Source organism: Mesorhizobium sp. B4-1-3 (genome assembly GCF_006439355.1).
Lineage (GTDB): Bacteria > Pseudomonadota > Alphaproteobacteria > Rhizobiales > Rhizobiaceae > Mesorhizobium.
Map to the genome: position 1 here is coordinate 227,313 of NZ_VFTG01000005.1, position 55,942 is coordinate 283,254.

Below are 55,942 nucleotides of genomic sequence, written 5' to 3' on the forward strand. Positions count from 1 at the left end.
GTCGCCGAGTCCGACATCGAGGAAGGCCTGTTCAACATCGCCGACCGCCCGGAGGACCTTGTGTCGCGTCCGCCGGTCGTGACCATCATGGGCCACGTCGACCACGGCAAGACCTCGCTGCTCGACGCCATCCGCAACGCCAATGTCGTCTCCGGCGAGGCTGGCGGCATCACCCAGCACATCGGTGCTTACCAGATCGAGAAGAACGGTCAGAAGATCACCTTCATCGACACGCCCGGCCACGCCGCCTTCACGGCCATGCGCGCCCGCGGCGCCCAGGTCACCGACATCGCGGTGCTGGTGGTGGCGGCCGACGACAGCGTGATGCCGCAGACGATCGAATCGATCAACCATGCCAAGGCGGCTGGCGTGCCGATCATCGTGGCGATCAACAAGATCGACAAGCGCGACGCCGACCCGCAGAAGGTGCGGACTGAGCTGCTGCGCCACGAAGTGTTCGTGGAATCAATGGGTGGCGAGGTGCTGGACGTCGAGGTTTCGGCGACCAAGGGCATCAATCTTGACAAGCTGCTGGAAGCTATCCTGCTGCAGGCCGAAGTCCTCGACCTCAAGGCCAACCCGGACCGCACCGCCGAAGGCGCGGTCATCGAGGCGCAGCTGGACAAGGGCCGTGGCCCGGTCGCCACCGTGCTAGTGCAGACCGGCACGCTGATGCCTGGCGACATCATCGTCGCGGGCAATGAGTGGGGCCGTGTGCGTGCGCTCGTCAACGATCGCGGCGAGCATGTACCGGAAGCCCCGCCTGCAATGCCGGTCGAGGTGCTCGGCCTCCAGGGCACGCCCCAGGCAGGCGACCGCTTCGCCGTCGTCAACAACGAGGCGCGCGCCCGCGAGATCACCGAATACCGTCAGCGTCTGGCGCGCGACAAGGCGGTGGCCAAGCATGCCGGCCAGCGCGGCTCGCTGGAGCAGATGATGTCGCAACTGCAGACGAGCGGGCTGAAGGAGTTCCCGCTGGTCATCAAGGGCGACGTGCAGGGCTCCATCGAGGCGATCAATGCCGCTCTCGAAAAGCTCGGCAACGATGAGGTCAGGGTGCGGATCGTCCATTCGGGCGCCGGCGGCATCACCGAAAGCGACGTCTCTCTGGCCGAGACGTCCGGTGCCGCGATCATCGGCTTCAACGTCCGCGCCAACGCGCAGGCGCGCACCGCGGCTGCTGCCGCGGGCATCGAGATCCGCTACTACTCGATCATCTACAACCTCGTCGACGACGTGAAGGCCGCCCTTTCCGGCATGCTCTCTCCGGAGCGGCGCGAGACCTTCATCGGCAATGCCGAGATCCTCGAAATCTTCGACATCTCGAAGATCGGCAAGATCGCCGGCTGCCGCGTCACCGAAGGCAAGGTCGAGCGTGGCGCAGGCGTGCGCCTGATCCGCGACAACGTCGTCGTCCACGAAGGCACGCTGAAGACGCTGAAGCGCTTCAAGGACGAGGTTGCGGAAGTGCCGGGCGGCCAGGAATGCGGCATGGCGTTCCAGAACTACGAGGACATGCGCGTCGGTGACATCATCGAGTGCTTCCGCGTCGAGATGGTGAACAGGACGCTCTAAATTCGGCTATACTTGCCGGAATGAAACGGGCGGCGGCCGCAGGGCTGCCGCCCATACCGCTCATGCATTTTGAGACATGCGGCGTGGTTCCATCCCGCGCTCCACGATTTCAGGACCGAAGAAATATGTCCCGTTCGACACAGTCAGGCCCTTCCCAGCGCATGCTGCGCGTCGGCGAGCAGGTGCGCCATGCGCTTTCCGAGACGTTGCAGCGTGGCGAGATCATCGATCCTGTGATCGAGAACAGCGTCGTCTCGGTCTCCGAGGTGCGCATGTCGCCCGATCTCAAGATCGCCACCGCCTTCGTTTCGCCGCTCGGCGCGGGCGACGACAACGCCGTGGTCGAGGCGCTCAACAGGCATGCGAAGTTCATCCGCGGCCGTGTTTCCGGCGCGTTGAGGCAGATGAAGTACATCCCGGAGTTCCGCTTCCGGCTCGACACCTCCTTCGACAATTTCGCGAAGATCAATGAACTGCTGAAATCGCCCGAAGTCGCGCGCGATCTCGGCGACGGCAAGAACAACGACAAGGACGAGGACTAGATTGGCGCGTCGCGGCAAGAAGAAGGGGCGGCCGGTCTCCGGCTGGGTGGTGCTGGACAAGCCGGTGGGCATGGGCTCGACCGAAGCCGTCTCCAAGATCAAATGGCTGTTCCAGGCCGAGAAGGCGGGCCATGCCGGTACGCTCGATCCGCTCGCCTCCGGCATGCTGCCGATCGCGCTCGGCGAGGCGACCAAGACCGTTCCTTATGTGCAGGACGGCGCCAAGGTCTACCGCTTCACCGTCGCCTGGGGCGAGGAGCGCTCGACCGACGACCTCGAAGGCCCGGTGACCAACAGCTCCGACCGCCGTCCGGCCGAGGCCGAGCTGCGGGCGCTGTTGCCCAAATACACCGGCGTCATCATGCAGACGCCGCCGCAATTCTCGGCCATCAAGATCGCCGGCGAGCGCGCCTACGACCTCGCCCGCGACGGCGAGACGGTCGAGATACCCGCGCGGGAAATTGAAATCGGCCGTTTGGATATTGTCGAGCATGGCACCGACAAAACCGTCTTCGAGGTCGAATGCGGCAAGGGCACCTATGTGCGCTCGCTGGCTCGCGACATGGGTCGCGACCTCGGCTGCTTCGGCCATATCGCTGAGTTGCGCCGCGTCGAGGTCGAGCCGTTCACACCGGAGGATTTCGTCACGGTAGCCGAGCTGGAAGCGGCCCGCTTCGGCGACAGGACAGAAGCAGGCCCGGACGAAGCCGCGATCCCGGTCGATTTCAGCGCCATTGACGCATTGCTCGTCGAAACGGCGGTGGCGCTCGACTGCCTGCCGCAGGTCGCCGTCAGCGACGACGCGGCAACCAAGATCCGCCTCGGCAACCCCGTCATCATTCGCGGCCGCGATGCGCCGGTCGAGGCCGAGGAGGCCTGCGCCACCGCGCGCGGCAAGCTCGTCGCCATCGGCGCCATCGAGCAGGGCATGTTCAAGCCGAAGCGGGTCTTTGCCGGGTGATTCCGGTGCAATTTCGTTGTTTGTGCAATCCCGGACGGAAAACCGCTGCACACTTCTCCTGGAATCGCTCTAATCTTCGGCTGAGCGCGAGAGCCCAGGGAACTCATGGCAAAGGCTGACACCGGCAGGAAAAGGGCGCCGTCGAAAACCCGCCGGCCTCCGGTCGGCGCGTCGCCCGGCACGCTTATCGCCGATCCCGCGGCGCAGCGCAGCGAGCTTCGGCTGACGCTGATCTCGCCTCGGAAATATGAAACCATCGACAATGCATCGATCGACGACCTCAACGCCCATTGCGAGAAATGGCCAGTCGTCTGGCTGGACTGCACCGGGCTTGCCAACATCCCGCTGATCGAGGAGATCGGCCGCATCTTCAACTTGCACCCGCTGGCGCTGGAGGACGTCGTCAACACCGGCCAGCGGCCCAAGGTGGATTTCTACGAAGATCACGCCTTCGTCGTCATGCGCATGATCGACGATGTCACCTCGCATCGCTACGAGCAGGTCGCACTGTTCTTCGGCGGCAATTTCGTCGTCACCTTCCAGGAGCGCCAGGGCGATCCGTTCGATCCGGTGCGCAAGCGCATTGCCGGCGCGATGCCCAACCGGCTCCGCTCGCGTGGCGCCGACTATCTCGCCTACGCACTGATCGATGCCATCGTCGACAGTTATTTCCCGCCCATCGAGGCGGCGAGCGAAACGGTTGACGGCATCGAGGACGAAATGCTGAACAAGCCGCACAAGCATCAGATGCGGCAGCTGCATGAACTGAGGCGCGACGCCAACGTGCTGAAAGGCGTTCTGTGGCCGATGCGCGACGCGCTGGCGACGCTGATCCGCAACGACGTGCCCTTCGTGAAGGCCGAGACCAAGATCTTCTTCAATGACACGCTCGATCATTCGCTGCGCCTGATCGAGCTGGTCGAGAACCAGCGCGACATGCTCACTGGCCTGATCGAGATGCATGTCTCGCTGACCCAGGCCCGCACCAACGACGTCATTTCCTATCTGACCATCGTCTCGGTGATCTTCATGCCGCTGACCTTCCTGGTCGGCGTCTGGGGCATGAATTTCGATCCGCAAAGCTCGCCCTGGAATATGCCCGAGCTGAAGGCCTATTACGGCTATCCCGCCTCGCTCATGTTCATGGCGATCGTTGCGATCGGTCTGATTGCGTTCTTCAAATGGAAGAAGTGGCTGTAGCCTTTGAGATTCGTCCTTTTCGCAACCAGAACCTGCGACAAGCCGGCTTGACAATTGGGCTGGTGTTTTTTCCGGAATTGCACTATATGCGCCGCAGCTTCGCGCCCTGACGCGTCGCTTGCACTGGCCTCTGCTGGACGACATCCCGGCTGTGGGCGTCCCGTTTCCTCCAACAGATAAGGAAAGCACGATGTCGATCACTGCCGATCGCAAGAAGGAATTGATGACCGAATTCGCAACCGCCAAGGGCGACACCGGATCTCCGGAAGTCCAGGTTGCCATCCTTTCCGAGCGCATCAAGAACTTGACCGAGCACTTCAAGGATCACAAGAAGGATAACCATTCCCGCCGTGGTCTGCTTGCTCTGGTCTCCCAGCGCCGCAGCCTGCTTGACTATCTCAAGCGCAAGGATGACGCGCGCTACCAGACGCTGATCGACAAGCTCGGTCTGCGTCGCTGACGAATTGACCGGCGGGCTCTCGAACAGGGCCCGCCGGTTGCGCATTGGCGCATCGGATGATCCGCTGCATCGGTGCTGAAAAGGAATTCTTCTCCGCGCATGGCGCGTTCCGGAAGCAGCGGTTTCCGGGGTCATGCGCAAGGTCGGGCAACCAGTTGGCCAATCGGCCAACCAGTTGGCCAATCGGGTTCCGGATCGCAGAGGGCTATCCGGAGCCGCCCATGGACGGTCATGGGGCAGGATTGCAGGATGCTCGCTCGGCGCAGAGCCGGACTTGATCGAGCTTCCCGTTGTCTTGCCCGTGGCTGCCCGAAGGAAGCCAGGGAAGGGAGAACCCGTAGCCGTAGGACGGCGCGGCCCTTTCCGCATATGAAGGACAAGATATGTTCAATCAACACAAAGTGGAAATCGAATGGGGCGGCCGTCCGCTCATCCTGGAAACCGGCAAGATCGCGCGCCAGGCTGACGGCGCGGTGCTCGCCACCTACGGCGAGACCGTCGTTCTCGCCACCGTCGTTTCGATGAAGGAGCCGAAGCCCGGGCTCGATTTCTTCCCGCTTACCGTCAACTACCAGGAAAAGACCTATGCCGCCGGCAAGATCCCGGGCGGCTATTTCAAGCGTGAGGGCCGTCCGAGCGAGAAGGAAACGCTGGTTTCGCGCCTGATCGACCGTCCGATCCGCCCGCTTTTTGCCGACGGCTACAAGAACGACACCCAGATCGTCGTTACCGTCGTCCAGCATGACCTCGAGAACGATCCGGACATCCTGTCGATCGTCGCCACCTCCGCCGCGCTCACGCTTTCGGGCGTGCCCTTCATGGGCCCGATCGGCGGCGCCCGCGTTGGCTATATCAACGGCGAATATGTGCTCAACCCGCATATCGACGAGATGCAGGAATCCAAGCTCGACCTCGTCGTCGCCGGCACCGGCGACGCCGTGCTGATGGTCGAGTCCGAGGCCAAGGAACTCTCCGAGGAACTGATGCTCGGCGCCGTCATGTTCGGCCACAGGAGCTTCCAGCCGGTGATCGAGGCGATCATCAAGCTGGCAGAGGTCGCCGCCAAGGAGCCGCGCGACTTCACCGCGCCGGATTATTCCGCGCTCGAAGCCGAGATGCTGAAGGTCGTCGGCGACGAGCTTCGCGAGGCCTATAAGATCACCGACAAGCAGTCGCGCTATGCCGCGGTCGACGCCGTCAAGGCGAAGGTCAAGGCCGCGTTCGCTCCGGCCGAGGGCGAGGAGGCCAAGTACACTTCCGAGCAGATAGGCAGCGTCTTCAAGGAGCTCCAGGCCAAGGTCGTTCGCTGGAACATCCTCGACACCGGCTCGCGCATCGACGGCCGCGATCTTAAGACCGTGCGCAAGATCGTCTCCGAGGTAGGCGTTCTGCCGCGCACCCATGGTTCGGCGCTGTTCACCCGCGGCGAAACCCAGGCGCTGGTCGTCGCCACGCTGGGTACCGGCGAGGACGAGCAGTATGTCGATTCGCTGACCGGCATGTACAAGGAGAAGTTCCTTCTCCATTACAACTTCCCGCCCTACTCGGTCGGCGAAACCGGCCGCATGGGTTCGCCGGGCCGTCGCGAGATCGGCCATGGCAAGCTCGCCTGGCGCGCCATTCGCCCGATGCTGCCTAGCGCCGACCAGTTCCCCTATACGCTGCGTGTCGTCTCCGAGATCACCGAGTCTAACGGCTCGTCCTCGATGGCGACCGTCTGCGGCACCTCGCTGGCGCTGATGGATGCCGGCGTGCCGCTGGCCAAGCCGGTTGCCGGCATCGCCATGGGCTTGATCAAGGAAGGCGAACGTTTCGCCGTGCTCTCAGACATCCTGGGCGACGAGGACCATCTCGGCGACATGGACTTCAAGGTCGCCGGTACCGCCAATGGCGTCACCTCGCTGCAGATGGACATCAAGATCGAGGGCATCACCGAGGAAATCATGGGCATCGCGCTGGGCCAAGCCAAGGACGGCCGCCTGCACATCCTGGGTGAGATGGCGCATGCGATCTCCGGCGCCCGCGCCGAGCTCGGCGAGTTCGCGCCGCGCATTGAGGTCATGCACATCCCGACCGACAAGATCCGCGATGTCATCGGCTCCGGCGGCAAGGTGATCCGCGAGATCGTCGAGAAGACCGGCGCCAAGATCAACATCGAGGACGACGGCACCGTCAAGATCGCTTCGGCGAACGCTAAGGAGATCGAGGCGGCGAAGAAGTGGATACACACCATCGTCGCCGAGCCGGAAGTCGGTGAAATCTACGAAGGCACCGTCGTCAAGACGGCCGACTTCGGCGCGTTCGTCAATTTCTTCGGCCCGCGCGATGGCCTCGTCCACATCTCGCAGCTCGCCAATGAGCGCGTCGCCAAGACCTCCGACGTCGTCAAGGAAGGCGACAAGGTGTGGGTCAAGCTGATGGGCTTCGACGAGCGCGGCAAGGTGCGCCTGTCGATGAAGGTCGTCGACCAGGCGACCGGCAAGGAAATCGTCCAGGACAAGAAGAAGTCGGACGGCGAGGAAGACGCCGCCTGATCGGTTTGATCGGATAATTCAAGACGGGCGCGCCGCAAGGTCGCGCCCGTTTTGTTTGAGGGCACTGCAAAGAGTTCTACGGAGCAGGTGAATGGCCGCCGAGCCGCTGAAGACGCTGTTCTATCCGTTTGAGGCCGAGGCGCTGCCTCTGCCCAGAAAGGATGCCCGCGTCCTTTTTCTCGGCGCCGAGCCTGGCTTCCGCTTGCCCGAAGGTTTCGAGGCGGCGCTGCATCTCGTGCAAGGCTTTCGGCCATATTTTCGTGCCTTGCAGGCATCCGGTTACACGGTCACGCCGCGCGTGGAAGGTTCCGGCTTCGACATGGCACTGGTGCTTGCGGGCCGCCATCGCGGCCAGAATGAGCGGCGCATCGCCGAGGCCATCGAGCGTGTGGCGCCGGGCGGATTGGTCGTCATTGCCGGGGGCAAGGACGACGGCATTGACAGCCTGCGCAAGCGGATCGACATGCTGTCGCCGCTCGAAGGCCATCTGCCGAAACATCACGGCGTTGCTTTCTGGTTCCGGCGGACCGGCACGGAGGCGGCCGCGGCGCTGCGCGCCGGCAACCGCGACCTCGTCATCGAAGGCGGCTTCAAGACCGCGCCCGGGATGTTCTCGTTCGATCGGATCGATGCGGGTTCGAAATTGCTTGCCGCGAACCTGCCCGGCGATCTCAAAGGCAATGTCGCTGATTTCTGCGCCGGCTGGGGTTATCTGGCGGCGGAAGTCCTGCAGCGCTCGCAAGGTCTCACCACGCTCGATCTCTACGAAGCGGATTTCGAGGCCCTGGAGGCGGCCAGGCTGAACGTCCACGGCGTCATCGAGCCGCGCTTCTTCTGGATCGATCTGCTCACCGAGGGCGTCGAACGGCGCTACGACGCGGTCGTCATGAACCCGCCTTTCCACAGCGGCCGCGCCGCCGAGCCCGGCATCGGCGCCGGCATCATCCGCGCGGCGTCGAAGGCCCTGAAACCGGGCGGCCGCCTGTTCATGGTCGCCAACCGCCAGCTTCCTTATGAGCAGATACTGGACGCGGCCTTTGCCAGCCATGTCGAGATCGCCCACGATAACATGTTCAAGGTGTTTTCGGCGCGTCGCTAAAAGCAATTCCAGGAAAGTGTGAAGCGGTTTTCCGCCCGGAATTGCGCCGGGAAAAGCTGGGCACTTCACTGCACGCTGACGATGCGCGCAGGCTCGCGGGCGCCGAAGGCGGACCGCGCTTCGCCGAGCTCGACTTTGAGCGGCGCCGGCCGGCCGAACAGATAGCCCTGCACCACCTCGCAGCCGGCGGCCCGAAGCAGCGTGGCCTGGTTCTCGGTCTCAACGCCCTCGGCGATGATGCCGACGCCCAGCGCCCGCGACAGGCCGACAATGGTCGAAACGATCGCGCCGGAGCTTGCGTCGCTGTCGATGCGGCTGACGAAGGAGCGGTCGATCTTGAGCTTGCCGAAGGAGAAATCGATCAGGTAGCTCAAATTGGAATAGCCCGTGCCGAAATCGTCGACGGCAACGGAGATGCCCATCTCGGCAAGCTGTTCCAGGATCGCCGCGGCGCGGTCGCGATCCTGCATCATCGCCGTCTCGGTGACCTCGAGCTCCAGCCGCGACGGCTCGATGCCGGTCGATTCGATCACCTCCCGCACGATGCCGACGAAATCCCTGGTCATGAACTGGACCGGCGAGATGTTGACGGCGACGAAGCATTCCTGCGGCAGGTACCTGGCGTCGCTGCAGGCCTTGCGCAGCACCCACTCGCCGATCGGATTGATCATGCCGGTTTCCTCGGCGATCGGAATGAACTCCATCGGCGGGATCATGCCGCGCTCCGGATGCTTCCAGCGGATCAGCGCCTCATAACCGACGACACGGCCGCTCGGCAGGTCGAGCTCCGGCTGATAGTGGAGGCTGAAGTCGCCGCGGTCGAAGGCGGTCTTCAGCTCCGACTCGATCCACTGCCGGTAATCCGCCACGCGGCCCATATCGGCGTGGAAGACGGACCAGTTGCCGACGCCGCTGGCGCGCGCGTTCTGCAGCGCCAGGTTCGAGCGGCGCAGGATGAGCACCGGGTCGACGCCGTCCTTCGGCATCGCCATGATGCCGACCGACAGGCTGACCGACTGCAAATGGCTTTGCAGCTGGTAGGGTTCCATCATCTCGTTGATGAGCCTCTCGATGAGCCGTTCGATCGAACCCCTGAGGTCGCGGTCAGGCAGGAGCACGGCGAACTCGCCGGCGCCGATGCGCCCGATCACCGCGTTCTTCGGCATATTCTCCTTCAGCCTGTTGGTGAAGGCGCGGATCAGTTCGTCGCCCTGGCTGTAACCGATGGCGTCGTTGATCTGCTTGAAGCGGTCGATATCGACGTCGATCAGGAACACCGGCTCGCCGGTTCGAATCGTCCCGGACGCGGCCTCGGCTATCTTGCCGACCATGGCTTGGCGCGACAGAAGCCCGGTCAGCTTATCGAAATGGGTTTCGTTGAAGACATAGGCCGCCGATTCATCGATGCCCGCGAAGAACGACAGCGCGGCGCCGCCGGCGGCTAAAGCGCAGAGCGCGGCGATGATGCCGGCCATCGTTTCGGCCGGCATGCCGGCCATGCCGTCGCCGAAGCCGAACCGCAACCCCCATAGCCCAAGGATAAAACTGCCCATGCCGGAGCTGGCGATGGTGATGAGCCGGAACAGCGGAGTGCGTTTGGGATTGCTGACTGCAGGCATGCAAGGTCCCTAGATTACGGGCCCTTATAGCGGATATCTTCTTAAAATGAGTTTCCGCCAATGCATGCAATTTTACTGGAACGCTACTATCGCGGCCGCAAACTATTCGTGCCAGAAGCAATTCCAGGAAAAGTGTGAGCGGTTTTCCATCCGGGATTGCGTAAAAACAAAGAGATAGTGCGTTTCGCCGTTTCCATGAAACGGTGAAATGCGCTAGCCGTCGTTCTGCTTCAATTCCTCCAGTGCCGGCATCGAAACGATGTGATAGCCGGAATCCACATAGTGGATCTCGCCGGTGACGCCCGACGACAGGTCGGAGAGCAGGTAAAGCGCCGAGCCGCCGACTTCGTCGATGGTCACGGTGCGCCTTAGCGGCGAATTGCGCTGCTGGTAGGAGAACATGTGACGGGCGTCGGACACGCCGGAGCCGGCCAGCGTCCGCACCGGCCCGGCCGAGATGGCGTTCACCCTGATGCCGCGTGGGCCGTAGTCGTTGGCGAGGTAGCGCACGCTGGCCTCCAACCCGGCCTTGGCGACGCCCATGACATTGTAGTTCGGCATCACCCTGACCGAGCCGGCATAGGTGAGCGTGATCATCGAGCCGCCATTGCCCATCAGCGCGGCGGCGTTGCGGGCAATCTCGGTGAACGAGTAGCAGGAGATCACCATGGTGCGCACGAAATTGTCGCGGCTGGTGTCGGCGTAAAGGCCCTTCAGCTCGTTCTTGTCGGAAAAGCCGATGGCGTGAACCACGAAATCCAGCCCGCCCCAAGCCTTGCCGAGGGTCTCGAAGGTCGCAGTGACCGAAGCGCTGTCCTCGACGTCGCAGGGCACGATCAGCGAGGCTCCCACCTTCTCGGCCAGCGGCTTGACCCGCCGCCCGAAGGCATCGCCCTGGTAGGTGAAGGCGAGCTCCGCCCCGTGTTCCGACAGCCTCTTGGCGATGCCCCAGGCAATCGAATGGTCGTTGGCGACACCCATGACAAGCCCGCGCTTGCCCTTCATCAACCCGTCCATAAAAGGCAATCCTTATAAAAACGCCGGCTCTATGCGGAATAGCGCTGGAAAATCAGCGTTGCGTTGGTGCCACCGAAACCGAAGGAATTGGACAGGACGGTGTCGATCTTGGCGTCGTCGATACGCTTGCGAACGATCGGCATGCCCTCGAATTCCGGATCGAGCTCCTCGATATGGGCGCTCTCGCCGATGAAGCCGCCCTGCATCATCAGGATCGAGTAGATCGATTCCTGCACGCCGGCCGCACCCAACGAATGGCCGGTGAGCGACTTGGTCGAGGTGATATAGGGCATCTTGTCGCCGAACACCTCGCGAATGGCGCGCATCTCCTTGGAATCGCCGACCGGCGTCGACGTGCCGTGGGTGTTGATGTAGTCGACCGGCGACGACACCGTGGACAGTGCCTGCCGCATGCAGCGCATGGCGCCTTCGCCCGAAGGAGCGACCATGTCGTAGCCGTCGGATGTCGCGCCATAGCCGACGATCTCGGCATAGATCTTAGCGCCGCGCGCCTTGGCGCGCTCCAGCTCCTCCAGCACCAGCACGCCGGCGCCGCCGGCGATGACGAAACCGTCGCGGTTGACGTCGTAGGCGCGCGAAGCGGTCGATGCCTTGTCGTTGAACTTCGACGACATGGCGCCCATGGCGTCGAAAAGGTCCGACATGGTCCAGTCGAGGTCCTCGTGGCCGCCGGCAAACATCACGTCCTGCTTGCCCCATTGGATCAGCTCATAGGCATTGCCTATGCAATGCGCGGAGGTCGAGCAGGCCGACGAGATCGAATAGTTGACGCCGTGGATCTTGAACCAAGTCGCCAGGGTGGCCGACGCGGTCGAAGACATGGCTTTCGGCACGGCGAACGGGCCGATGCGCTTCGGGCTGTTGTTCTTGATCGTGGTCTCGGCCGCTTCGACGATGGTTCGGGTGGAAGGTCCGCCGGAACCCATCACGATACCGGTCCGCTCATTGGTGATATCGCTTTCGCTTAAGCCGGCATCGGCGATCGCCTGGTCCATGGCGACGTGGTTCCAGGCCGCGCCCTGGCTCAGGAAGCGCATGGCGCGGCGATCGATCATCGGCGTGGGATCGAGCGTCGGCGCGCCCCAGACCTGGCAGCGGAAGCCGTGCTCGGCGAAGGAATTGGAAAAGCTGATGCCGGATTTGGCATCGTAAAGCGAGCTCTGCACCTCGTTGGCATCGTTGCCGATCGACGACACAATGCCGAGCCCTGTCACTACGACCCGTCTCATTCGCAACTCCTTCCGGCGTATCCGGGCGAAAAACCTAGCCGGTTTTCGCTTGTGATCATACGCAAATAAACTGACGTGGCGCCCATTGGCTACGCGACGCCGTGGCGAAAAACGGTCAGGCGGCCGACTGCTTGGACAGACCGACCTTCAGATCCGTAGCCGCGTATATGGGTTCGCCATCCGCCTTGAGCCAGCCGTCGGCGATGCCGAGCACCAGCCGGCCCCGCATCACGCGCTTGAAGTCGACGCCGTATTCGACCTTCTTCACCGAGGGCGTCACCATGCCCTTGAACTTCACCTCGCCGGTCGAAAGCGCCATGCCCTTGCCGGGTTCGCCCAGCCAGCCGAGATAGAAGCCGGTCAACTGCCACATGGCGTCGAGGCCGAGGCAGCCCGGCATGATCGGATTGCCGATGAAGTGGCAGGCAAAGAACCAAAGATCCGGCTTGATGTCGAACTCGGCGCGGATGAAGCCCTTGTCGAAAGCGCCGCCGGTTTCGCTGATCTCGGTGATGCGGTCGAACATCAGCATCGGTGGGTAGGGCAGCTGGGCATTGCCCGGCCCGAACAGCTCGCCGCGGGCGCAGGCAAGCAGTTCCTCGTAATCGTAGCTGGACTTTTGACCCGCCATCAAATTTCTGTCCCCGTGTTCTTCGCGGGCGGCAGGGCGCCCTTCTCGTTGGTTTCCTAACACACTCTGTTTGCGGCCGGAAACCGGCGTTTGCGCTTAACCCGTGCGCCTGCCCGGGTCAATGCGCGCTATTGATCGCATTCGGACTACAGAATATATGTCGACTGATGTCCGGTTTGGCATTTGACGTCTTTTTGCCACTCTGGACCTGTTGATGGGCTGGGCCGCAAGCTTCGACGCGAAGAGATGGATTCGGGCTACCGGAAGGAAAATGTCGCTGTGGACAAGCGGGTTCGCGAAGCCGGCCTGAGGCCGACGCGCCAGCGCATTGCGCTGGCCGATCTGCTTTTCGCCAAGGGCGACCGCCACCTGTCCGCCGAGGAACTGCATGAAGAGGCGATCGCCGCCGGCGTGCCGGTTTCGCTGGCGACTGTCTACAACGCGCTTCACCAGTTCACCCAGGCCGGCCTGCTGCGCATCCTGGCGGTGGAAGGCTCGAAAACCTATTTCGACACCAACACGTCCGATCACCACCACTTCTACGTCGAAGGCGAGAACCGGATTTTCGACATCGAAAGCGGACCGGTGACCGTCTCTAACCTGCCGGCGCCGCCGGAGGGCATGGAAATCGCCAATGTCGACATCGTCGTGAGGCTTCGCCCGAAACGCGGCGACTGATCCCGTGGCGATGCGGCCCGTCGACCTGGTTGTGCGGTTTGAATGGGTCACGATCGCCGCGTTGGCTATCGTTTGCTACGCAATGGCCGGCTTTTCCTGGTGGCTGTTTGTACTGCTCATCCTGGCGCCGGACCTGTCGATGCTGGGCTACCTCGCCGGACCGCGCGTCGGCGCCGTCACCTACAATGCCTTGCATGTCCTGATTGCCCCGCTCGTCCTCCTGCTCGCGGGCGCGTTGCTCGCCGGGCCGGTCACGACCGCCGTGGCGCTGATCTGGATCACCCACATCGCCATCGACCGCGCGCTCGGCTACGGTCTCAAGCTGCCCACCGGTTTTCAGGATACGCATCTCGGCCGCATCAGCCGCCAGCAGGACGGTGTGTCCAGTTAGGCTGTGTTGAGATTCAGGTGAGGCCGAGTCGAGAATGGCGGTTTTCGAGAACCGGAGCGGAGCGTATTTAAGGTACCTGAGCACCGGCAGCGCAGAAAGCCGCCATTCGCAGACCGGGCCTCACCTGAATGTGACACAGCCTAGAGCAATTCCCGGAAAAATGTGAGCGGTTTTCCGTCCGGAATTGCGTAAAAACAAAGAGATAGAGCGTTTCGCCGTTTCCGTGAAACGGTGAAACGCTCTAGTTCTTGACCTTCTCGCCGGGATAGGCGCCCCACACCTGCGACTGTGCCATCCAGCCGGTATGGCCGTCGAAGGTCATCTCGCACCATTGGCCGTCGCATTTCTTGATCGAGCCGATCACGCCCGGCTCGATGATGGCGACGACACTCGCATCCTTGGCGGGTTCGTCGAGCAGGTTGATTCGCCCACCCTTGCCGCGCTGCCATGGCGCGACGATCGCGGTGCGGCGGCCGGAGAGCAGCGACTGGTTGATCCAGCCCTCCGATCCGTCGGCGTCGCGCACGCGGCGCCAGGTGTCGAATTCCTGGATGACTTCCATCGGCAGGCCGGCCTTCAGATACATCCAGTTGACGGAATAATTGGCGCCGGGGCCGACGCGCGAATTGACGCGAGCCGGCTTCAGGCTGACGAAGCGCGGCAGCGGCAGCCCGCTCGGCCCGAGCGTTATGGTTTGGGCGGGTGCTGCCGCGCTTTGCGCCAAAGCCTGCGGCGCGCAAAACAGGGCACCGAGAATGGCTGCGCTGAAGGCCAGGCGAAGCGACGCGAAACCAGACACTTTCGTTCCTTTCGGCGCCGGTCCGTCGGGATGAGCGCCCCTTTTTCTTTGTCTTCGGCGGCACCGCTTGTTACAGGAGTGGGCTGATGCCGCGACTGGTTATAAGTTTCGCCGGTCTTGGTTAAAGAGGTCTCAACGAGATCGGTTTCGAGAGCATGATCCTGAAAAGCGGGAACTGGCTTTCGGAAAAGATCATGCTCCAAAAAGAGTAGGATCAGGATGACGATTCGACGGAATGTCATCCTGATCGAGGAAGCTTCGGGGATAAAATGGCAGGCAAAAAACGGCCCCTCGTCGTCATCACGCGCAAGCTGCCCGACCCGGTCGAGACGCGCATGCGCGAGCTGTTCGACGCAAGGCTGAATGTCGAGGACCGGCCGATGACGCAGCCCGAGCTGGTCGCGGCGGTCAAGGAAGCCGATGTGCTGGTCCCTACCATCACCGACCATATCGATGCCGCGCTGATCGCCCAGGCCGGCGAAAACCTCAAGCTGATTGCGAATTTCGGCAACGGCGTCGACAAGATCGACGTCGCGGCGGCCGCCAAGAAAGGCATTACCGTCACCAACACGCCGAACGTGCTCACCGAAGACACCGCCGACATGACCATGGCGCTGATGCTCGCGGTGCCGCGCAGGCTCGCCGAAGGCGCCAATGTGCTGACGGGCGAGAAGAAATGGGCCGGCTGGTCGCCGACCTGGATGCTCGGCCGGCGCATCTGGGGAAAACGTCTCGGCATCGTCGGCATGGGCCGCATCGGCACGGCGGTCGCCAGGCGGGCCAAGGCCTTCGGCCTGTCGATCCATTACCACAACCGGCACCGCGTGCTGCCGGCCGTCGAGGAGGAACTGGAGGCGACCTACTGGGAAAGCCTCGACCAGATGCTGGCCCGCATGGACATCATCTCGGTCAACTGCCCGTCGACGCCGGCGACGTTCCACCTTCTATCCGGCCGTCGTCTCGCGCTGATGCAGCCCTCGGCCTATATCGTCAACACCGCGCGCGGCGACATCATCGACGAGGACTCGCTGGTCAAGCTGATCCAGGACGGCAAGATCGCCGGCGCCGGCCTCGACGTCTACGAGCACGAGCCGGCGCTGAACAGCAAGCTGTTGAAGCTCGCCGCCAAGGGCAAGGTGGTGCTTTTGCCGCATATGGGCTCGGCCACGCTCGAGGGCCGCATCGACATGGGCGAGAAGGTGATCATCAACATCCGCGCCTTCTTCGACGGTCACCGCCCGCCGGACCGCGTCCTGCCGCTCAGGACCTGAGGCTTATTCGCCGGAGACGGTGAGAGCGCCATCCTCGGCTATTCTCACCCTGCCGCCACAGGTTTCGAACGCGTCTCGGCCAAGCCGCACCGCCATCGGCGTTTCCCAACCCATCTCCCGGGCGACGATCAGGCCGAGCAGCAGGATGGCGTCCGGCTCATGCAGCACCAGGGCGGCCGGCGCCCGGCCGTTGTGGACGAGCTCCATCAGTACCGCCGAAGCGGATGACGAGCCGATCGTGCCCGGCAGGAACAGCACGCGGCCGGCAATGACCTCGCCATGCTGCGGATGGCGGACATCGGCGATGCGGCCAGTCTTCGGGTCGACGCCGCCCCAGAAGCTGATCGGCGCCGTCAGCACCAGCGCCTCGCCTTCGCCCGCCTTGCCCGGCACCAGGATTTCGGCGGCAGCTCTCATGCGGCGATATCCGTGAAGACCGGCTTGCCGAGGACCGCGCTTTCGACGCAGTCGGCGAGCGAGGCGTAGAGCACCGCGTAGCCGGTGTTGCCCGGCGCGTAATGCGCGAACTTGCCCGAATTGGTCATCAGCACGCCATTGCCGAGCTCCGGCATGATCGGCGTCACCACCACGCATGTATCGGCGACGACGACGACCCCGCTCGCCTCGAGCCTTTTTCGCCGGCCGTCCTGCTCCAGCACGGCAAGCGCGTGGCGGCCGGTGCAGGCGTAGATCGGCACCGCAAGCCGCCTTCCGGCGATCAGCCGCTCCAGGCTCTCGAACTCGGCGTTCGACAGATGCGGGCTGCCGATCGCCACCGCGTCGATGGTCTTGGCCGCCGCCGCGGTCGACAGGCCCGCGCGGGCCTTGGCCACGATCTCAGGCGTCACGCGGATCACCGCTTCCGGCTCCGGCCCGGCCAGGATGGTTTCGACGTCGGGCGCCTCGGGCGTGACGCCCACAATGTGGAACAGGCCGACCGCGCCGGACGATGCGGCCGCCGCGCCAAAGGCTTTCAGCGCGTCCTCACCGGGATGACCCGTCACGCCGGTGACGACGCCGATCGCGTTGCCCACCTCGTGGCCATAAAGGCTTCCCAAGACAGGCCAGGCGATCTCCGAGGCAAGGAAGGAAGGTGACAGGCCCGAGACATCGAAAACGAGCCGCGCGCGGCGGTTGTCGGGCCGGTGCAGGCCGTAATCCGGCGCGCGGCCGGTGATGGCGCAGGCAATGTCCAGGAAATCGCCATAGCGGTTGGTTCGCGCGCCCAGCACCGAATTGCAGAAGACGACGGCGTTGGACTCGCCCCAGGCGACGTCGCTGCCGAGTGCCGGCCTGTGTCCGGCCTGATACGGCGCGCAGGTCCAGCTCTGCTCGCAACCGAGCTTGCGATAGGCCTCCATCATCCGCCGGGCCATGCCGCGCTGCGGCTCTTCCAGACGAATGCGCGAGCAGCCCATCAAGTCGAGCGCCCCGACATTGAGCGTCGAGCGCACAGCGACCTTCGCTCCGCCGTCGACCAGTTTTTCTGCGAACAGCGTGCCGGAATCGCCGTGGTACAGGGCACCGTCGATATGGGTGGAGGCGATCGGGATCAGCCGCGGCGCGCCGAGCAGGCAGGCGCTTTCGGCGACGATGCGCATCGCCATGCCCGGGCCGTCCTGGCGGGCGGCGATCGCCCGTTCTTCCGGGCTGAGCGAAAGGCTCATAGCAGCACCTTGCGCATGGTGATGGAGGTCGGCCTGTCATAGCCCTCATGCGCCGTGCGCTCGGTCTCGCGAAAGCCGAGTCGGGCAAAAGCTGCGTGGTTTGGCGTCAGCTCGATGCGGGTCTGCAGCTCGATAGCATCCTTGCCGCGTGCGCGCGCAAGATCCTCGACCGCCCGCATCAGACGGGTTCCGGCGCCTTGGCCCTGCAGCCGCGGCTCAACCGCGAGCTTGCCGACATAGAAATCCCGCGCCCGTTCCAGCGCGAAGATGCAACCGACGATGCGGCCGTTCTCGACGGCCAGAAACCCGGTTTCCCGTTTCGCCTTCTCGGCAAGGGTATCGGCGGTCAAAAGATGCGCCGAGGAGGGCGGGTCGATGACCCCGTCCATATAGGCGAAGGCGCGGCGGATCAGCGCGAGCAGGTCGTCCCACCGGTCGAAGTCCGTTGGAAGGCCGGTTATGGAGATGCCGACGCTCTGGTCCATGCGTTCAGACGGCCTTGTAGCGGATGGTGTCGAAGCGGGCCGTGAGGCCATCGTAGAGCAGCAGACGGCCGATCAGCGGCTCGCCTATGCCGGTGATCAGCTTGACCGCCTCCATCGCCTCCAGCGTGCCGATGACGCCCGTCAGCGCGCCGACGATGCCGGCAACGGCGCAGGACGGCACCAATCCTTCGGGCGGCGCTTCCGGGAACAGGTCGCGATAGCTCGGATTGCGTTTGCCGTCTGCGCCTGTCTCGAACGGCTTCAGCACCGTCACCGAGCCGTCGAAGCGGCCGACGGCAGCCGTGACGAGGGGTTTCTTCTCGCTGGCGCAGGCATCGGCGGCCGCGTAGCGCGTCTCGAAATTGTCGGAGCCGTCGACAACGACATCGTAGCGCGTGACGAGGGCAGGGGCGTTCTCCGCCGTCAGCCTCAGGCGATGCGATTCCACTTTGACGTTGGGGTTGATGCGCATGATCGCTTCCCGTGCGCTGTCGGTCTTGGCCATGCCGATCGTATCGCTGCCATGGATCACCTGCCGCTGCAGGTTGGACAAGGAAACCGTGTCGTCGTCGACGATGCCGAGCGTGCCGACGCCGGCGGCGGCAAGATATTCCAGCACCGGCGCCCCGAGCCCGCCGGCGCCGATCACCAGCACCTGCGCCCGTTTCAGCTTCTGCTGGCCCGGCCCGCCGATCTCCGGCAGCACGATGTGGCGGGCATAGCGTTCGAGCTCTTCGTCGGTCAGGGCGGCGTCGGTCATAGCCGAACCATATCGCTGGCGTAGAGCCTTGTCAGTAAGCGCAAGGCGAAGCCTTGTGGTCCACACGCGAGGCAAAGGTTTGGCATGACGCGAGGCAAAGCCTCGTGGCGCAGCGCGGAAATGGCTTCAAGGGCTTGCCGTCAGTCCGACGCTGCCGTGATCGACCGTCAGGAACTGCGCCCGGCCGGCAAGACTCGAAAACAGGGCCGCATCCGTGCCGGTCATGAAGGCTTGGCAGTTCAGCTCTTCCAGGATCGAGAACAACGCCGCGCGCCGGCCCGCGTCGAGATGCGCGGCGATCTCGTCCAGGAGAAGGATCGGCGTCAGTCCCGACATCTCGCCGGTCAGCCTGGCATGCGACAAAACGATGCCGACCAGCAGCGCCTTCTGCTCGCCGGTCGAGCACAGTTCGGCCGGCATCGACTTCGGCCGGTGCCGCACCAGGAGATCGGAGCGATGCGGACCGTCCAGCGTGCGGCCGGCGGCGCGGTCGCGCTCGCGGCCATTGGCAAGCGCGCGTCGGAAGCGCTCCTCGACATCTACGGCCGGCGCGACGGCGACCTCGCTCTCCAGGTCCCCCGAGAGACTGATGTCGGCCTGCGGAAAGGGCCCACTGCCGGGCAATCTGTCGACCATGGCGGCAAGCAGCCGCACCAGCTCGGCCCGCGCTGCGGCGATCGCCACTCCGGTCTCGGCCATCTGGGTCTCGATCGCGTCAAACCAAGCGCCGTCGCGAGAACCTTCGGTAAGCAGGCGATTACGGCCGCGCATGGCTTTCTCGTAGTCGAGCGCGCGCTGGCCATGGCCGGGGTCGATCGCCAGCACCAGCCGATCGAGGAAGCGGCGGCGGTCCGCCGCCGGCCCGGGAAACAGCCCGTCCATCGCCGGCGTCAGCCAGACGACCCGCAACCATTCCAGCATGTCCTCGGCCGATCGCGCCGGCGCGCCGTTGATCCGCACCTTCCTGCCGCCTTCGCCGGCGGCGTCGCTACCGGGCATGCCGGTGCCGATCTCGACCTCTCCTTCCGGTCCCTCGATGCGCGCATGCAAGGCGAAGCCGCCGTCGCCGCCTTCGCGCGCGACATCCGCATAGGGCGCGCGGCGCAGGCCCCGGCCGGGTGTCAGGAGTGAGATCGCTTCCAGGAGATTGGTCTTGCCCGCGCCATTGTCCCCCGACAGCACCACCGCGCCGGGCGCAAGGTCGAGCGAAAGCGCCGCGTAGTTGCGGAAATTAGTAAGTGTTAGCTTACTTATATGGCTTTGCTGCCGAAGCTGTTTCGCATCCGCGGTCACGGCGACACATCGGGTTCGCTAGAGCAATTCCAGGAAAGTGCACAGCGGTTTTCCGTCCGGAATTGCGCCGACAAAGGCACCCTAGACCCGCATCGGCATCAGCACGTACAGCGCGGTCTCGTCGGCCATATCGTGGATCAGCGTCGGCGAACCGGCATCGGCCAGCATGAACTTGGCCTCGGAACCCGTGAGCTGGGCGGCGACATCGAGCAGGTATTTGGCGTTGAAGCCGATCTCGATCGGGTCCGACGAATAGTCTGCCGCCAGTTCCTCGGTGGCGCTGCCAGAGTCGGGGTTGTTGACGGCCAAAGTCAGCTGGCCGTCATTGATCGACAGCTTCACCGCCCGGCCGCGTTCGGAGGAAATGGTCGAAACGCGGTCTACCGCCGCGGCGAAGCTCTGGCGGTCGATGATCAGCTTCTTGTCGTTGCCGGTCGGGATGACGCGCTGATAGTCGGGGAAGGTGCCGTCGATCAGCTTCGAGGTCAAAACGATGCTGCCGATGGTGAAGCGGATCTTGGTGTCCGACAGCTCCGTGGTCACCGCCACATCGGGATCGTCGACCAGCTTCTGCAGTTCGCTCACCGTCTTGCGCGGAATGATGATGCCGGGCATGCCTTCCGAGCCCGCCGGCGCGTCGATCTCGGCCCGCGCCAGGCGGTGTCCATCGGTCGCCACCGAGCGCAACTTCAATTTACCACCCACCTCATGCGTGTGCAGGAAGATGCCGTTGAGATAGTAGCGCGTCTCCTCGGTGGAGATGGCGAACTGGGTCTTGTCGATCAGCCCCTTGAGCGCCGCCGATTCCAACCGGAAGATATGCGAGAACGAACCGGCTGAAAGCTCCGGGAAGTCGGATTGCGGCAGGCACTGCAGACGGAAGCTCGAACGACCGGAGGTGACGGTCATCGCGTTGCCGTCCTCGTCCATCTTCAGCATCACCTCGGCGCCGTCGGAAAGCTTGCGCACGATATCGTAGAGCAGATGCGCCGGCACCGTCGTCGCGCCGCCGCGCTCGACCTTGGCGGGCGTCGCCTCCGTCACTTCGAGGTCGAGGTCGGTGGCCTTCATCTCGAGGCTGGCGCCCTCGGCGCTGAGCAGCACGTTGGACAGGATCGGTATGGTGTTGCGCCGCTCGACCACGCGATGGACGTGGTTGAGGGACTTCAGGAGATTTGACCGTTCCAGGATAACACGCATGACGAAACAGGCTCGCTTCAATGAATGAACGGGTCACCGGCAAACGGTATCCCGCGAAAGCCCTGAAAGGCTTCCAGAATCTCCGTAAGCTGACAGTAAAAAGCCTGCGAACGCAAGCCCGCGGCACCGGTTACGGCCGGCAGCGCGGGCTTTCTGGGGATAAAGCCGGCGAAGCGTGCCGCCGACTGTTCCGCGACCCCTCAGGCCTGGTCGTTGATCAGCCTTCTGAGCAGTTCGAGCTCCTGCGCCAGCGTGTTGTCCCCGCCCGAAAGGTCCTCGATCTTGCGCACGGCATGAAGCACGGTCGTGTGGTCGCGGCCGCCGAAGCGCCGCCCGATCTCCGGCAATGAGCGCGGCGTCATCACTTTCGACAGGTACATCGCCACCTGCCGCGGCTTGACGATCGTGCGCGTGCGCCGGTTGGACAAAAGCTCCGTCTTCGACACGTTGTAGTGGCGCGCCACGATGCGCTGGATGTCCTCGATGCGCACCCGCTTCGGCTCGCCGGAGCGGTAGATGTGACCGAGGATCTCGTCGATGCGGTCGATGGTGATCTGCGGCTCGAAGGACTGGCGGAACAGGAGCTGGTTGAAGGCGCCTTCGAGCTCGCGCCCGCTGCCGGTCACCGTGCGCGCGACATGCTCCAGGATTTCGTCGGAGATGTCGAGCGAGGTGTCATCGGTCTTGGCGGTGGCGCGGCGCAGCTTCAGCATCCCGAGCCGCATGGCGAAATCCGGCGCCGACATTTCCAGCGCCACGCCGCCATTCAGCCGCGAACGCACGCGCGGCTCCAGCGATTCCAGTTCCGACGGCGGCCGGTCGGCCGCGACCACGACCTGTTTGGCGCTGTCGAGCAGCATGTTGATGAGGTGGCAGAATTCGTGCTGGATCGACTTGCCCTGCAGGAACTGCATGTCGTCGATGATCAAGAGATCGATGTCGCGCAGCTGCTCTTTCAGCGTCAGCGCGTTGTTGTCGCGGATCGCGGTGGCGAAGCGCCACATGAAATATTCCGCCGTCAGGTAGACGACGCGCGACTTCGGGTTTTGCCGCAGCGATTCCGCTGCGATCGCCTGCAGCAGGTGCGTCTTGCCGAGCCCGACGGTCGCATGCAGGAAAAGCGGGTTGAAACGCACCGCGCTCGACTGCGATTCCGCCACGGCTCTCGCCGCCGCGAAGGCCACTCTGTTCGACGGTCCCTCAATGAAGGAGTTGAACGTGTAGCGCGGATCGAGCGGCGATCCCAGCACATTGTGGCGGAACTCGGCTTCCGCGGGCGCGCCAGGGCGCGGCGCCGGCGCCCGTTGTTCCACGCGCCCGGCGTTTGCGGTGCCGTTGGCGAGCGCGGTGTGCGTCTGCTTGGTCATCTTGCGCGCCGGCGCCGTTTCCGGCTCGACAGGGTTGCGCCCCTGGCGCGTAGCGGTGCGCACGACGATCTCGATCTTGAGGACGTCCGGATCCTCATGCCGCCAAAGCTCCGCGATGAGCTCGAGATAATGACCGTTGATCCAGGACCGCAGGAAGGCTGTCGGCACGGAGATGCGGACAATGCCGCGGGAAGCCTCGGCGACCTTCATGCGACCGAACCAGCTCGAATAGACCTCCGCTCCAAGACGGGCCTTCAGCTGAGCCTTGACCCGTTCGAACTTCTGTTCCGCGTCGCTGGATACCGCCACGTCGCCCCCTCCGACAAAAGTTGCTGGAAATGGGAGCTCGCCCGCTATTTCCCTCTCGATGCCGCTTTGCATGATCAAGTCCCTCGTTCTTCTCGTACCCTTTTCCACCGGGGATGCGCCTCCTGCATCCTTGGTCCGGCGACCTCATGTTCGCTGCGCTGCCACTGCCGCCGCCGGCAACGATCGTCGCAACTCGTGCAAGGGACCAGCCGCCAGCTCCGCACGCCGGCGTCCAACAAAGACAAGGCAATGCACTGCCGTCCGGCGGAAAGGCCGGTGAGACATCGACTGCCATGTACAATTACGCCAGTCCCCTACCCGCACCGAAGAGACAAACCAAGCCACACGCGGAATTGCTCCACGTCATGAATTCCGCCATTTTGTGCTGGCCGATTCAGGCTGGGTCAGGGGCTAGAGCCCGTCCCTTCGATGGATGGACATTACCGAAATCGCTGTGGATAGGGCAAGGCCACATCTAACGGTTTTTTAACGAATCTGGTTACCGGACGGGGCTTCAAATTGGGTGTCGCGACGGCACGTTCTGACAAAGCCATTGTGATTCAAACCCTTTTCCGTCGAATATGAAAAAGGCCGCCTGAAACGAAATATTCTGAAATAATTCTCTTGACAGCTACTTCTCCCCTGCCGCTCGACAGCGTGTTGAACAAGCTGTGGATGACCCGCCATAAATCCATGAAAAACCTATGGATTTTTTGACAGGCAAATTTGGGCAGTTGCCGAGGGGAGGGCATGCCGATATCAGCGGCACTGAATATGCCGGCAAAACAATGCCGGCATTGGAATCACCTTACAAGTGCAGCCTGCGAGCAAACTTTTTAAGTACTTGCCGGCAAACGAAAAAACCCGGCCTGTACGGCCGGGTTCAGTATCGACGGAGTGAAAGAGGAGTCGGTCAGGCCGACAGCGTCTTGACCCGCTGGGCCAGCCGCGAGACCTTGCGCGAAGCCGTGTTCTTGTGGACGACGCCCTTGGTGGCGGCGCGCATCAATTCCGGCTCCGCCGCCTTGAAGGCTTCCACTGCCGCGGCCTTGTCGCCGGCGGCCAGCGCCTCTTCGACCTTGCGGATATAGGTGCGGACGCGCGAGCGGCGGTTCTTGTTGACCGCTGCGCGGCGGGCGATCTTGCGCGTTGCCTTTTTGGCCGAGGACGTGTTGGCCATGATGCCTCTCTTCTGATCTGGTGAGCGCCAGCGGGATGCCGCAGGGCGCAAAAAACAAACGGGCAGCCACAGGGCCGCCTCGGTTGGTGCGGCTTATAGTTCAGCTTTTCCGGCGCGTCAACGCCACTGGGCAGTCTTTTTGGGTGGTCTTTGGAGACCGAAAGCGCGGCGCGTCGTCACCCGCCTTCAATCATCGGGCGCCATGGCCTAGCGGTTGGTGAAACTCGGCTTCCGCTTCTCGACAAAGGCGGCCATGCCTTCTTTCTGATCGTCGAGCGCAAACAGTGAATGGAACAGGCGGCGTTCGAAGCGCAGCCCTTCGGCGAGCGTCGTCTCATAAGCGCGGTTGACTGCCTCCTTGGTCATCATCACCGACGGCAGCGAGAACTCGGCGATCTTGGCCGCTGCCTTCAGTGCTTCCTCGGTGAGTTCGGCGACCGGCACCACCCGCGATACCAAACCGCTCCGCTCGGCTTCGGCCGCGTCCATCATCCGCCCGGTCAGGCACATGTCCATCGCCTTCGACTTGCCGACGAAGCGGGTCAGCCGCTGCGATCCGCCCATGCCCGGCATGACGCCGAGCGTGATTTCGGGCTGGCCGAACTTGGCATTGTCGCCGGCGATGATGAAGTCGCACATCATGGCCAGCTCGCAGCCGCCGCCGAGCGCGTAGCCCGCGACCGCCGCGATGATGGGCTTGCGCGTGCGTGTGAATTCTTCCCAGCCGACGAAGAAATCCTGGCTGTAGGCATCGGCGAAGGACAGCGCCTGCATTTCCTTGATGTCGGCGCCGGCGGCGAACGCCTTTTCCGAGCCCGTGAGCACCATCGCGCCGATCGCTGGATCGGCGTTGAACGCGCTCGCCGCTGCCACGACCTCCGCGAGCACCTGCGAATTCAGCGCATTGAGCGCCTTGGGCCGGTTCAGCGTGATGAGCCCAACCTTGCCGCGTGTTTCCACCAGAATGGTTTCATAGGTCATGGATTCGCTTCCTTCCGCGGCAGTGGGGTGATCGATACCGTTCCTAGCTTACCGCTGACAGGTCCGGCAATAGAAGGTCGAGCGGCCGCTCTGCACGATGCGCTCGATGTGGCCGCGGCAGCCCGGCTTCGGGCACGGCTCGCCCTCGCGGTCGTACACCGCGAAGGAATGCTGGAAATAGCCGAGCGATCCGTCGGCCTGGACATAGTCGCGCAGCGAGGAGCCGCCCGCGGCGATCGCATCGGCTATGACGGAGCGGATCGCTCCGGCAAGACGTTCGCTTTGTTCTTTCGCCTTCTTGGCCGGTCCTGCGATGGTGCCGGCTTCACGCAGCGGCGAGAGGCCGGCGCGCCACAAGGCTTCCGCCACATATATATTGCCCAGTCCGGCGATCAGGCGCTGATCGAGCAGCGCCGCCTTGAGCGGCGATCTGCGATCCTTCAGCAGCGAGGCGAGCAGGGGGCCGTCGAGCGCGTTGCCGGTTGGCTCGATGCCGAGCCCCGCCAGCATCGGATGTGTGTCCGGCGGCCCTTCGGCAAACAGCATGAAGCCGAAGCGGCGCGGGTCGTTGAAGACGACGCGCGATCGCTTGCCCGTAGTCGAGGCGACATCGAACACGACATGGTCATGCGCCGCGCTTTTCGAGCGCTCGTGATGGAAGGTGCCGGGGATGTCGCTGCTCCCGGCGGCCTCGACCCGGAACGATCCCGACATGCCGAGATGACAGATGAGAACCGGGCCGTTTTCGATATGCATCGTCAGGTATTTGGCGCGACGGCCAAGCGCCGTCACCGTCTTGCCGGTAAGCCGCTCCGAAAAACGTTCGGGAAAAGGAAAGCGAAGGTCGGGCCTGCGTGCCTCGATCTTGACGAGCCGCGCCCCTTCCAGAACCGGTTGCAGTCCGCGCCGCACGGTCTCGACTTCAGGCAGCTCAGGCATGGCCGCCTATCGTTGCGAGGAAGGACGTCCCGTGGCAGCCGGTTGCCAGGCCGAGATGATCCGCGACGGTTTCGCCGATATCGGCGAAGGTCGGCCTCAGCCCGATGTCGCCGCCCTTCAGCCCCGGCCCGATGCCGATCACCGGAACGCGCTCGCGCGTATGGTCGGTGCCGCGCCAGGTCGGATCGTTGCCATGGTCGGCGGTGAGGATGAGGAGATCGCCCGGCCTGATGCGCGACAGCGCCTCCGGCAGCCGGCGGTCGAAGGCTTCGAGCGCCGCGGCATAGCCGGCGACATCGCGCCGGTGCCCGAACTCGGTATCGAAATCGACGAAATTGGCAAAGACCAGATCGCCGTCGCAGGCGTCGTCCATGGCGCCGAGCGCCTTGTCGAACATCGCCATGTTGCCGCCGGCCTTGCGCACTTCCGAAATGCCGCGATGAGCGAAGATGTCGCCGATCTTGCCGACGGCGATGACCTTGCTGCCGCGGCCGGTCAGCCGGTCGAGCAGGGTCTCTTCCGGCGGCGGCACCGCATAGTCGCGGCGATTGTGGGTGCGCTGGAACGTGGCGGGCGTCTCGCCCACGAATGGCCGCGCGATCACGCGCCCGATCTTCAAGCGGTCGGCCAGCCGGCGCACCGTGAGGCAAAGCTCATAAAGCCGCTCCAGGCCGAAATGCGTTTCATGCGCGGCGATCTGCAGCACGGAATCGACCGATGTGTAGCAGATCGGCATGCCGGTGCGGATATGCTCTTCGCCGAGCCGCTCTATGATCTCGGTTCCAGGCGCGTGACAGTTCCCGAGGATGCCCGGCAGCTTGCCTTCTCGGATGATGGCGTCGGTCAGCTCGGCCGGGAAGGCTGGCACCGTGTCGGGAAAATAGCCCCAGTCGAAACGCACCGGCAGGCCGGCGATCTCCCAGTGGCCCGACGGCGTGTCCTTGCCGCTCGACACTTCCTGGGCGGCGCCGTGAAACGCCGAGGCGATCAGCGGCGCGTCGATGCCGGTTCTCGATCCTGTCGCGGTTTGCGCCGCGCAGCCAAGCCCGAGCGACATCATGTTGGGCACCGCGAGCTGTCCGTTGCGCAGCCCTTGCCTGTCGGCGCGGCCGTCGGCGCAGGCCTTGAATATATGTCCGAACGTGTCGGCGCCGGTATCGCCATAGCGTTCGGCGTCGGCCGCGCCGCCGATGCCGAAAGAATCGAGAACGAACAGGAACGCGCGCGCCATGGCTATCTTTGTTGTCAGTGCTCATTGCCAGACATAAGGTTCCCCGGCGGCGTTGGCAAATCGGAAACCAAACCGCCACGCTTGGCGCCATAATTGCGGCGAGGCGCGGATGCAGCGGGGACGAAGCAGATATGGCAAGGCGCGGCAAAACCGCGGCAAGGCAGGCCGTGAAAATGTGCGCGGCCGCCCTCGCGACGTTCGGCGCTGCCTCTTGGCCGGCACGCGCCGACTGGCGTGACGACATCGGAACGTTTCGCATCGGCATCGTCGCCGAACCGGGTGGCGGCAACACCGTTCCGGGGCTCGCGCGCCTGACCGACGCCTACGCCAATGCGCTCGGCATGAAGGTCGAGTTCGTCGTTGCGCGCGATTACGCGGCGCTGATCGAGGCACAGGCGAGCGGACGCGTGCAATACGCGGTCTATTCAGCTCTCGCCTATGCCACGGCTTCAGAGCGCTGCGGCTGTGTCGAGCCTCTGGTGGCGCCGATCGATGCCGACGGCGCCGTCGGCATCCGTTCCGTCCTGGTGACGCGCGACGGCAAAGTGCCGGACCTCGCCGCGCTGGCCTCGCATCGGATCGCGATCGCGCCCGACGACAATGTCGGCGGTTCTCTGTTGCCGCTGTCGGCGCTGTCGGCCGAAGGCGTCAAGATCGCACGGGATTCGCCCTTTCTCGTGCGCGCCGCTTCAGCCACCGCAGCCGAGATGATGCTGGCCGGCGGCGAAGCGGACGCCCTGTTTGGGTGGGAGCCGGCCGGTGCCGACGGCCAGCCCAGCCACTCTGGTGGCAGCGTCGCGCGGCTGGAGGCTGCCGGCCTCCCTGAGGCATCGCTTCGGGTGTTGTGGTCCTCGGGCCTCTTGCGCTACGGCCCGCACGCTGTCCGCAGCGATCTCGAACCCGAGGCAAAGCGCCGGCTGACGGTCTTCCTGACCAGTCTCAGGTCACAGACGCCGGATGTGTACGACCTGCTGGAGCGCGCGCATTCCGGCGGCTTTGGGCAGGCCGCGCAGAAGGACTATGCGATGGCGGTGGCGATCGTGCGGCAGGAGACGGCCGGGCAGGAATAGCGTGTCAGCAGTCGCCGCAGGGTATCGTGGGGGACCGGCGGGGCCTTAGATAGTAGGTTTCGCTCATGTTTATGTGGCTGAAAGTCGACAACAATCCTGCTGATTGCTGTTGGGCGTTTTTCCCGTCCCAGGCGATGACCGGCGTATAGCCTAGATCGCTCTCCACGCGAATCAGGAAAGTGTTGCGGATCCTCAGCGTCGAGGGAACGGTCGTGGTGTCGCCGGGCTTGGTATCGGCGCTGTAGGTGGTGCCCACCAGCTTGCGGGACCACGCCACCGTCACTGTCGGCGTCGCGTCGTCGGACATCTGTATGGCGGTGATGATGATCTTAGGATCCGAGCGATTGTAGGGCTGCAGCGTCGATTTGCCGATCTTCATCATTGCATCGAGATTGGCCTTCACGACGGTCTGCTGCTGCGTGACGAGATCCGCCACCATGCTGCCGATGCGGCTCACCTTCTTGCTGGTCTCGATGGCCTGCGAGGCCTCCATCGTGATGAAATACATGATCAGCAGCACCGGCACGATGAACGCGAACTCGATCGCCGCGACGCCGCGGCGGTCGCGGCAAAACCGCTCCACCTTCGCCGAAATCCCCCGCAGTGCCCCCGCACTATGCATATCGTCCTCCACGCCGCGGCTTCAGCCGTCGAGCAGCCTCAATTGTCGTCGAATGGCTCGTTCTGCCAGGTCACGGACGCGAAATGCAGCGTTTTGCTGTCCTTCAGATTTGCCATCGACTTGGCCAGGAAATCGGTCATCACCGGCCATTTGTAGAACACCCGCAGCATGTTGATGGTCTCTGCCAATCCAGGAGAGACGGTGGGGGTCGTCGAGTTCGTCCCCTGCGTAAGCACGATATCTCCGTCCACGATCTTGAAGCCCGCCGTGGCGGCGTCGGCGAAACTCGGATATTCGCGCAAATCGACCACCAATCCCGGGCAACCCTGGGCCACCATGATCTCAAGCCTGCTGCAGATCAGCTGCTTGATGGAAGCTTCGGTGACGTTCGTCTTTTGCAATTGCCCGGTCCGAAGCTGGCGGGCCACGTCGTCGGTGACGTTGGCCATCACCTCCTGGCCGGCGAACGAAATGCAGCTCTCGAGAATGGCGAAGACGAGAAGCGCGAACGGTATGGCCAGCATCGCGAATTCCATCGCCGTGCTGCCGCGCCTGTCGCTGAAAAAGCCGGGGCGCGATCCGGCGCGCGCCTTGCTATCCATGCCGTTGCCGGATGTGGCATCCTTGCTCATATCGCGTCCCTGCCGATCCCCTTACGGTACCGGCGGCAAGGTTAGCGAAAACCCATTGAGTTCCGGTTTGGATGATCGTTAAATTCGTCGGGCAAGCGTTAAGCTGACTTTAATGCCGGCGGGTTCGCCCCTTCGCAAGGCTCAGTGCCCGGCGTTCATTTCGGATTCGGAAGCCTTCTCGGCCTCGCTCTTGAACGCACTCTCGCAATAGGGTGTGCAGGACATGGTCTGGACTTCGGCGCGTCTGTAGATGCGTACCGAGGAGGCGGCCTGCCGCACGACGGTTACCTGTTCATCGATGATCGGGCTGCCGTCCGTATCGAGCACGACCATATTGGTGACACCGAAGCCCTTGCCGGTGAGAACGATGGTCGAGGCGTCCTGCACGGACGCGTCGGCAATCGCCGGATTGCCGATGACGACCGTGTCGGCCGCACGTGACAATTTGACGATCTTTGCCTGGTTCATGGTGACTTCTATGCCGGCGCCGGCCCTGGCCGGCATGACCAACGCGGCAGTTGCCAGCAGCGCAGCGACTGGAAACAGCGATCTCGACGACGTCATTGAAGCGCTCCCGGCGGGCAGATTCTTCAACGGAACATGAACGAGATTGGTGAAGCAACGGTTAAACCGGGCCCGGTATGATTAAGGATCGCCTGCGTGGTGCGCCATGCGTCCATGGCGCTTATTGTTTTAGCAATATTGCACAAGCGCCGGTTTCCCGGGGGCCCAGGCTCCCTGGCGATGTTTAGGCCACGATTAACCACACAGCGCGTTCGCCACCGGAAAGGAATCGCTAAGGCTGTTTATTAAGCCGATTGAAACGGCTTCTCCCTAAATTTGCGGCATCCGATCAACCGCGAAGAGAAGTTGACGGAAGTGCTGCAACACGTGGAGTAGGAGCTCTCGAATGTCTAATCTCATTGCACGTTTCGTGAAAGAAGAATCCGGCGCGACCGCCATCGAATATGGTCTGATCGCCGCTCTCATCGCGCTCGCCATCATGATCGGCGCTGGAGCGCTCGGCACGTCGCTGAACGCCAAGTTCCAGAACATTGCCAACACGCTTAACGGCGCCGGGAATCCGTAACAAGCTGCGGTATCGCGCCTTCGAACAAGAAGAAAAGGGCCGCCAGTAGCGGCCTTTTTCACGCAGTCGGCCGATTTTGATCGTCAGGCCTCATCGATCGTTAATCCGCCGCGCTTAGGATGCCGCTGAAAACTTGCCATAGGCCGCCGCATCAATGCTTGAAGCCGTGATCTTCGTCGTCTTTCCTTTCTGCATGCTGTTCGCTGCGGTCTCGGACACCTTGTCGATGACGATCGCCAACCGCGTTCCCGTGTTGCTGGTGGCCACATTCGCCCTTGTCGCGCCGCTCTCCGGGATGGACTGGGCAGCCTACGGCTGGCACTTCGCCGCCGGCGCCCTCGTGCTCGCGATGACGTTCGGCCTTTTTGCGCTCGGTGGCATGGGCGGCGGCGATGCCAAGCTTCTGGCCGCGACCGCTCTATGGATGGGCCTCAACATCAACCTGATCGGCTATCTGGTGACGTCGGCTTTCATCGGCGGCCTGCTTACGCTGGCAATCCTTGCTTACCGGAAATCGCCGCTCCCCATGTACACCGGCCACAACCGATTCCTGCGCCATTTCGCGGACGAGAGCGTCGGCGTCCCATATGGCATCGCGCTGGGCGCGGGCGGACTGATCACTTTCCCGGATTCGCCGCTGATGGTCTGGGCGCTGGAAAGGCTCACGACATAGGCTTGGGGCGAGATCGATATCGGCGACTCTCCGGGTGGCCCAAGCCGCCTTTTTTGTTAAAACGCAAGGCGGCTCGGCCGCTTTTTTGTTAACGGCGGCCGTTCCGTCTAATTTGAGTAAACCTTAAATTAATCACGATCGTAAGTATTGCATTAACCTTGTTTTGACGATTACAGCTGCAAAGTCCGGCCTGGCGAGGTGGTTTGCCTTTAAGGCGAAGGGTTACGGACGAATGCCAGCATCCCGATTGATTATTCTGGGCGTGGCTGCGGTCGCGGCGGGTGGCGCGGGCTATGTGGCGAAGAACATGGTCGTGGCGCCGCCGCCTCAGGCCGTCGTCGATGCGCCCAAGCAGCCGGCGATCGCGCTGCAGGATGTGCTGGTGCTTTCCGGCGACGTGCCGATGGGCAGCCAGCTCGGCAACAACATCAGCTGGGAAGAATGGCCGGCCGATGGTGTCAACGCCAATTTCATCACGCGCGCCGCCGAGCCTGACGCGATCGAAAAGCTCAAGGGCTCGGTCGCCCGTGTCGCCATGTATACCGGCGAACCTTTGCGGCGCTCCAAACTGGTCGGCGAAGGGCAGAGCTTCATGTCGTCGATCCTGCCTTCCGGCATGCGCGCCGTCGCGACCGCAATATCGGCCGACACGTCCGCCGGCGGCTTCATCCTGCCCAACGACTTCGTCGACGTTATCATGACCCGCCGCGCCGACACCGGTAATGGCGGCAGCGGTTTCAACACCGAGACGATCCTCAAGAACATCCGTGTGCTGGCCATCGACCAGACCATCCAGGAAGACGAGGAAGGCAAGAAGACTAGGGTCGGCCAGACCGCGACGCTGGAACTGACGCCGCAGCAGGCGGAGATCATCACGGTGGCGCAGCAGATGGCAGACCGCCTGACGCTCGCGCTGCGCCCGATCACCGACATCCATGAAAAGGCTACGGACGAAGCCGACTACCTGGTCAACGGCAATGGCCGGCGCGGAACGGTGCGCCTGATCAAGTCGGGCGAGGTTTCCGAGGTGGGAGCAAGGAAATGAGGCTGAACGGTAAACTGCTGCCCTTCCTGGCCGCCGCTGCGATCGGTTTTTTCCTGGTCGGCACCGGCGCCCCGGGACTGGTCGAAGCCAAGGCCGCGAGCGCCGGCGTGTCGGCTTCCGTCGCCACGCAGCGCGTCAAGCTCGGCCTCAACAAATCCGTGGTCATCGACTTGCCGAGCGACGCCTATGACATCCTTGTCGCCAATCCGGCGGTTGCCGATGCCGTTACCCGCACGGCGCGGCGGATCTACCTGTTCGGCAAGGCGGTCGGCGAAACCAACATCTTCGTTTTCGGTCCCAATGGCGAGCAGATCGTCAGTCTGGATCTGGCCGTCGAGCGCGACGTCGCCGGGCTGGAAGACTATCTGAAGCGCTTCATCCCGTCCTCGCAGATCAAGGTCGAGCTGCTCAACGACAACGTCGTCCTGACGGGCATGGTCGACACGCCACTCGATGCCAAGCGCGCCGTCGACCTGGCGACCATCTTCGTGTCAGGCGGCGAAGCGACGACCGGTCAATATTCGCAGACCGCCGCCGGCGGCTCGGTCAATGGCGGTGTCGACATCAACAATCCCGACCAGGAGCGCCGCGTCTCCAAGATCGTCAACCTCCTGCAGATCATCGGCGACGACCAGGTGACGCTCAAGGTGACCGTCGCGGAAGTCAGCCGCTCGGTGATGAAACAGCTCGGCGTCAATATGTTTGGCAGTGGAGAAAGCAACGGCATCACCTGGTCGGCAACAGGCGACAATCCCATGGGGCTCGGCAAGCCTCTCAGCAATTCGGGATTTAATATCAGCTCGTCCTCACTGCAGGCTTATGTCAACGCGCTGGAACAGTCGGGCGTGATGAAGACGCTCGCAGAGCCAACCCTGACGGCGGTTTCAGGCGAGAAGGCCACGTTCAAGGTTGGTGGCGAATACAATATTGTCTCCAGCCAGGCCATTACCGATCCTGACATCACCAAGGGCATTCCTTCGAAACTGACTTACCAGCTCGACAAGGTGGACTACGGCATCGGACTGGAATTCCAGCCGGTTGTGCTGTCCGCCGGTCGCATAAGCCTGAAGGTCCGGACGGCGGTCTCCGAGCCGACGACTGAAGGTTCCGCCGCGTTTTCGACGGGACAAAAGAATGCTCCCGCCGCGAGCATACTCTCCATTCGCAAGCGCCTCGCCGACACCACTGTCGAGCTTCCCTCCGGCGGCTCGATGATGATTGCGGGCCTTGTCCGCGATGATGTCCGTCAGGCGGTCAGCCAGTTCCCGGGATTGGGCAAGATCCCCGTCCTCGGCACGCTGTTCCGCAGCCGCGATTTCGTCCGCAACGAGAGCGAGCTCGTCATCATCATCACGCCCTATCTGACGCGGCCGGTGGCGCGAAACGACCTGGCCAAGCCGGATGACAATTTCAATCCTGCGAGCGACGGCGCCGGCATGTTCCTCGGCCGCGTCAACCGCGTCTACGGCACCATGCAGACCGACAGACCGCCGGGTCGCTACCACGGCGTCGTCGGCTTCATCTACAAATGAGTAGGAATGCGGATATGTCCAAGTCAGCATCGAAGGTCATGACGGTCCGGACGGCATCCGGCATCGCAAGGCTCCGTCGGCGGGTGGTGCCGGCACTGGTAGCTATGCTGGCGTCGTCGCTCGCAGGTTGCGCCAACCGTGACAGCGTCACGGTTGGGTCGATTCCGGACGATTACCGCACGACACATCCGATCGTCATCGCCGAGAAGAACCAGAAGATCGACCTGCCGGTCGGCGCTGGCGATCGCGGCATGACCGGCGCGCAGCGCGATACACTGCTGGGCTTTCTCGACGGCTATGACAAGAGCGCCGCGCCGGCTCTCACGATCGCGATGCCGGTCGGGTCCGCTAACGAGATTGCCGCCCGATCGGCGGGCCGCGATTTTGCCAGGCTCGCCATGGCGGCGGGCGTGAAGCGCAACCGCATCATCATGACATCCTATCAGTCGGCGGTGCCGGAAGCGTCCGCGCCGGTGCGCGTCGCTTTCGTTTCGGTGCGGGCCCAAACCGACAAATGCGGCCGTTGGCCGGACGATATCCTGGAGACCTCTGAGAACAAGCACTATGCCGACTTCGGCTGCTCGTACCAAAACAACCTCGCGGCTCAAGTCGCCAATCCCAACGATCTGATCGGGCCGCGCAAGCAGTCCGACATCGACGCCGAAAATCGCGGCGCGGTGATCGACAAATACCGCGCCAGGGGCATCTCGGACGAGTTCCTCGGCAATTCGGAAGTAACCTACTAAGCCGCGCCGGACGACGAAGAGAGCAGTCACGGAAAGACCAGGACGATGAGCAATCTTGCCTACGACACGCCCGCGGAAACCAGCGACCTTTCGCAGCAGGACATCGCCGCCATGCAGGCGCTGCGTCCCGTGCCGCGCATTTCGATCCAGGCTTTCTGCGAGACCGAGGGGGTCGCCAATCCCGTCACGCGTGCCGGCGAGGATCGCCGGATGGCCAAGGCCCATCTCAAGGTCCATATGGGCGGCATTCCGACCGCGATCGAGTTCTACCAGTCCGCGCCGACACCGAACCTGATCCTGCTGGAATCGCGTAGCGAACCGCAGCAGTTGCTCGAACAACTGGGCCAGCTCGCGGAATATTGCGATCCGTCCTCCAAGGTCGTGGTCATTGGTCACTACAATGATGTCGGGCTCTACCGCGAGCTTATCCGCTCAGGCATCTCCGAATATGTCATCGCGCCGGTCTCGATGTCCGACATCGTCAGCGTCGTGTCGTCGATCTTCGTCGATCCAGATTCGGAGCCGATCGGCCGCTCGATCGCCTTCATCGGCGCCAAGGGCGGCGTGGGCTCCTCGACCATCGCTCACAATGTCGCCTGGGCGATGTCTTCCCTGTTCAAGTCCGAAGTCGTCATCGCCGATCTCGATCTTGCCTTCGGCACCGCCAATATCAATTTCGACCAGGATCCGGCGCAAGGCATCGCCGAGGCGGTGTTTTCGCCGGAGCGGGTCGACGAGGTCTATCTCGACCGCCTTCTCGCGCAATGCGCCGAGCATCTGTCGCTGCTCGCGGCTCCCTCCACGCTCGAGCGCGTCTATGATTTCGATTCCGAGGCCTTCGCGCAGATCATCGAGACGGCGCAGCGCAGCGCGCCTTTGCTGGTCCTCGACGTCCCTCACGTCTGGAGCGGGTGGACCAAGAGCACGCTGATCAAGGCGGATGAGGTCGTCATCACGGCCACGCCTGAGCTCGCAAATCTTCGCAACACCAAGAACATGGTGGACATGCTGAAGCGGCTGCGTCCGAACGATCCGCCGCCGAAGCTGATCATCAACCAGGCGGGCGTGCCGAAGCGGCCGGAGATCGCGGCTTCCGACTTTGCCGAACCGCTCGGCATCACGCCGATGGCGGTGATCAACTTCGAACCGCTGCTGTTCGGCAATGCCGCCAACAACGGCCGCATGCTCTCCGAGATGGACGCCAAGAGCCCGGTCGTCGCGACCATCAATGAAATAGCGCATGTCCTGACCGGACGCAGCGAAATCAAGGCAAGGAAGAAGGCAGGCCTAGGCTCGATCCTCGGCAAGCTCTCGCGCAACAAGAAGTGACGCTGATTGAGCGGCATCGGGTAGTCGATCATGTTTGGTAAAAGAGGCAAAGACGACGGCAGCCGGGTAACGCCCGAATTCCGTCCGCCGGCATCCGCTCCCGCCGCCCCAACGGGGATGGTGACGGCCGAACGACCGGTCGTGCCACCGTCCAGCACGCCGGCCGCGTCGCCCGCGCGCCGCCCCGTCGAGGCGCCGCCTATGGCGCCGGAGCCGCCAAGAAGGCCCCAGCGCGAGCGCTCGGAGACCTACTACGACACCAAGAGCCAGGTTTTCTCCGCGCTCATCGACACGATCGATCTGTCGCAGCTCGCCAAGCTCGATCCCGAGAGCGCGCGCGAGGAAATCCGCGACATTGTCAACGACATTATCGCGATCAAGAACTTTGCGATGTCGATCTCCGAGCAGGAAGAGCTGCTCGAGGATATCTGCAACGACATTCTGGGCTACGGACCGCTGGAGCCCTTGCTTGCCCGTGACGACATCGCCGACATCATGGTCAACGGCTCCAAGAACGTCTACATCGAAGTCAATGGCAAGGTCGAACAGACCGGCGTCCGTTTCCGCGACAACCAGCAGTTGCTCAACATTTGCCAGCGCATCGTCAGCCAGGTCGGCCGCCGCGTCGACGAATCGAGTCCGATCTGCGACGCGCGCCTGCCCGATGGCTCGCGCGTCAACGTCATCGCGCCGCCGCTGTCGATCGACGGCACCGCGCTCACCATCCGCAAATTCAAGAAGGATAAGCTGACGCTGGACCAACTGGTCAAGTTCGGCGCCATCTCGCCGCAAGGCGCGGAAATCCTCAAGATCATAGGCCGCGTCCGCTGCAATGTCGTCATTTCGGGCGGCACGGGTTCGGGCAAAACCACGCTGCTCAACTGCCTGACCAATTATATCGACCGCGAGGAACGCGTCATCACCTGCGAGGATTCGGCGGAGCTGCAGCTGCAGCAGCCGCATGTGGTCCGTCTCGAAACCCGGCCGCCCAATCTGGAGGGCGAGGGCGAGGTGACTATGCGCGACCTGGTCAAGAACTGCCTGCGCATGCGGCCTGAGCGGATCATCGTCGGCGAAGTGCGCGGACCGGAAGTGTTCGACTTGCTGCAGGCGATGAACACCGGTCACGACGGCTCGATGGGGACGATCCACTCGAACAGTCCGCGCGAATGCCTCAACCGTATCGAATCGATGATCGCCATGGGCGGCTATTCGCTGCCGCAGCGCACGGTGCGGGAGATCGTCGTCGGCTCGATCGACGTGATCATCCAGGCGGCCCGCCTGCGCGACGGCTCGCGCCGCATCACCCACATCACCGAGGTAGTCGGCATGGAAGGCGATGTCATCATCACTCAGGACCTTGTCCTCTACAACATCAAGGGCGAGGACTCGAGCGGCCGGCTGGTCGGCGAGCATGTGTCGACGGGCATCGGCCGTCCGCATTTCTGGGACCGTGCCCGCTATTATGGCGAGGAGCAGCGCCTCGCCAACGCGCTCGAGGCGATGGAGAAACGCGCTGACTGAGGCATCTGGAGGTTGGAAGCAATTCCAAGAAAAGGGTGAAGCGGTTTTCCGTCCGGAATTGCGTCAGAGCAAAGAGATAGGCCGGTTTGCCGGTTCTTTGGAACGGCGAGATGCCCGAGGGACCCTGGTCGATGTTCGGAATTGATACCACCGTATTGGCTTTCGTCGTGCTCGCCGGCTTCAGCGCCGGCGCGGTGGCCTATGCTTTCCTGTTCACACGCATCGACAACGAGAAGCAGGCCGGCAAGCGGCTTCAGACCGTCAAGACGGCCGAAACCGACCGGTCTGTGGTGAAAGCGACACGCGACCGCGCCGCCGAAGCGGTCAAGCGGCGAAAAAACGTCCAGGACTCGCTGAAGCAGCTCGACGAGAAGCAGAAGACCAACGATCGCAACGTCAAGAAACCGCCGCTGAAGGTCCAGATCCGCCAGGCCGGCATGCAGGTTCCGATCGAGCGCTTCTACATGTATTCAGCCGTCTGCGGCATCATGCTGACGGGCCTTCTCTTTTTCGTCGGCGCGCCTTTGTGGGCTCTGCCCGGCGCCCTGCTGGCGGGCGGCCTCGGCCTGCCGCGCTGGTTCGTGTCGTTTCGCCGCACACGCCGCGTCAAGGCCTTCCTGGAAGAGTTCCCGAACGCGCTCGACATCATCGTGCGCGCGGTCAAGTCCGGCCTGCCGCTCAACGACGCGATCCGCCTGATCGCCCACGAATCGCCTGAACCGGTGCGGTCCGAGTTCCGCCGCATCGTCGATTCCCAGCAGATGGGCATGTCGGTGCCCGACGCCGCCATGCGCATGTCCGAGACCATGCCATGCAGCGAGGCCGGCTTCTTCGGCATCGTCATCCAGATCCAGTCACAGGCCGGCGGCAACCTGTCCGAGGCGCTGGGCAATCTTTCGCGCGTCCTGCGCGACCGCAAGAAGATGAAGGCCAAGGTCCAGGCGCTGTCGATGGAAGCCAAGGCATCCGCCGCCATCATTGGCGCCTTGCCCTTCGTCGTCGCCTTCCTCGTTTATCTGTCGAGCCCGAATTACATCATGCCGCTGTTCACCACCCATGTCGGCAACCTGATCCTCGGCTGCGCGGGTGTGTGGATGTCGATCGGCATCCTGGTGATGCGCAAGATGATGAACTTCGAAGTGTAGGGGCGGATCCGGTGACAGAGCAGGTCGTCAAAACACTCACCGACCCTTCTTTCCTGATCGCAATGCTGGTCGGCATTGCCGTGTTCGCCACTGTCTTCACGCTCATGCCGGCGTTCGGCGGCACGTCCCTCAAGTCGCGCATGAAAAGCGTGGCTCTTGAACGCGACAAATTGCGCGCCGAGCAGCGTGCGCGGCTGGCCAGCGAGGCCGACCGCCGTCGCAAAGGCCTACGCGAAGAACAGTCCATCGGCATGCGCAACGTCGTCGACCGCCTCGATCTCAGGCGCGCGCTCGCAGATGAAAACACGATCCAGAAGCTCAAGGTCGCGGGCTTCCGCGGCGAGAACCCGCTGACGCGTTTCCTCTTCTTCCGCCTCGTCCTGCCATTCGCCGGTTTTGCCTTGGCGGCCATCTATCTGTTCGTGCTCGGCGGCTTGCCGCAGCAGCCGACTTTCATCAGGCTGTTCGTCTGTGTCGTTGTCGCGTATGGCGGCTTCTATGCGCCGATCGTCTACGTCAACAACCGCGCGACCAAGCGCAAGCAGTCGATCCAACTGGCGTGGCCGGACGCGCTCGACCTGATGCTGATCTGCGTCGAATCCGGGATGTCGGTGGAAGCGGCGTTGCGCAGGGTTGCCGACGAAATCGGCGCGCAGTCGGTGGCGCTTGCCGAGGAATTCGTGCTCACCAATGCCGAGCTGTCCTATCTGCAGGATCGCAAGACCGCTTATGAAAACCTGGCGAGCCGCACCGGCCTGGAATCGGTGAAGTCGGTGTCGCAGGCCCTGGTCCAGGCCGAACGCTACGGCACGCCGGTGGCGCACGCGCTGCGCGTGCTAGCCTCGGAAAGCCGCGACATGCGGATGAACGCCGCGGAAAAGAAGGCCGCGGCCCTTCCGCCGAAGCTTACCGTGCCGATGATCCTGTTCTTCTTGCCGGTTCTGTTCGCCATCATTCTTGGGCCGGCCGGCATCCAGGTCAGCCAGCGCGGCATCTTCGGCGACCAGCACAGCTCTTCGAGTCAGTAAAGCACTCCAGGAAAAGCGTCGAGCGGATTTCCGTCTGGATTGCCTAAAAAACAAAGAGATAGGGCCGTTTCGCACCAATCAAAAAAGCCGCGCGGGCCCGCGCGGCTTTTTTGATTTCAGCGGTGGTCGATGTTGGGCAGCGACTGCCTGCGGTCAGTTCGTGGCGATTTTCGCCTTGTCTTTGTCCTTATCCTGATCCTTCAGCTGGTTCCAGGCGTTCTGCTGGGCAAGCATTTGGCGCAAATAGGCGACATTGGCCTGTGCCTGCTCGGGCGACAGTTCCTGCGAGGCGATCTTCTCGGCCTCGTCGAAGCGGCCCTGCAGTCCGACGACCAGCGCGAGGTTCTGCCGCACCCGGCTGTCGGCGCCGGGCTGCTGTGCGGCCGAACGCATATAGGTCTCGGCCGTGCGCAGGTCGCCTTCGAGCACATAGGACATGCCGAGATTGGACAGTACCGAAGGCTCGTTCGGCTTCAGTTCCAGCGCCTTGCGATAGTCCTGCCGCGCTTCGTCCTTCTGCCCCATCTGGTCGAGAATGGCGGCCTCCGCCGACACCAGCTTCCAGTCCGGATATTCGGGCGTCTGCGCGCGGCGCACGGCGTCGAGCGCAGGCTCGAACTGGCCGTTGGCGGCAAGCGCCTTGCCATAGGCCGCCAACACCTCGCGATCCTTGGGATAGGCGATCGCCAGCTTGCGCATCACCGCCAGCGACTGGTCGGCGTCGCCGTCCATCTGCAGCGCCGCCGCGAAATTTATCGCCAGGCGCTTGTCGTTCGGATTGCGGGCATAGGATTGGCCGAGTCTGGACGTTGCGGTGCGCAGGTCGTCTGCCGACATCGTTTCCAGCGGCTTGCTGCCGGAGCGGGAGATGGAGCCGGTGGTGAACTTGCTGGTGCTGCCGCAACCGGCCACGCTGGCCGCCAGCGCCGCCATGAAGACCGTGGTGATCATACGCTTGGCTGTAAGGTTCAACGCTTCGGTCGGCATCGGCGCCCGGTCTCCATTCCTGTGCGGCCATTGGCTGGCCGTCTTCCCTCCCGCAGAAATATTCTGTTAACCCTAACGGACCGTTAAGAAGCGCCGACTCAAGCTGTTCGGCCGGAGATCATCACATGCCTGTCGAACTCGTTGCCCAGAAGCCGGAAGCCGCCTTGCCTGTCTATTTGGTGGCAAAGGACGCCCTTGAGGCCGCGGCGCTGCCGCCGTCCGTCGTTGCCTGGGCAAGAGCCAACGGCTTTTCCGGCGAGGCGGGGCGCACCCTGGTCCTGCCGGGCGAGGACGGCAGCCTTGCCGGCGCATTGTTCGGCACCGGCGATGGCGAAAGCGTTCTTTCCCTCGGCGCGCTCGCAAGGTCGTTGCCGGAGGGCGACTGGCATTTCGCGTCGGCCCCCGCGCAGCCCGATCTCGCCGCGCTCGCGCTTGTCCTTGGGGGCTATGTCTTCACACGCTACGGCAAGAAGCCCGGCAAGGCCTTGCGCTTTGCGCTTCCGGAGGGCGCCGATGCCGCGCATGTCCGCCGCGTCGCCGACAGCGTGGTCCTGGCACGCGACCTCGTCAACACGCCGACCAGCGACCTGGGGCCGCTCGAACTGGAAGAGGCCGCCCGGAAACTTGCGGCCGCCCATGGCGCCAATATCTCGGTGATCCATGGCGACGATCTCCTGGCGCGGAATTTTCCGATGATCCATGCCGTCGGCCGCGCCTCGACCGGCGCGCCGCGGCTGATCGACATGACGTGGGGGCCGAGCAATGCGCCGAAGGTGACGCTGGTCGGCAAGGGTGTCTGCTTCGACACCGGCGGCCTCGACATCAAGCCGTCGTCGGGCATGCTTTTGATGAAGAAGGATATGGGCGGCGCCGCCAACGTGCTGGGTCTCGCCTCCATGATCATGGCGGCGAAATTGAATGTCCGGCTGCGCGTGCTGGTCCCCGCAGTCGAGAATTCGATCGCCGGCAATGCCTTCCGGCCCGGCGATGTTCTGCGGAGCCGCAAGGGCATCACGGTCGAGATCGGCAACACGGATGCGGAAGGGCGACTGGTTCTCGCCGACGCGCTGGCGCTGGCCGATGAGGAGCAGCCCGCCTTGCTGGTCGACATGGCGACGCTAACCGGCGCCGCGCGCGTCGCGCTGGGCCCGGATCTGCCGCCCTTCTACACCGCCGACGAGACGCTTGCCGCCGACCTCGCCGCCGCCTCCGTGGCCGTCGAGGATCCGCTGTGGCGCATGCCGCTTTGGCGTCCCTATGACGCAAAGCTTTCCTCGAAGATCGCCGACATCAACAATGTCACCACGGATGGCTTTGCCGGGTCGATCACCGCGGCGCTTTTCCTCAAGCGTTTCGTCGAGAAGACCCACAGCTGGGCGCATTTCGACATCTTCGCCTGGAACCCGGCCGACCGCCCCTACGGCTTGACCGGCGGCGAGGCGCAAGGCATTCGCGCCCTGGAGCGGATAATTACTGAGCGATTTGGCTGAGGCCAGCACAGCAAGTGGGCGATCAAATCGCCACTGAAACGGAACCGAAACAATTTGCCGGCATGCTTGGGCGATGTCGATCTCGATGCGCCCGAGCCAGGCCTTGCGACTGTGGCAGCAGGTGATGCTGACCCAGGTGCGCGACGGCGAGCCCGATCTCACGATGCGCCAGACGGCGATCCTGTTCACCATCTATCTCGACCCGCCGCCCCATACGGTGCGAGGGCTTGCAGCAAAACTCAACGTCACCAAGCCGGTCATCACCCGGGCGCTGGACACGATGGGCGCGCTGAAGCTGGTCTCGCGTCATCGCGACGAGCTCGACAAGCGCAACGTGCTGATCCGGCGCACGGTGGAAGGCGCGCTCTTTGTCGAGCGCTTCGGCGATGGTATCGTCGCCCGTGCGCATGAATTGCCCATCTAGAGCATGATCCTGAAACCGGTTTTCGGATAAGATCATGCTCCAACAAAGAGTTTGACTGGATTATCGATTTGACCGCCAGGGATGCCCGCCTTCATGCCTTCCGCTCCGACCTTGCCGATGCGAGGCTGAAGGGGGAGGTCGCCGCCGACCGCTTCGTCACCGGCCGCCCGGCGCGGATCACGGCGCCGGTCGCCGACCTGCGCAAGGCGCCGCGCCCGGATGCGGGCGTCAACACGCAGGCGTTGTTCGGCGACGACGTGCTGGTCTTCGAGGATGCGGAAGGCTGGGCTTGGGTGCAGGCCGAGCGCGACGGCTATGTCGGCTATGTGGCCGACAATCTTCTTGGCGCGCGTGACTATGCGCCGACCCACATCGTCGCTGTACCGCGCACCTTCCTCTATCCCGGACCGGATCTGCGTTTTCCGATCAATGGGCAGCTGTCGATGGGCTCGACAGTGACGGTGACCGGGTCGGCCGAGACGCGCGGCACGCATTATGCGTTGCTGCCCTCCGGCCAGGCGATCATCGCCCGCCATTTGCGGCCGATCGCCGAATTGGCCGACGACTATGTCAGCGTCGCCGAAAGCTTCCTCGGCACGCCTTATCTCTGGGGCGGGGTCTCGGGCTTCGGCATCGACTGTTCCGGCCTCGTGCAGCTCGCGATGCGCATGACCGGCAAGGACGTCCTGCGCGACTCCGATATGCAGGCGGCGTCGATCGGCACGCCGTTGGAGCCGGGTCCGGAATATTCAGGTCTCAGGCGCGGCGACCTCATCTTCTGGAAAGGCCACGTCGCGATCATGACCGACGAAAGAGACATGATCCACGCCAACGGCCACACCATGCTGGTCTCGCGCGAGGGGCTGAAGGAAGCGGTGGAGCGCATCGGCTATCTCTATGGTGGTCCGACGGGGTTCAGGCGGCCCTGACCTTTCCTTCTCCCCGTTCACGGGGAGAAGGTGCCCGAAGGGCGGATGAGGGGCGGCGCCGCCGTTGGCGGTTTGCCGCTATCACCCGACCTATCGTCTGACCAAACCATCATCTCGAAGGCCGGCGCTGCCCCTCGCCTGCCTGCCGGCATCCTCTCCCCGTAAACGGGGCGAGGAACGCTGATCCCTTTTTGTTCCGATTTTCCTTGGCGATTTCGTGCCGCCGCGCTACCTCTTGCGCGTGACCGAGCAGCCGCGCCTTGCCGAACAGAATGCCGCCGTCCTGCTGCCCGAACCGTTCGTTAAATGGTTCGGCGAAAAGGGCTGGTCGCCGCGCGTCCATCAGCTCGAGCTGCTGGCGCAGGCTCAAAGCGGCCAATCGGTGCTGCTGATCGCGCCGACCGGCGCCGGCAAGACGCTGGCCGGCTTTCTGCCGTCGCTGACCGAGCTGGCAAACCGTCCCAAGCGAAGGCCGGGCGGAGCCCGCCGCGGCATCCACACGCTCTACATATCGCCGCTCAAGGCGCTGGCCGTCGACATCGAGCGCAATCTCGGCAAGCCGGTTGAGGAGATCGGCCTGCCCGTCACCATCGAGACCCGTACCGGCGACACGCCTTCGCACAAACGCCAGAGGCAGAAACTGGCGCCGCCCGATATCCTGCTCACCACGCCCGAGCAACTCGCGCTGTTGATCGCCTCGAACGGCGCTAGGCGCTTCTTCGAGGACCTGCGTTATGTCGTACTCGACGAATTGCATTCATTGGTCACCTCCAAGCGCGGCCACCTTCTGGCGCTCGGCCTGGCGCGGCTGCGCGCCTTCGTTCCGAGGTTGCAGACCATAGGCTTGTCGGCCACGGTGGCCGAGCCCGACGAGTTGCGGCGCTGGCTGGTTAGTCAGGCTTCTCCCGGCGCCATGTCCGAGCTCATCGTCGTCACGGGCGGCGCGAAGCCCGAGATATCGATCCTCGACTCCGAAGAGCGGGTGCCCTGGGCCGGGCACTCCGCCCGCTACGCCACGCCTGAGATCTACCGCGAGATCAAGCGCCACAAGACCACGCTGCTCTTCGTCAACACGCGCAGCCAGGCTGAGCTGCTGTTCCAGGAGCTATGGCGCGTCAATGAAGACACGCTGCCGATTGCGCTCCATCACGGATCGCTGGATGTCGCGCAGCGCCGCCGCGTCGAGAAGGCGATGGGCGAAAACGCGTTGCGCGCCATCGTCGCCACCTCGACGCTCGATCTCGGCATCGACTGGGGCGACGTCGATCTGGTGGTCCATGTCGGCGCTCCCAAGGGTGCCAGTCGCCTGGCGCAGCGCATTGGCCGCGCCAACCACCGCATGGACGAGCCGTCCAAGGCGATACTCATCCCGGCCAACCGTTTCGAGGTGCTGGAATGCCGCGCGGCGCTCGATGCCAATTACCTCGGCGCGCAGGACACGCCGCCGCTGGTCAATGGCGGGCTGGACGTCTTGGCCCAGCACGTGCTGGGTTGCGCCTGCGGGGCGCCGTTCCATGCCGATGCGTTGTTCGATGAAGTAAGGACGGCTGCACCCTACGCCGGCTTGGATAGGCCGACATTCGATCGGGTCATCGACTTCGTCGCCACCGGCGGCTACGCGCTGAGAAATTACGAGCGCTATGCTCGCATCCGGCAGACGAAGGAAGGCTTGTGGCGGGTTTCAAATCCGGCCGTCGCCCAGCAATACCGGCTCAATGTCGGCACCATTATCGAGGTGCCAGCGCTCAATGTGCGTTACGTCCAGGCTGGCAGCAGGGGGGCAGCCTCGCGCGGCGGCAGGGTGCTGGGAAAGATCGAAGAAGCATTCCTGGAGACTTTGACCCACGGCGACACCTTTATGTTCGGTGGCAAGATCCTGCGCTTCGAAGGCATTCGCGAGAACGAATGCTTTGTCTCGAACGCGCCCGGCAGCGATGCGAAGGTGCCCTATTATGGCGGCGGCAAATTTCCGCTTTCGACCTATCTCGCTGAGCAGGTTCGCGCCATGCTCGACGATCCGCAACGCTGGAAGAAACTGCCCGAGCAGGTAGCTGACTGGTTGAGATTTCAGGCGGACAAGTCCGTCCTGCCGAAACGCGACGATCTGCTGATCGAGACCTTCCCGCGCGGCAACCGTTATTACCTCGTGGCCTATCCGTTCGAAGGCCGGCTGGCGCATCAGACGCTCGGCATGCTGCTGACGCGACGGCTCGATCGGGCCGGAGCGAAGCCGGTCGGTTTCGTGGCCACCGACTATGCGCTGGCCATCTGGTCGCTGGGCGACATGGGCTGGATGTTCAAGAACAGAAAGCCGTCGCTGGCCACACTGTTCGATCAAGACATGCTGGGCGATGATCTGGAAGCGTGGTTCGCCGACAGCTGGCTGCTGAAGCGCACCTTCCGCAACTGCGCGCTCATTTCCGGGCTGATCGAAAAGCGCCACCCCGGGAAGGAGAAAAGTGGCCGCCAGGTCACCGTTTCGACCGACCTCATCTATGACGTGCTGCGCAGCCATGAACCCGACCATATTCTGCTGCAAGCCACCCGGACGGATGCTGCGACCGGGTTGCTCGATGTCAGCAGACTTGCCGAGATGCTCTCGCGCATCCGCGGTCGAATCATGCATAAGAATCTCGAGCAGATATCGCCGCTCGCCGTGCCGATCATGCTTGAAATCGGCAAGATGCCGGTGAATGGCGAGGCGGACGAAACACTGCTGATGGATGCCGCCACCCTCGTCGAAGAGGCCATGGGGCCGGAAATGGCGGACTGAAAGAAGGCCTGGAGGGATGAATTTTTCGCTGTCGCGCGCAATGCTGATCGCCGAGGCCGACCTTGTCGGCATCGCCGGCGAGCGCGCGGTCTGCGACCGGCGCGGCGTTCTCTATTTTCCCGATCTTCGCCTGCTTGCGGTCTCCGACCTGCATCTCGAAAAAGGCTCCTCCTTGGCCCGGCGCGGCGCGCTGATCCCACCCTACGATACCGGAGCAACCTTGCTGCGGCTTCAGGCGGTCATTGCCGACTATCAGCCGCGCATCGTCGTCAGCCTGGGCGATTCCTTCCATGACGGCGGCGGCGCCGAGCGCATGCACCAGAGCTTCCGCGAGCGCCTGGAAGCGATGATGGCCGGCCGCGACTGGTTCTGGGTCGCCGGCAACCACGATCCCGATGCGCCCGCCGATCTGCCCGGTGAGACGGTCAAGGAGCTTGCCGTCGGCTCGCTGCTTTTCCGGCACGAACCCTCGAAGCTGCGGGTCGAGGGCGAGATATCAGGTCATCTCCACCCTTGCGCGCGTATCGTCCAGCGCGGACGCTCGGTCAGGCGGCGCTGCTTCGCCGGCGACGGCGGCCGCATGATCATGCCGGCCTTCGGCGCCTATACCGGCTCGCTCAACGTTCTCGACCGCGCCTATGCCGGCCTGTTCCGGCTGGAAACGCTGGTGGCCTATATGCTCGGCACCGAGCGCATTTTTGCTATCTCAGGATCGATGCTGCGGCCGGGCTGAAACAGCCTTACCTGCCATAGTAGAGCGTGACCGTGTGCTTCGCCTCGGCGAAGAACAGCCAGCGCTCGACTAGCATGCCGGCAAACTGTGCGACGGCCGCAAGCACGGATGCGATCGCTCCCAAAGGCCAAGGCAGGAAGAAAGCGACGACCAGCAGGATGGCCGGCGCGATGAAAGCCAGCGCCTGTGTGATCCGCCGCAGCTTCGCGCTGTGCTTGCGCGCGATGCGAAAGCCCATTTCCTTCAGCAGGTAGTTTTCTTCCGTGTGCGGCCATTCGATCGACTGCACGGTGCCGCCGGTCAGACCCGTCGCCGTATTGGCGGTGGTGGGGATTTCGAGGCGGTCATTGTAGCGCCAGGTCGCAAGCTTCCAACCCCAGCCGGCGAGCGTGGCGAGCAGCGCGAGGGCCAGCATAGCGCTGGGGCTGGCGCTGAAGCTTTGAAACAGGGCGTTGGCGAGAACGCTTCCGGTCATCGCCGCGAAGATGAGGTAGGCCGGTAACGTATAACGGCTGTGCCACTGCGCGATCGGCTTCAGCGAGGCGTAGATCATGCCGGTGGTGCAGACAGTCACCACGGCACCTGCCGCCGCCAGCAGCCCGGTAATCGCCACCCAACCGCCGCTCTTGCCGAGAAACACCCAGCCGATACCGAAGATACTAGCCGGGATGAAGGCTGTGACCGAAGCCACGCCTTCGCGTGACAGCCACGAGCTGCGCCATTGCGAGAAGGCCCGCCAGGCTCGCTCCGGCCGGCCGAGGTGACCGGTGGAGGACAAAAGCCCTGCCGCGATCAGGCCGAGGGCCAAAGCCATACCGACAAAGCCGAGCCAGAAATCGGCGGGGATCACTCCAAGCCCGCCAAGCATGCCGAGCAGCGCGAGCAGGCCGTAGCCTGTCCCGGTGGCGGTGGTGAAGAAGACGACGGAAAAGGCGGGATGCATGATCGGCTAGTTGGAAAGCATGCGGTCGATCCAGCCGAGGAACCCGCCCTCGGCCCGGATCGGCTCCAGCGCAGGGGCGTCGACATTCGCCGCGCGTTCGCTGCGGGCGCGCGGCGGCAGATACCGGTTGGTCGGCTTGTAGCCGAGTTCCGGCATCAGCGCGACGCCGCCACGCTCCTCGACAAGCCGCGAGATAGCGGAGGCCGGATCGCCGAGATCGCCGAAATGCCGGGCACTGGTCGGGCAGGCGGCGACGCAAGCAGGCACGCGATCGTCTTCGGCCAGATTGTCGTTGTAGATGCGGTCGACGCAGAGGGTGCATTTCTTCATCACGCCGATATCGGTATCGAACTCGCGCGCGCCATAGGGGCAGGCCCAGCTGCACAGTTTGCAGCCGATGCATTTATCCTCGTCGACCAGCACGATGCCGTCCGAGGCGCGCTTGTAGGAGGCGCCGGTCGGGCAGACGGTGACGCAGGCCGGCGTCTCGCAATGAAGGCAGGAGCGCGGGAAGTTCACCGTGCGGCCGCCCAGCTCCGTCGTGTGCTCGTAGGTATGCACGCGGTTGAACCAGACGCCATCGACATGACCGCCATAGGGTTCGATATCGGTCAGCGGCGCCATATGGCCGCCGGTGTTCCACTCCTTGCAGGCGGTGACGCAGGCCTGGCAGCCGACGCATGTGTCGAGGTCGATGACCAGCCCGAGTTTCTTGTCGGTTTGCGCGGGAAGACAGGTCATTCGGCGGCTTCCCTCTTCATGCGGAATTCCGCGCCGAAGCGAAGCACGTCCGGCGAAGGCTCGAATTGTGGCGGCCGGCGGAAACGCTCGAATTGCGGCTCGGTGAAGCCGGCTTCTTCCCGAGCACATTTGACGATGCGCACGCGCACATCAAACCACGCGGCCTGTCCGGTGACGGGGTCGGAATTCGAATAGCACCTGCCGCTGGCATCGGCCGACGTCTGGTCACCGATGATGTGGTTGAGCAGGAAGCCGCGATTGCTCTCCGCCGCGTCGTCCTTCAATCCCCAGCTGCCGCGCCGCTTGCCGACCGCGTTCCAGGTCCACACCGTATCCGGGTTCACGCCGTCGATCAGCTTGATCTGGCCCTTCACCCTTCCGTTGACGCTTTCGATCCAAACCCAGTCGTCGTCCGCGAGGCCGAGCTTGCCGGCCGTCTGGCGGTGCACGAAGAGCCGGTTCTGGCTGGTGATCTGCCTTAGCCATGCATTCTGCGAGCCCCAGGAATGGTACATGTGCATCGGCCGCTGAGTCAGCGCATGCAGCGGATATTTTTCGAGGTCGACTGTGTCGTCCTCGAAAGGTGCGTACCAGAAGGGCAGCGGGTCCATATAGGCTTCGATGCGGCCGCGTTCGGCATCGGGTGGCTGCACCTTGCCGTGGCCACGCGCGGCAAGCCTGAACCGTTGGATCGGCTCCGAGTAAAGCTGGAAGACGATCGGCTCTGCGCAGGGGATGAAACCCATCTCGACCGCCAAGTCGAGATAGGCGCGGTTGCCCATTTTGTAATAGCGCTGGTCGGCGGCGAACTCGTGATGCCAGAAGCCGCCATTGTCGATGTAGCGCTGCAGCTGGTCGGGGTTGACGTCACCCCTGCCGATCGATCCGCCATTCTTGCCGCGCCAGCCGGCGAGCGGGCCGATGCCGGGGGCGCGCTCGTGGTTGACGATGTAATCGGCATAGTCGCGGTATTTGGGGGCACCATCCTCGTCGACGAAGCCTGGCAGGCCGAGCCGCGCGCCGAGCTCGATCAGCACCGACTGGAAAGGCCGCACGTCGCGGTCCGGCTGCACCACCGGATGACGGATGGCGTCTGCGGCCCCGTCCGCGTGGCTGATCGGCCGGTCGAGCAGGCTGATGCAATCGTGCCGCTCGAGATAGGTGGTGTCGGGCAGCACCAGGTCGGCGAACGGCACGGTCTCGGAATAATAGGCGTCGGAATAGATGATGAAGGGGATCCTGTAGGCGCCCGCCTCGTCCTTGTCGGTCAGCATGGCAATCGTCTCGACCGTGTTCATCGACGAATTCCATGCCATGTTCGACATGTACAGCATCAGCGTGTCGATCGGATAAGGATCGCCGGCCCAGGCATTGCGGATCACCGTGTGCATCAGCCCGTGCGCGGCCAAGGGCGCTTCCCACGAATAGGCCTTGTCGATGCGCGTGGGCTGGCCGGCGTCGTCGACGAGGAGATCGTCCGGGCCGCAGACGAAGCCGAGCGGCATGCCGTCGAGCGGCGTCATCGGCTGGGCGTTTTTTCCGCATGGCTTCGGCCCCGGCGGCGCGCAGCGCGGATAGGGCGGCTTGAAGCGGAAGCCGCCCGGAACGTCGACCGTGCCGAGCAGCACCTGGAGCAGATGGATGGCGCGGCAGGTGTGAAATCCGTTGGAATGGGCCGAGATGCCGCGCATGGCGTGCATCGAGACAGGCCGGCCCTTGATCGTCTGGTGTCGCCGGCCGGCCCAGTCGGTCCAGGCGACCGGCAGCTCGATCGTCTGCTCGAAGGCGACATGCGCGAGTTCCGCCGCGATCCGCCGGATCGTGTCGGCGGCAACACCGCAGCGCGCCGCCAAGGCGTCCGGCGAATAGCTGTCGTCCATATAGCGCTCGGCGATGAGCTCGAAGACAGGCTGGCAGCGCCGACCGCCAACGTCATAGCTGCCGGTCAGCGCCGGCTTTGCTTCGGGGTTGACTGCGTTGATCGGCGTCTTCGCCACCCTGTCCCACACGAGCGGGTTGCCGTCGGCATCGCGCACGAACAGCCCGTCGTCGGCCGCACCCTGTTCCCGGACGACGAGCACCGGCGCATTGGTGTAGCGCAACAGGTAATCCAGATCGACACGTCCGGCCTTGAGCAGTTCGTGGACCAGCGCCAGCACGAACAGGCCGTCCGTGCCCGGTCTGATGCCGATCCAGTCGTCGGCAATGGCGTTGTAGCCCGTGCGGCAGGGGTTGATCGAAACCACCTTGGCGCCGCGCGCCTTGAGCTTGCCGAGGCCGATCTTGATCGGGTTGGAATCATGATCTTCGGCGACGCCGAACAGCATGAAATATTTCGTGTTGTCCCAGTCGGGCTCGCCGAACTCCCAGAACGAGCCGCCGATCGTATAGAGCCCGCCGGCCGCCATGTTGACGGAGCAGAAGCCGCCATGCGCGGCGAAATTCGGCGTGCCGAATTTCGAGGCCCACCAGCCGGTCAGCGATTGCGACTGGTCGCGCCCGGTGAAGAAGGCGAGTTTTTTCGGGTCAGTGCGGCGGATCGCCGAGAGGCGGTCGGTAGCGATGGTCAGCGCTTCCTCCCACTCGATCTCGCGGAATTCGCCTGAGCCGCGCGGACCGCTCCGCAGCAGCGGTTTCCTCAGCCGTGCCGGGCTGTAATGCTGCATGATGCCGGCGCTGCCCTTGCCGCAGATCACGCCGCGGTTCACCGGATGGTCCTTGTTGCCGTTGATGTAGCGCACCTTGCCGTCCTTGATGTGGACGTCGATGCCGCAGCGGCAGGCGCACATGTAGCAGGTGGTCTTGGCGATGCGGTCGGAGACGCTTGGCGAGGTCTCCACGCCGTCGCCCTCATCCGGTGCCCGGCTGTCGGCCAGCGGCCGTTGCGAGGGGGCGGAATTGGCACCGCGCGGCTCGGCCTTGCTCATGATCCGCGAACGCTCTTGCCGCTCGCCATCTTGGCCTTCGTCTTGGGTCCGGGGCCGCGCATGTAGTGGAGCTCGGGATGATAGCGCTCACCGGCGAGCTGCCGCTTCAGCCGGCGGCTCCAATGCGCGAATAGGGATTTGAAGCGCCCTGTCATTTCCCGCTCTTGGCCTTTGACGACCAGTTTTTTCCAATTTCCTGCAAAAACTTAGAACAAAGCAATTGATCCGTCTAACAAGCAGCTCTTGTAATTCCGATCGATTCTGCTTCTTAGTTAGCCATGACTCTCGATCAGTTGCGCATCTTCGTCGCCGTCGCCGAGCACGGCCATATGACCAAGGCCGCCGAGCGGCTCGGCATCTCGCAATCGGCGGCCTCGGCCGCCATCCGCGCGCTCGAAAGCCAGCACGGCGTGCGCCTGTTCAACCGGGTCGGCCGCAACATCGAGCTGGCCCAGACCGGTCACCGCTTCCTGCCCGAGGCGAAGGCGGTCCTGGATCGCGCCGCTGCCGCCCGCGGCGTGCTGGAGGATGTCTCGCAGACCGTCGCCGGCAGCCTGTCGATCGCGGCCAGCCAGACCATCGCCAGCTACTGGCTGCCGCGTCGCCTGGCTGCCTTCCATGAGGCCTATCCCGCCGTGAAGTTGAGCGTGACGATCGGCAACACCAGGCAGGTGGAGACCAATGTGCTCGACGGTCGCGCCGACTTCGGGCTGGTCGAGGGTCGCACCGAATCCGACATCCTGCGCCGGGCCACGGTCGACGAGGACCGCCCGATGTTGGTGGTGGCGCGCGCGCATCCCGAAATTCCAATGACGCGAGCGGGGAACCTCGATATCAGGGCCTTGCGCTGGATCATCAGGGAAGGCGGGTCGGGCACGCGCGAGGCGCTGGAGGACTTCGCGCTCAGCCAAGGGGTCCCGCCGGCGGAGCTGCAGATTTTCCTCGTCCTGCCCAGCAACGAGGCCGTGCGTCAGGCGGTCGAGGCCGGCGCGGGCGCCACGATCATCTCGGAGCTCGTCGTCGCGCGCTCGCTGGCGGAGGGCAGCCTCAGGGCCGTGCCGGTCGAACTGCCGAAGCGCGACTTCGCCATGATCACGCACCGCGACCGCCAGGCCAGCCTCGCCCAGATGGCGCTGAAGGCGCATCTGGGTGGAAGGGTCAGCTGAGCCCAGGCGGCACCCCTCACGCGTATTTCCGCTGCGCGTCGAGCGCCAGCCCAAGGCCGACCGAGCCGAACATGTCGCCTTCGATGACGGAGGCCTGCGGCACCAGCGACAGGATTTCCCGCTTCGCCAGCGGGATGGCAGTCGAGCCGCCGGTGAGGAAGACGGCGGTGATGGCCGAGGCATTAACGCCAGCATCGGCGATGGTCTGTTGGACCGTGGCGGCAATGCGTTCGATGTCGCTCGCAATGGTCTCCTCGAGGCCCGCGCGCGTGATCTCGGCTGCAAAGCGCGCGCCGGGCAGCGACACCTTCACTTCGGCCGAAGACTGGTCTGTCAGCGCGATCTTCGCCCTTTCGACCAGGCCCGCCAGCGCATGGCCGTAGCGATGCTCGACGACATGGATGAAGCGGTCGACGAGATCGGCACGCTCGGCCTCGTAGCGGATCTGCCTCAGATCCGTCATCGCCTTGGCGGTGTAGACGAGATTGATGCGCTGCCAGGTGGCGAGGTCGATGAAATAGGCGGCCGGCAGATTGCGCTTGTGGTCCTTGGTCCGTGTCAGATAGCCGAGCTGGGGCATAACATGGGCGATGCTGAGCAGCCGGTCGAAATCGGTGCCGCCGATATGGATGCCGCAATTGGCAAGGATGTCGGCCTTGCGGTCGCTCGAGCGCGCGCGTTCCGGCGAGACCCGCACGATCGAGAAGTCGGACGTGCCGCCGCCCATGTCGACGATCAGCGCCAACTCCTCGCGGGTGACGTTCTGCTCGTAATCGAGCGCCGCCGCGATCGGCTCGAATTGGAAGGCGATGTGCTTGAAGCCTTGCGCGCGGGCGGCTTTTTCGAGCTCGCCCTGCGCCTTCGCATCCGCGGCCGCATCGTCGTCGACGAATTGCACGGGCCTGCCCAGCACCACGTTCTCGACCGGGCCGCCGGCGTCTTCTTCCAGCCGCTTCTTCAAATGGCCGACAAACATGCCGACAATGTCGATGAAGCCGACCTGGCGCGCCTTGATGCGCGTCTTTTCGTTGGCGAGCGCGCTCCCGAGAACGCTCTTCAACGAGCGCATCAGCCGGCCTTCGATGCTGTCGGTGTAGTCGCTGATCGCGCGGCGGCCGAAATAGGTGTAGCCGTCCTCGAAGTTGAAGAACACGGCGCTCGGCAGGGTGGGTTGCTCGCCTTCCAGCGCCACCAGCCGCGCCCGGCCGTCGCGGATCACGCCCACGGTGGAATTGGACGTCCCGAAATCGATGCCGCCGAATGCCGATCGCATCGCAGGCTCCCGTCGTTGTTTCATAGCGGCAAGCCGACGCAGTGCGCGCCGTCATCCGGAAGACCGGACCGCTCTATCGAAATTGAATGTGTTGCTGTGCCTAGGGCTGGGAGGCGGCGATGTATCGCAAAACCGGGAAAAGGGAAACCCTCTTTTGAAGGGAAATGGGTCCTCTCATTCCCGAGGCATCAATCCTTGCGGAAGATGAGCCGGCCCAGCCAGCCGGTCAGCATGGCGAGCGACACCGCGAACACGCCGTAGAGGAACGAATAGTCATGCGCAACGCGGAAGACCGATTGCTCGAAGCCGGACTTGCGGATCTCGAGCTGGGCGGAGCTTTCCTTGACGAACATGCCGCTCTTGAACAGGAATGCGCGGGCTTTATGGGTGCCGACCGGCACGTTGGGCGCGAGCCGCACGGTGGCGCGAAACAAGTTCTGTGACAGGAACTGCACGCCGCCGACATTCTCGCTGTAGAGGCCTGTCGCCGCCTTGCGCTCGCGCAGCGCGGCGGTGAACTCCTCGATGGTCGCTGGGCTGTCGGTCTCGTCGGCGGGCTTCATGTAGAGGTTCTGCGCCCCGAGCGAGAGCTGCTTGTATTTGGCGGGTTCGGCGATGTCCTGCAGCGGCCGCGTCGTCGCGACGGAATAGGAGACCGGCACGTTCTCGAACGTCTCGGAGTCCAGATTGATCCAGACGCCGAGCACGCGGTCCTTGCGCCGGACCACGACCGGGCGCGGCGGCCCTTCGAGCACGACGACCACATCGTAGCGCCCTTGGCGCGCGATCAGCGGGTCGGGATTTTCCAGCGATCCGAAGATGGTGAGGTCGGCGCCGGAGAAGCCGGCCGTGATTGAGATGGCGTCGGTCGACAGGCCGATCTGGATGCTTTCGGCAGGCGGCGTCTGCGCAGTCGCCGGGGAAAGGGCAAAGAGCATCGACAACGAGGCGGCGGCTGCAAATGCTCTTGGTCCCGCCATCAATTGAGGCCCGCGGCGGACAATGAATAGAGATTGGGCGGCGTCACGAAGAGATCGGCGGCAAGGCGGATGGCGACGGCCAGCACCAGCATCGCCAGAAGCGCGCGCAGCTGTTCGCCGCGCAGCCTCTGGCCGGCCTTGGCGCCATATTGCGCGCCGGCGACGCCGCCGGCCATCAGCAGGAAGGCGAGGATCACGTCGACCGTCTGGTTGGTCGTGGCATGCACCAAGGTGGTGTAGGCCGAGGTGAAGATGATCTGGAACAGCGAGGTGCCGATAACGACATTGGTCGGCACCTTGAGCAGGTAGATCAGCGCCGGCACCATGATGAAGCCGCCGCCGACGCCCATGATCGACGACAGGAAGCCGATTGCCGCACCCAGCCCAAGCACCGGGATAACGCTGACGAACAGCTTCGAGGCGCGGAAGCGCATCTTGAACGGCAGCCGGTGGATCCAGTTGTGCTGTCCGGATTTCTTCAAGACCGGCGCCGCGCCGTTGCGCGTGGCGCGCAGCGCGTTGACGCTTTCGACCAGCATCAGCCCGCCGACCGTGCCGAGCAGCACCACGTAGAGCAGCGAGATGAACAGATCCAACTGGCCAAGCCGGCGCAAGAGCGCAAAGACGAAGATACCGGCCGTCGAGCCGACGATGCCGCCGGCCAAAAGCACGCCGCCCAGCTTGAAATCGAGCGTGCCGCG

General features: G+C 63.8%; 54 protein-coding genes (2 of these 54 only partly in view). 26 read left to right on the forward strand and 28 right to left on the reverse strand.

Annotated elements, in window-relative coordinates; translation table 11 throughout:
- The 7 genes from infB to FJW06_RS09940 form a co-directional block, all read left to right on the forward strand.
- A protein-coding gene (gene infB / locus FJW06_RS09910) for a translation initiation factor IF-2 (RefSeq protein WP_140751043.1) crosses the window boundary here: on the forward strand, positions 1 to 1,575 show its 3' portion. Its footprint begins 1,005 nt before the window's first position; the window shows 1,575 of its 2,580 coding nt (coding positions 1,006-2,580); the start codon falls outside the window, past its left edge; it ends in the stop codon at positions 1,573 to 1,575.
- Positions 1,576 to 1,700: 125 nt separating this feature from the next.
- On the forward strand, positions 1,701 to 2,117 hold the full coding sequence (gene rbfA, locus FJW06_RS09915) for a 30S ribosome-binding factor RbfA (protein ID WP_140751044.1): 417 nt from the start codon (positions 1,701 to 1,703) through the stop codon (positions 2,115 to 2,117).
- 1 nt (position 2,118) lies between these two features.
- Entirely contained in the window at positions 2,119 to 3,078 is a 960-nt protein-coding gene (gene truB, locus FJW06_RS09920) for a tRNA pseudouridine(55) synthase TruB (protein WP_140751046.1), read from the forward strand.
- A gap of 105 nt (positions 3,079 to 3,183) precedes the next feature.
- The gene (corA, locus tag FJW06_RS09925; protein WP_140751048.1) at positions 3,184 to 4,278 is read left to right on the forward strand and encodes a magnesium/cobalt transporter CorA; all 1,095 of its coding nucleotides are present in this window, start codon (positions 3,184 to 3,186) and stop codon (positions 4,276 to 4,278) included.
- A 190-nt stretch (positions 4,279 to 4,468) separates the two neighbouring features.
- On the forward strand, positions 4,469 to 4,738 hold the full coding sequence (gene rpsO, locus FJW06_RS09930; protein ID WP_027165894.1) for a 30S ribosomal protein S15: 270 nt from the start codon (positions 4,469 to 4,471) through the stop codon (positions 4,736 to 4,738).
- 383 nt (positions 4,739 to 5,121) lie between these two features.
- Positions 5,122 to 7,272: a polyribonucleotide nucleotidyltransferase gene (gene pnp / locus FJW06_RS09935; RefSeq protein WP_140751050.1), complete on the forward strand. Its 2,151-nt coding sequence runs from the start codon at positions 5,122 to 5,124 to the stop codon at positions 7,270 to 7,272.
- Positions 7,273 to 7,363: 91 nt separating this feature from the next.
- Positions 7,364 to 8,371: a class I SAM-dependent methyltransferase gene (locus FJW06_RS09940; RefSeq protein WP_140751052.1), complete on the forward strand. Its 1,008-nt coding sequence runs from the start codon at positions 7,364 to 7,366 to the stop codon at positions 8,369 to 8,371.
- A 65-nt stretch (positions 8,372 to 8,436) separates the two neighbouring features.
- On the opposite strand, the gene FJW06_RS09945 is transcribed toward FJW06_RS09940, so the two are convergent.
- The 4 genes from FJW06_RS09945 to fabA form a co-directional block, all read right to left on the reverse strand.
- On the reverse strand, positions 8,437 to 9,990 hold the full coding sequence (locus FJW06_RS09945; protein ID WP_140751054.1) for a bifunctional diguanylate cyclase/phosphodiesterase: 1,554 nt from the start codon (positions 9,988 to 9,990) through the stop codon (positions 8,437 to 8,439).
- A gap of 213 nt (positions 9,991 to 10,203) precedes the next feature.
- On the reverse strand, positions 10,204 to 11,007 hold the full coding sequence (gene fabI, locus FJW06_RS09950; RefSeq protein WP_140751056.1) for an enoyl-ACP reductase FabI: 804 nt from the start codon (positions 11,005 to 11,007) through the stop codon (positions 10,204 to 10,206).
- Positions 11,008 to 11,036: 29 nt separating this feature from the next.
- Complete coding sequence (gene fabB / locus FJW06_RS09955; RefSeq protein WP_140751058.1) at positions 11,037 to 12,257, reverse strand: beta-ketoacyl-ACP synthase I; 1,221 nt, start codon at positions 12,255 to 12,257, stop codon at positions 11,037 to 11,039.
- Positions 12,258 to 12,372: 115 nt separating this feature from the next.
- Positions 12,373 to 12,888 (reverse strand): 3-hydroxyacyl-[acyl-carrier-protein] dehydratase FabA, encoded by a 516-nt coding sequence (gene fabA / locus FJW06_RS09960; protein ID WP_027165888.1) that lies wholly within the window; start codon positions 12,886 to 12,888, stop codon positions 12,373 to 12,375.
- A gap of 246 nt (positions 12,889 to 13,134) precedes the next feature.
- On the opposite strand from fabA, the gene irrA reads away from it, so the two are divergent.
- Complete coding sequence (gene irrA / locus FJW06_RS09965) at positions 13,135 to 13,566, forward strand: iron response transcriptional regulator IrrA (RefSeq protein WP_112101799.1); 432 nt, start codon at positions 13,135 to 13,137, stop codon at positions 13,564 to 13,566.
- Positions 13,567 to 13,576: 10 nt separating this feature from the next.
- Complete coding sequence (locus FJW06_RS09970) at positions 13,577 to 13,957, forward strand: DUF4260 domain-containing protein (RefSeq protein ID WP_140751160.1); 381 nt, start codon at positions 13,577 to 13,579, stop codon at positions 13,955 to 13,957.
- 241 nt (positions 13,958 to 14,198) lie between these two features.
- Here the strand turns inward: FJW06_RS09970 and FJW06_RS09975 are convergent, their stop codons facing one another.
- Positions 14,199 to 14,756, reverse strand: coding sequence for an SH3 domain-containing protein (locus tag FJW06_RS09975; protein ID WP_140751060.1), 558 nt, complete (start codon positions 14,754 to 14,756; stop codon positions 14,199 to 14,201).
- Positions 14,757 to 15,025: 269 nt separating this feature from the next.
- Between FJW06_RS09975 and FJW06_RS09980 the strand changes: the two genes are divergently transcribed.
- Entirely contained in the window at positions 15,026 to 16,027 is a 1,002-nt protein-coding gene (locus FJW06_RS09980) for a D-glycerate dehydrogenase (protein WP_140751062.1), read from the forward strand.
- Between the two features lie 3 nt (positions 16,028 to 16,030).
- On the opposite strand, the gene FJW06_RS09985 is transcribed toward FJW06_RS09980, so the two are convergent.
- The 11 genes from FJW06_RS09985 to FJW06_RS10035 form a co-directional block, all read right to left on the reverse strand.
- Positions 16,031 to 16,444: a DUF126 domain-containing protein gene (locus FJW06_RS09985; protein ID WP_140751064.1), complete on the reverse strand. Its 414-nt coding sequence runs from the start codon at positions 16,442 to 16,444 to the stop codon at positions 16,031 to 16,033.
- Complete coding sequence (locus FJW06_RS09990; protein ID WP_140751066.1) at positions 16,441 to 17,694, reverse strand: aconitase X catalytic domain-containing protein; 1,254 nt, start codon at positions 17,692 to 17,694, stop codon at positions 16,441 to 16,443. Before FJW06_RS09990 ends, FJW06_RS09985 begins: the two co-directional genes overlap by 4 nt.
- Complete coding sequence (locus tag FJW06_RS09995; protein WP_140751068.1) at positions 17,691 to 18,179, reverse strand: GNAT family N-acetyltransferase; 489 nt, start codon at positions 18,177 to 18,179, stop codon at positions 17,691 to 17,693. The genes FJW06_RS09990 and FJW06_RS09995 overlap by 4 nt, the downstream gene beginning before the upstream one ends.
- A gap of 4 nt (positions 18,180 to 18,183) precedes the next feature.
- Positions 18,184 to 18,939: a molybdopterin-synthase adenylyltransferase MoeB gene (locus FJW06_RS10000; protein ID WP_140751070.1), complete on the reverse strand. Its 756-nt coding sequence runs from the start codon at positions 18,937 to 18,939 to the stop codon at positions 18,184 to 18,186.
- Between the two features lie 126 nt (positions 18,940 to 19,065).
- A complete protein-coding gene (gene recF / locus FJW06_RS10005) occupies positions 19,066 to 20,232 on the reverse strand; it encodes a DNA replication/repair protein RecF (RefSeq protein WP_140751072.1) in 1,167 nt (388 codons plus the stop codon).
- 81 nt (positions 20,233 to 20,313) lie between these two features.
- Positions 20,314 to 21,432 (reverse strand): DNA polymerase III subunit beta, encoded by a 1,119-nt coding sequence (gene dnaN / locus FJW06_RS10010; protein WP_140751074.1) that lies wholly within the window; start codon positions 21,430 to 21,432, stop codon positions 20,314 to 20,316.
- 200 nt (positions 21,433 to 21,632) lie between these two features.
- Entirely contained in the window at positions 21,633 to 23,180 is a 1,548-nt protein-coding gene (gene dnaA / locus FJW06_RS10015; RefSeq protein ID WP_140751076.1) for a chromosomal replication initiator protein DnaA, read from the reverse strand.
- Positions 23,181 to 24,021: 841 nt separating this feature from the next.
- A complete protein-coding gene (rpsT, locus tag FJW06_RS10020; protein WP_140751078.1) occupies positions 24,022 to 24,288 on the reverse strand; it encodes a 30S ribosomal protein S20 in 267 nt (88 codons plus the stop codon).
- A gap of 207 nt (positions 24,289 to 24,495) precedes the next feature.
- Positions 24,496 to 25,269 (reverse strand): enoyl-CoA hydratase, encoded by a 774-nt coding sequence (locus FJW06_RS10025; RefSeq protein WP_140751080.1) that lies wholly within the window; start codon positions 25,267 to 25,269, stop codon positions 24,496 to 24,498.
- A 48-nt stretch (positions 25,270 to 25,317) separates the two neighbouring features.
- Positions 25,318 to 26,208, reverse strand: coding sequence for a bifunctional DNA-formamidopyrimidine glycosylase/DNA-(apurinic or apyrimidinic site) lyase (mutM, locus tag FJW06_RS10030; RefSeq protein ID WP_140751082.1), 891 nt, complete (start codon positions 26,206 to 26,208; stop codon positions 25,318 to 25,320).
- A complete protein-coding gene (locus tag FJW06_RS10035; RefSeq protein WP_140751084.1) occupies positions 26,201 to 27,439 on the reverse strand; it encodes a phosphopentomutase in 1,239 nt (412 codons plus the stop codon). The genes mutM and FJW06_RS10035 overlap by 8 nt, the downstream gene beginning before the upstream one ends.
- A 173-nt stretch (positions 27,440 to 27,612) precedes the next feature.
- Here FJW06_RS10035 and FJW06_RS10040 point away from each other — a divergent pair, with 173 nt between their 5' ends.
- Positions 27,613 to 28,509 (forward strand): PhnD/SsuA/transferrin family substrate-binding protein, encoded by an 897-nt coding sequence (locus FJW06_RS10040; RefSeq protein WP_246674570.1) that lies wholly within the window; start codon positions 27,613 to 27,615, stop codon positions 28,507 to 28,509.
- Between the two features lie 4 nt (positions 28,510 to 28,513).
- On the opposite strand, the gene FJW06_RS10045 is transcribed toward FJW06_RS10040, so the two are convergent.
- From FJW06_RS10045 to FJW06_RS10055, 3 genes are all read right to left on the reverse strand, one after another.
- Positions 28,514 to 29,131 carry a TadE/TadG family type IV pilus assembly protein gene (locus FJW06_RS10045; protein WP_140751088.1) on the reverse strand — a complete coding sequence of 206 codons (618 nt, stop codon included), beginning with the start codon at positions 29,129 to 29,131 and terminating at the stop codon, positions 28,514 to 28,516.
- A gap of 38 nt (positions 29,132 to 29,169) precedes the next feature.
- On the reverse strand, positions 29,170 to 29,733 hold the full coding sequence (locus FJW06_RS10050; RefSeq protein ID WP_140751162.1) for a TadE/TadG family type IV pilus assembly protein: 564 nt from the start codon (positions 29,731 to 29,733) through the stop codon (positions 29,170 to 29,172).
- A 171-nt stretch (positions 29,734 to 29,904) separates the two neighbouring features.
- Positions 29,905 to 30,327: a pilus assembly protein N-terminal domain-containing protein gene (locus tag FJW06_RS10055; protein WP_140751090.1), complete on the reverse strand. Its 423-nt coding sequence runs from the start codon at positions 30,325 to 30,327 to the stop codon at positions 29,905 to 29,907.
- Positions 30,328 to 30,673: 346 nt separating this feature from the next.
- Here FJW06_RS10055 and FJW06_RS10060 point away from each other — a divergent pair, with 346 nt between their 5' ends.
- Complete coding sequence (locus tag FJW06_RS10060) at positions 30,674 to 30,853, forward strand: Flp family type IVb pilin (protein ID WP_140751092.1); 180 nt, start codon at positions 30,674 to 30,676, stop codon at positions 30,851 to 30,853.
- A gap of 114 nt (positions 30,854 to 30,967) precedes the next feature.
- Here FJW06_RS10060 and FJW06_RS30780 read toward each other — a convergent pair whose 3' ends face one another.
- Positions 30,968 to 31,093 (reverse strand): hypothetical protein, encoded by a 126-nt coding sequence (locus FJW06_RS30780; protein ID WP_281404879.1) that lies wholly within the window; start codon positions 31,091 to 31,093, stop codon positions 30,968 to 30,970.
- Here FJW06_RS30780 and FJW06_RS10065 point away from each other — a divergent pair.
- The 8 genes from FJW06_RS10065 (at position 31,047) to FJW06_RS10100 (ending at position 39,875) form a co-directional block, all read left to right on the forward strand.
- Entirely contained in the window at positions 31,047 to 31,526 is a 480-nt protein-coding gene (locus tag FJW06_RS10065) for a prepilin peptidase (protein WP_246674573.1), read from the forward strand. The genes FJW06_RS30780 and FJW06_RS10065 overlap by 47 nt on opposite strands.
- Positions 31,527 to 31,758: 232 nt before the next feature.
- Positions 31,759 to 32,571, forward strand: coding sequence for a Flp pilus assembly protein CpaB (gene cpaB / locus FJW06_RS10070; protein WP_140751096.1), 813 nt, complete (start codon positions 31,759 to 31,761; stop codon positions 32,569 to 32,571).
- Positions 32,568 to 34,103: a type II and III secretion system protein family protein gene (locus FJW06_RS10075; protein ID WP_140751098.1), complete on the forward strand. Its 1,536-nt coding sequence runs from the start codon at positions 32,568 to 32,570 to the stop codon at positions 34,101 to 34,103. The genes cpaB and FJW06_RS10075 overlap by 4 nt, the downstream gene beginning before the upstream one ends.
- 14 nt (positions 34,104 to 34,117) lie before the next feature.
- Positions 34,118 to 34,849, forward strand: a complete 732-nt coding sequence (locus FJW06_RS10080) for a CpaD family pilus assembly protein (RefSeq protein ID WP_140751100.1) — start codon at positions 34,118 to 34,120, stop codon at positions 34,847 to 34,849.
- A 45-nt stretch (positions 34,850 to 34,894) separates the two neighbouring features.
- Complete coding sequence (locus FJW06_RS10085) at positions 34,895 to 36,178, forward strand: CpaE family protein (RefSeq protein ID WP_140751102.1); 1,284 nt, start codon at positions 34,895 to 34,897, stop codon at positions 36,176 to 36,178.
- Between the two features lie 30 nt (positions 36,179 to 36,208).
- Positions 36,209 to 37,702: a CpaF family protein gene (locus FJW06_RS10090; protein WP_140751104.1), complete on the forward strand. Its 1,494-nt coding sequence runs from the start codon at positions 36,209 to 36,211 to the stop codon at positions 37,700 to 37,702.
- A gap of 131 nt (positions 37,703 to 37,833) precedes the next feature.
- The gene (locus tag FJW06_RS10095; protein WP_140751164.1) at positions 37,834 to 38,847 is read left to right on the forward strand and encodes a type II secretion system F family protein; all 1,014 of its coding nucleotides are present in this window, start codon (positions 37,834 to 37,836) and stop codon (positions 38,845 to 38,847) included.
- Positions 38,848 to 38,858: 11 nt separating this feature from the next.
- Positions 38,859 to 39,875: a type II secretion system F family protein gene (locus FJW06_RS10100; protein WP_140751106.1), complete on the forward strand. Its 1,017-nt coding sequence runs from the start codon at positions 38,859 to 38,861 to the stop codon at positions 39,873 to 39,875.
- A gap of 153 nt (positions 39,876 to 40,028) precedes the next feature.
- On the opposite strand, the gene FJW06_RS10105 is transcribed toward FJW06_RS10100, so the two are convergent.
- Entirely contained in the window at positions 40,029 to 40,862 is an 834-nt protein-coding gene (locus FJW06_RS10105; protein WP_140751108.1) for a tetratricopeptide repeat protein, read from the reverse strand.
- Between the two features lie 125 nt (positions 40,863 to 40,987).
- Here FJW06_RS10105 and FJW06_RS10110 point away from each other — a divergent pair, with 125 nt between their 5' ends.
- The 5 genes from FJW06_RS10110 to pdeM all read left to right on the forward strand — a co-directional run bounded on the left by FJW06_RS10110 (position 40,988) and on the right by pdeM (position 47,211).
- Positions 40,988 to 42,352 carry a leucyl aminopeptidase family protein gene (locus FJW06_RS10110; protein ID WP_140751109.1) on the forward strand — a complete coding sequence of 455 codons (1,365 nt, stop codon included), beginning with the start codon at positions 40,988 to 40,990 and terminating at the stop codon, positions 42,350 to 42,352.
- A 73-nt stretch (positions 42,353 to 42,425) separates the two neighbouring features.
- Positions 42,426 to 42,776, forward strand: a complete 351-nt coding sequence (locus tag FJW06_RS10115) for a MarR family winged helix-turn-helix transcriptional regulator (protein WP_140751111.1) — start codon at positions 42,426 to 42,428, stop codon at positions 42,774 to 42,776.
- 68 nt (positions 42,777 to 42,844) lie between these two features.
- Positions 42,845 to 43,705, forward strand: coding sequence for an NlpC/P60 family protein (locus FJW06_RS10120; RefSeq protein WP_140751113.1), 861 nt, complete (start codon positions 42,845 to 42,847; stop codon positions 43,703 to 43,705).
- 241 nt (positions 43,706 to 43,946) lie between these two features.
- Positions 43,947 to 46,478 (forward strand): ligase-associated DNA damage response DEXH box helicase, encoded by a 2,532-nt coding sequence (locus tag FJW06_RS10125; RefSeq protein ID WP_140751166.1) that lies wholly within the window; start codon positions 43,947 to 43,949, stop codon positions 46,476 to 46,478.
- 16 nt (positions 46,479 to 46,494) lie between these two features.
- Positions 46,495 to 47,211, forward strand: coding sequence for a ligase-associated DNA damage response endonuclease PdeM (pdeM, locus tag FJW06_RS10130; RefSeq protein ID WP_140751115.1), 717 nt, complete (start codon positions 46,495 to 46,497; stop codon positions 47,209 to 47,211).
- A gap of 7 nt (positions 47,212 to 47,218) precedes the next feature.
- Here pdeM and FJW06_RS10135 read toward each other — a convergent pair whose 3' ends face one another.
- From FJW06_RS10135 to FJW06_RS30060, 4 genes are read right to left on the reverse strand one after another with little or no spacing between them, the layout of a single operon-like run.
- Complete coding sequence (locus FJW06_RS10135; RefSeq protein ID WP_140751117.1) at positions 47,219 to 48,154, reverse strand: DmsC/YnfH family molybdoenzyme membrane anchor subunit; 936 nt, start codon at positions 48,152 to 48,154, stop codon at positions 47,219 to 47,221.
- 6 nt (positions 48,155 to 48,160) lie between these two features.
- Entirely contained in the window at positions 48,161 to 48,895 is a 735-nt protein-coding gene (locus FJW06_RS10140) for a 4Fe-4S dicluster domain-containing protein (protein WP_140751119.1), read from the reverse strand.
- Positions 48,892 to 51,822 (reverse strand): molybdopterin oxidoreductase family protein, encoded by a 2,931-nt coding sequence (locus FJW06_RS10145; RefSeq protein WP_140751121.1) that lies wholly within the window; start codon positions 51,820 to 51,822, stop codon positions 48,892 to 48,894. The genes FJW06_RS10140 and FJW06_RS10145 overlap by 4 nt, the downstream gene beginning before the upstream one ends.
- Entirely contained in the window at positions 51,819 to 51,977 is a 159-nt protein-coding gene (locus FJW06_RS30060) for a hypothetical protein (protein ID WP_181178196.1), read from the reverse strand. The genes FJW06_RS10145 and FJW06_RS30060 overlap by 4 nt, the downstream gene beginning before the upstream one ends.
- Positions 51,978 to 52,100: 123 nt before the next feature.
- Between FJW06_RS30060 and FJW06_RS10150 the strand changes: the two genes are divergently transcribed.
- Positions 52,101 to 52,988: a LysR substrate-binding domain-containing protein gene (locus FJW06_RS10150; protein WP_140751123.1), complete on the forward strand. Its 888-nt coding sequence runs from the start codon at positions 52,101 to 52,103 to the stop codon at positions 52,986 to 52,988.
- Positions 52,989 to 53,004: 16 nt separating this feature from the next.
- Here FJW06_RS10150 and FJW06_RS10155 read toward each other — a convergent pair whose 3' ends face one another.
- The 3 genes from FJW06_RS10155 to FJW06_RS10165 all read right to left on the reverse strand — a co-directional run.
- Positions 53,005 to 54,261 carry an Hsp70 family protein gene (locus FJW06_RS10155; protein WP_140751125.1) on the reverse strand — a complete coding sequence of 419 codons (1,257 nt, stop codon included), beginning with the start codon at positions 54,259 to 54,261 and terminating at the stop codon, positions 53,005 to 53,007.
- A gap of 188 nt (positions 54,262 to 54,449) precedes the next feature.
- A complete protein-coding gene (locus tag FJW06_RS10160) occupies positions 54,450 to 55,241 on the reverse strand; it encodes a TIGR02186 family protein (RefSeq protein ID WP_140751126.1) in 792 nt (263 codons plus the stop codon).
- Positions 55,241 to 55,942 carry the 3' portion of a sulfite exporter TauE/SafE family protein gene (locus FJW06_RS10165; protein WP_140751128.1) on the reverse strand. 222 nt of this gene lie beyond the right edge of the window, so 702 of the gene's 924 nt are visible here — the last part of the coding sequence; its start codon lies off the right edge, out of view; its stop codon occupies positions 55,241 to 55,243. Before FJW06_RS10165 ends, FJW06_RS10160 begins: the two co-directional genes overlap by 1 nt.

What these genes read in the sequence shown, in the direction of transcription:
- rbfA (WP_140751044.1), top strand. Translation starts at nt 1,701, where the DNA reads ATGTCCCGTTCGACACAGTCAGGCCCTTCCCAGCGCATGCTGCGCGTC.
- corA (WP_140751048.1), top strand. Translation starts at nt 3,184, where the DNA reads ATGGCAAAGGCTGACACCGGCAGGAAAAGGGCGCCGTCGAAAACCCGC.
- rpsO (WP_027165894.1), top strand. Translation starts at nt 4,469, where the DNA reads ATGTCGATCACTGCCGATCGCAAGAAGGAATTGATGACCGAATTCGCA.
- pnp (WP_140751050.1), top strand. Translation starts at nt 5,122, where the DNA reads ATGTTCAATCAACACAAAGTGGAAATCGAATGGGGCGGCCGTCCGCTC.
- FJW06_RS09940 (WP_140751052.1), top strand. Translation starts at nt 7,364, where the DNA reads ATGGCCGCCGAGCCGCTGAAGACGCTGTTCTATCCGTTTGAGGCCGAG.
- FJW06_RS09945 (WP_140751054.1), bottom strand. Translation starts at nt 9,990, where the DNA reads ATGCCTGCAGTCAGCAATCCCAAACGCACTCCGCTGTTCCGGCTCATC.
- fabI (WP_140751056.1), bottom strand. Translation starts at nt 11,007, where the DNA reads ATGGACGGGTTGATGAAGGGCAAGCGCGGGCTTGTCATGGGTGTCGCC.
- fabB (WP_140751058.1), bottom strand. Translation starts at nt 12,257, where the DNA reads ATGAGACGGGTCGTAGTGACAGGGCTCGGCATTGTGTCGTCGATCGGC.
- fabA (WP_027165888.1), bottom strand. Translation starts at nt 12,888, where the DNA reads ATGGCGGGTCAAAAGTCCAGCTACGATTACGAGGAACTGCTTGCCTGC.
- irrA (WP_112101799.1), top strand. Translation starts at nt 13,135, where the DNA reads ATGGATTCGGGCTACCGGAAGGAAAATGTCGCTGTGGACAAGCGGGTT.
- FJW06_RS09970 (WP_140751160.1), top strand. Translation starts at nt 13,577, where the DNA reads ATGCGGCCCGTCGACCTGGTTGTGCGGTTTGAATGGGTCACGATCGCC.
- FJW06_RS09980 (WP_140751062.1), top strand. Translation starts at nt 15,026, where the DNA reads ATGGCAGGCAAAAAACGGCCCCTCGTCGTCATCACGCGCAAGCTGCCC.
- FJW06_RS09985 (WP_140751064.1), bottom strand. Translation starts at nt 16,444, where the DNA reads ATGAGAGCTGCCGCCGAAATCCTGGTGCCGGGCAAGGCGGGCGAAGGC.
- FJW06_RS09990 (WP_140751066.1), bottom strand. Translation starts at nt 17,694, where the DNA reads ATGAGCCTTTCGCTCAGCCCGGAAGAACGGGCGATCGCCGCCCGCCAG.
- FJW06_RS09995 (WP_140751068.1), bottom strand. Translation starts at nt 18,179, where the DNA reads ATGGACCAGAGCGTCGGCATCTCCATAACCGGCCTTCCAACGGACTTC.
- FJW06_RS10000 (WP_140751070.1), bottom strand. Translation starts at nt 18,939, where the DNA reads ATGACCGACGCCGCCCTGACCGACGAAGAGCTCGAACGCTATGCCCGC.
- dnaN (WP_140751074.1), bottom strand. Translation starts at nt 21,432, where the DNA reads ATGCGTGTTATCCTGGAACGGTCAAATCTCCTGAAGTCCCTCAACCAC.
- dnaA (WP_140751076.1), bottom strand. Translation starts at nt 23,180, where the DNA reads ATGCAAAGCGGCATCGAGAGGGAAATAGCGGGCGAGCTCCCATTTCCA.
- rpsT (WP_140751078.1), bottom strand. Translation starts at nt 24,288, where the DNA reads ATGGCCAACACGTCCTCGGCCAAAAAGGCAACGCGCAAGATCGCCCGC.
- FJW06_RS10025 (WP_140751080.1), bottom strand. Translation starts at nt 25,269, where the DNA reads ATGACCTATGAAACCATTCTGGTGGAAACACGCGGCAAGGTTGGGCTC.
- mutM (WP_140751082.1), bottom strand. Translation starts at nt 26,208, where the DNA reads ATGCCTGAGCTGCCTGAAGTCGAGACCGTGCGGCGCGGACTGCAACCG.
- FJW06_RS10035 (WP_140751084.1), bottom strand. Translation starts at nt 27,439, where the DNA reads ATGGCGCGCGCGTTCCTGTTCGTTCTCGATTCTTTCGGCATCGGCGGC.
- FJW06_RS10040 (WP_246674570.1), top strand. Translation starts at nt 27,613, where the DNA reads ATGTGCGCGGCCGCCCTCGCGACGTTCGGCGCTGCCTCTTGGCCGGCA.
- FJW06_RS10045 (WP_140751088.1), bottom strand. Translation starts at nt 29,131, where the DNA reads ATGCATAGTGCGGGGGCACTGCGGGGGATTTCGGCGAAGGTGGAGCGG.
- FJW06_RS10050 (WP_140751162.1), bottom strand. Translation starts at nt 29,733, where the DNA reads ATGGATAGCAAGGCGCGCGCCGGATCGCGCCCCGGCTTTTTCAGCGAC.
- FJW06_RS10055 (WP_140751090.1), bottom strand. Translation starts at nt 30,327, where the DNA reads ATGACGTCGTCGAGATCGCTGTTTCCAGTCGCTGCGCTGCTGGCAACT.
- FJW06_RS10060 (WP_140751092.1), top strand. Translation starts at nt 30,674, where the DNA reads ATGTCTAATCTCATTGCACGTTTCGTGAAAGAAGAATCCGGCGCGACC.
- FJW06_RS10065 (WP_246674573.1), top strand. Translation starts at nt 31,047, where the DNA reads ATGCTGTTCGCTGCGGTCTCGGACACCTTGTCGATGACGATCGCCAAC.
- cpaB (WP_140751096.1), top strand. Translation starts at nt 31,759, where the DNA reads ATGCCAGCATCCCGATTGATTATTCTGGGCGTGGCTGCGGTCGCGGCG.
- FJW06_RS10075 (WP_140751098.1), top strand. Translation starts at nt 32,568, where the DNA reads ATGAGGCTGAACGGTAAACTGCTGCCCTTCCTGGCCGCCGCTGCGATC.
- FJW06_RS10080 (WP_140751100.1), top strand. Translation starts at nt 34,118, where the DNA reads ATGTCCAAGTCAGCATCGAAGGTCATGACGGTCCGGACGGCATCCGGC.
- FJW06_RS10085 (WP_140751102.1), top strand. Translation starts at nt 34,895, where the DNA reads ATGAGCAATCTTGCCTACGACACGCCCGCGGAAACCAGCGACCTTTCG.
- FJW06_RS10090 (WP_140751104.1), top strand. Translation starts at nt 36,209, where the DNA reads ATGTTTGGTAAAAGAGGCAAAGACGACGGCAGCCGGGTAACGCCCGAA.
- FJW06_RS10095 (WP_140751164.1), top strand. Translation starts at nt 37,834, where the DNA reads ATGTTCGGAATTGATACCACCGTATTGGCTTTCGTCGTGCTCGCCGGC.
- FJW06_RS10105 (WP_140751108.1), bottom strand. Translation starts at nt 40,862, where the DNA reads ATGCCGACCGAAGCGTTGAACCTTACAGCCAAGCGTATGATCACCACG.
- FJW06_RS10110 (WP_140751109.1), top strand. Translation starts at nt 40,988, where the DNA reads ATGCCTGTCGAACTCGTTGCCCAGAAGCCGGAAGCCGCCTTGCCTGTC.
- FJW06_RS10115 (WP_140751111.1), top strand. Translation starts at nt 42,426, where the DNA reads ATGTCGATCTCGATGCGCCCGAGCCAGGCCTTGCGACTGTGGCAGCAG.
- pdeM (WP_140751115.1), top strand. Translation starts at nt 46,495, where the DNA reads ATGAATTTTTCGCTGTCGCGCGCAATGCTGATCGCCGAGGCCGACCTT.
- FJW06_RS10135 (WP_140751117.1), bottom strand. Translation starts at nt 48,154, where the DNA reads ATGCATCCCGCCTTTTCCGTCGTCTTCTTCACCACCGCCACCGGGACA.
- FJW06_RS10140 (WP_140751119.1), bottom strand. Translation starts at nt 48,895, where the DNA reads ATGACCTGTCTTCCCGCGCAAACCGACAAGAAACTCGGGCTGGTCATC.
- FJW06_RS10145 (WP_140751121.1), bottom strand. Translation starts at nt 51,822, where the DNA reads ATGAGCAAGGCCGAGCCGCGCGGTGCCAATTCCGCCCCCTCGCAACGG.
- FJW06_RS30060 (WP_181178196.1), bottom strand. Translation starts at nt 51,977, where the DNA reads ATGACAGGGCGCTTCAAATCCCTATTCGCGCATTGGAGCCGCCGGCTG.
- FJW06_RS10150 (WP_140751123.1), top strand. Translation starts at nt 52,101, where the DNA reads ATGACTCTCGATCAGTTGCGCATCTTCGTCGCCGTCGCCGAGCACGGC.
- FJW06_RS10155 (WP_140751125.1), bottom strand. Translation starts at nt 54,261, where the DNA reads ATGCGATCGGCATTCGGCGGCATCGATTTCGGGACGTCCAATTCCACC.
- FJW06_RS10160 (WP_140751126.1), bottom strand. Translation starts at nt 55,241, where the DNA reads ATGGCGGGACCAAGAGCATTTGCAGCCGCCGCCTCGTTGTCGATGCTC.